52 protein-coding genes (2 of these 52 cut by a window edge) are annotated in these 55,985 nt (G+C 67.2%); 34 read left to right on the forward strand and 18 right to left on the reverse strand.

Going from position 1 to position 55,985, the window contains the following annotated elements; all coding sequences use genetic code 11:
• The 7 genes from AC4OR5_RS17460 to AC4OR5_RS17490 form a co-directional block, all read left to right on the forward strand.
• Positions 1-437: the 3' portion of a 2-oxoglutarate dehydrogenase E1 component gene (locus AC4OR5_RS17460; protein WP_003087413.1), read on the forward strand. The gene continues 2,395 nt to the left of window position 1, outside the view; only the last 437 of its 2,832 coding nucleotides appear in the window; its start codon lies off the left edge, out of view; its stop codon occupies positions 435-437.
• Positions 438-479: 42 nt separating this feature from the next.
• A complete protein-coding gene (odhB, locus tag AC4OR5_RS17465) occupies positions 480-1,781 on the forward strand; it encodes a 2-oxoglutarate dehydrogenase complex dihydrolipoyllysine-residue succinyltransferase (protein ID WP_116271257.1) in 1,302 nt (433 codons plus the stop codon).
• Positions 1,782-1,849: 68 nt separating this feature from the next.
• Positions 1,850-3,286, forward strand: a complete 1,437-nt coding sequence (gene lpdA / locus AC4OR5_RS17470) for a dihydrolipoyl dehydrogenase (protein WP_015503157.1) — start codon at positions 1,850-1,852, stop codon at positions 3,284-3,286.
• Positions 3,287-3,614: 328 nt separating this feature from the next.
• Complete coding sequence (gene sucC, locus AC4OR5_RS17475; protein WP_003087425.1) at positions 3,615-4,781, forward strand: ADP-forming succinate--CoA ligase subunit beta; 1,167 nt, start codon at positions 3,615-3,617, stop codon at positions 4,779-4,781.
• Positions 4,781-5,668 carry a succinate--CoA ligase subunit alpha gene (gene sucD, locus AC4OR5_RS17480; RefSeq protein WP_058161189.1) on the forward strand — a complete coding sequence of 296 codons (888 nt, stop codon included), beginning with the start codon at positions 4,781-4,783 and terminating at the stop codon, positions 5,666-5,668. Before sucC ends, sucD begins: the two co-directional genes overlap by 1 nt.
• 310 nt (positions 5,669-5,978) lie before the next feature.
• Complete coding sequence (brnQ, locus tag AC4OR5_RS17485) at positions 5,979-7,292, forward strand: branched-chain amino acid transport system II carrier protein (protein WP_023126239.1); 1,314 nt, start codon at positions 5,979-5,981, stop codon at positions 7,290-7,292.
• A gap of 145 nt (positions 7,293-7,437) precedes the next feature.
• Positions 7,438-8,202 (forward strand): DUF599 domain-containing protein, encoded by a 765-nt coding sequence (locus AC4OR5_RS17490; protein WP_003111671.1) that lies wholly within the window; start codon positions 7,438-7,440, stop codon positions 8,200-8,202.
• A gap of 58 nt (positions 8,203-8,260) precedes the next feature.
• Here AC4OR5_RS17490 and AC4OR5_RS17495 read toward each other — a convergent pair whose 3' ends face one another.
• Complete coding sequence (locus AC4OR5_RS17495; protein WP_003087435.1) at positions 8,261-8,497, reverse strand: hypothetical protein; 237 nt, start codon at positions 8,495-8,497, stop codon at positions 8,261-8,263.
• Positions 8,498-8,669: 172 nt separating this feature from the next.
• Between AC4OR5_RS17495 and AC4OR5_RS17500 the strand changes: the two genes are divergently transcribed.
• From AC4OR5_RS17500 to AC4OR5_RS17520, 5 genes are all read left to right on the forward strand, one after another.
• A complete protein-coding gene (locus AC4OR5_RS17500) occupies positions 8,670-9,143 on the forward strand; it encodes a PaaI family thioesterase (protein ID WP_003087438.1) in 474 nt (157 codons plus the stop codon).
• Positions 9,140-9,586 carry a PaaI family thioesterase gene (locus AC4OR5_RS17505; RefSeq protein WP_003087441.1) on the forward strand — a complete coding sequence of 149 codons (447 nt, stop codon included), beginning with the start codon at positions 9,140-9,142 and terminating at the stop codon, positions 9,584-9,586. Before AC4OR5_RS17500 ends, AC4OR5_RS17505 begins: the two co-directional genes overlap by 4 nt.
• Before the next feature lie 36 nt (positions 9,587-9,622).
• Positions 9,623-10,852, forward strand: coding sequence for an MFS transporter (locus tag AC4OR5_RS17510; protein WP_031693274.1), 1,230 nt, complete (start codon positions 9,623-9,625; stop codon positions 10,850-10,852).
• Positions 10,853-10,969: 117 nt separating this feature from the next.
• Positions 10,970-12,874 (forward strand): molecular chaperone HtpG, encoded by a 1,905-nt coding sequence (htpG, locus tag AC4OR5_RS17515; RefSeq protein WP_003087446.1) that lies wholly within the window; start codon positions 10,970-10,972, stop codon positions 12,872-12,874.
• 67 nt (positions 12,875-12,941) lie between these two features.
• Positions 12,942-13,667, forward strand: coding sequence for a dienelactone hydrolase family protein (locus AC4OR5_RS17520; protein ID WP_003087448.1), 726 nt, complete (start codon positions 12,942-12,944; stop codon positions 13,665-13,667).
• A gap of 10 nt (positions 13,668-13,677) precedes the next feature.
• On the opposite strand, the gene panB is transcribed toward AC4OR5_RS17520, so the two are convergent.
• The gene (panB, locus tag AC4OR5_RS17525) at positions 13,678-14,499 is read right to left on the reverse strand and encodes a 3-methyl-2-oxobutanoate hydroxymethyltransferase (RefSeq protein WP_003087450.1); all 822 of its coding nucleotides are present in this window, start codon (positions 14,497-14,499) and stop codon (positions 13,678-13,680) included.
• Positions 14,500-14,579: 80 nt separating this feature from the next.
• On the opposite strand from panB, the gene AC4OR5_RS17530 reads away from it, so the two are divergent.
• Positions 14,580-15,362: an AraC family transcriptional regulator gene (locus AC4OR5_RS17530; protein WP_003097919.1), complete on the forward strand. Its 783-nt coding sequence runs from the start codon at positions 14,580-14,582 to the stop codon at positions 15,360-15,362.
• A 10-nt stretch (positions 15,363-15,372) separates the two neighbouring features.
• Here AC4OR5_RS17530 and AC4OR5_RS17535 read toward each other — a convergent pair whose 3' ends face one another.
• The 5 genes from AC4OR5_RS17535 to AC4OR5_RS17555 form a co-directional block, all read right to left on the reverse strand.
• Positions 15,373-16,674, reverse strand: coding sequence for a c-type cytochrome (locus AC4OR5_RS17535; protein ID WP_058161190.1), 1,302 nt, complete (start codon positions 16,672-16,674; stop codon positions 15,373-15,375).
• A gap of 49 nt (positions 16,675-16,723) precedes the next feature.
• On the reverse strand, positions 16,724-18,970 hold the full coding sequence (locus tag AC4OR5_RS17540) for a xanthine dehydrogenase family protein molybdopterin-binding subunit (RefSeq protein WP_058161191.1): 2,247 nt from the start codon (positions 18,968-18,970) through the stop codon (positions 16,724-16,726).
• A complete protein-coding gene (locus AC4OR5_RS17545) occupies positions 18,967-19,458 on the reverse strand; it encodes a (2Fe-2S)-binding protein (RefSeq protein WP_019485662.1) in 492 nt (163 codons plus the stop codon). Before AC4OR5_RS17545 ends, AC4OR5_RS17540 begins: the two co-directional genes overlap by 4 nt.
• 207 nt (positions 19,459-19,665) lie before the next feature.
• A complete protein-coding gene (locus AC4OR5_RS17550) occupies positions 19,666-20,088 on the reverse strand; it encodes a MarR family winged helix-turn-helix transcriptional regulator (RefSeq protein ID WP_023095839.1) in 423 nt (140 codons plus the stop codon).
• A 38-nt stretch (positions 20,089-20,126) separates the two neighbouring features.
• The gene (locus AC4OR5_RS17555) at positions 20,127-21,032 is read right to left on the reverse strand and encodes a substrate-binding periplasmic protein (protein ID WP_031636641.1); all 906 of its coding nucleotides are present in this window, start codon (positions 21,030-21,032) and stop codon (positions 20,127-20,129) included.
• Here AC4OR5_RS17555 and AC4OR5_RS17560 point away from each other — a divergent pair.
• The gene (locus AC4OR5_RS17560; RefSeq protein ID WP_003087464.1) at positions 21,031-22,065 is read left to right on the forward strand and encodes an amidohydrolase family protein; all 1,035 of its coding nucleotides are present in this window, start codon (positions 21,031-21,033) and stop codon (positions 22,063-22,065) included. The two genes, AC4OR5_RS17555 and AC4OR5_RS17560, sit on opposite strands and share 2 nt — an antisense overlap.
• Before the next feature lie 68 nt (positions 22,066-22,133).
• Positions 22,134-22,610, forward strand: a complete 477-nt coding sequence (locus AC4OR5_RS17565) for a DUF3859 domain-containing protein (protein WP_003087466.1) — start codon at positions 22,134-22,136, stop codon at positions 22,608-22,610.
• 162 nt (positions 22,611-22,772) lie between these two features.
• Here AC4OR5_RS17565 and bosR read toward each other — a convergent pair whose 3' ends face one another.
• From bosR to AC4OR5_RS17600, 7 genes are all read right to left on the reverse strand, one after another.
• Positions 22,773-23,213, reverse strand: coding sequence for a biofilm oxidative stress transcriptional regulator BosR (bosR, locus tag AC4OR5_RS17570; RefSeq protein WP_003087468.1), 441 nt, complete (start codon positions 23,211-23,213; stop codon positions 22,773-22,775).
• A 104-nt stretch (positions 23,214-23,317) separates the two neighbouring features.
• Positions 23,318-24,943: a methyl-accepting chemotaxis protein gene (locus AC4OR5_RS17575; RefSeq protein WP_023106756.1), complete on the reverse strand. Its 1,626-nt coding sequence runs from the start codon at positions 24,941-24,943 to the stop codon at positions 23,318-23,320.
• A gap of 153 nt (positions 24,944-25,096) precedes the next feature.
• Entirely contained in the window at positions 25,097-26,314 is a 1,218-nt protein-coding gene (gene fabB / locus AC4OR5_RS17580) for a beta-ketoacyl-ACP synthase I (protein ID WP_003087471.1), read from the reverse strand.
• An 11-nt stretch (positions 26,315-26,325) separates the two neighbouring features.
• Positions 26,326-26,841 (reverse strand): 3-hydroxyacyl-[acyl-carrier-protein] dehydratase FabA, encoded by a 516-nt coding sequence (gene fabA / locus AC4OR5_RS17585; RefSeq protein WP_003087475.1) that lies wholly within the window; start codon positions 26,839-26,841, stop codon positions 26,326-26,328.
• A 188-nt stretch (positions 26,842-27,029) separates the two neighbouring features.
• Positions 27,030-28,985, reverse strand: coding sequence for an ATP-binding protein (locus tag AC4OR5_RS17590; RefSeq protein ID WP_058161193.1), 1,956 nt, complete (start codon positions 28,983-28,985; stop codon positions 27,030-27,032).
• Positions 28,982-29,740, reverse strand: a complete 759-nt coding sequence (locus AC4OR5_RS17595) for an ABC transporter substrate-binding protein (protein WP_073647603.1) — start codon at positions 29,738-29,740, stop codon at positions 28,982-28,984. Before AC4OR5_RS17595 ends, AC4OR5_RS17590 begins: the two co-directional genes overlap by 4 nt.
• 171 nt (positions 29,741-29,911) lie before the next feature.
• The gene (locus tag AC4OR5_RS17600; protein ID WP_058161194.1) at positions 29,912-32,020 is read right to left on the reverse strand and encodes a TonB-dependent receptor plug domain-containing protein; all 2,109 of its coding nucleotides are present in this window, start codon (positions 32,018-32,020) and stop codon (positions 29,912-29,914) included.
• Between the two features lie 150 nt (positions 32,021-32,170).
• On the opposite strand from AC4OR5_RS17600, the gene AC4OR5_RS17605 reads away from it, so the two are divergent.
• The 12 genes from AC4OR5_RS17605 (at position 32,171) to AC4OR5_RS17660 (ending at position 42,418) form a co-directional block, all read left to right on the forward strand.
• Positions 32,171-33,193 carry an NAD(P)H-dependent glycerol-3-phosphate dehydrogenase gene (locus AC4OR5_RS17605; RefSeq protein ID WP_023126229.1) on the forward strand — a complete coding sequence of 341 codons (1,023 nt, stop codon included), beginning with the start codon at positions 32,171-32,173 and terminating at the stop codon, positions 33,191-33,193.
• Positions 33,194-33,206: 13 nt separating this feature from the next.
• A complete protein-coding gene (locus tag AC4OR5_RS17610) occupies positions 33,207-33,548 on the forward strand; it encodes a DUF4389 domain-containing protein (protein ID WP_003097882.1) in 342 nt (113 codons plus the stop codon).
• Positions 33,545-34,009, forward strand: a complete 465-nt coding sequence (gene sixA, locus AC4OR5_RS17615) for a phosphohistidine phosphatase SixA (protein ID WP_003117751.1) — start codon at positions 33,545-33,547, stop codon at positions 34,007-34,009. The genes AC4OR5_RS17610 and sixA overlap by 4 nt, the downstream gene beginning before the upstream one ends.
• A gap of 126 nt (positions 34,010-34,135) precedes the next feature.
• Positions 34,136-35,803, forward strand: a complete 1,668-nt coding sequence (locus AC4OR5_RS17620; RefSeq protein WP_003087486.1) for an AMP-binding protein — start codon at positions 34,136-34,138, stop codon at positions 35,801-35,803.
• 52 nt (positions 35,804-35,855) lie between these two features.
• Positions 35,856-36,293 carry a hotdog fold thioesterase gene (locus tag AC4OR5_RS17625; RefSeq protein ID WP_003087490.1) on the forward strand — a complete coding sequence of 146 codons (438 nt, stop codon included), beginning with the start codon at positions 35,856-35,858 and terminating at the stop codon, positions 36,291-36,293.
• Positions 36,294-36,350: 57 nt separating this feature from the next.
• A complete protein-coding gene (locus tag AC4OR5_RS17630; RefSeq protein WP_003109956.1) occupies positions 36,351-37,175 on the forward strand; it encodes an AraC family transcriptional regulator in 825 nt (274 codons plus the stop codon).
• A 40-nt stretch (positions 37,176-37,215) separates the two neighbouring features.
• On the forward strand, positions 37,216-37,857 hold the full coding sequence (locus AC4OR5_RS17635; RefSeq protein ID WP_058161195.1) for a LysE family translocator: 642 nt from the start codon (positions 37,216-37,218) through the stop codon (positions 37,855-37,857).
• A 101-nt stretch (positions 37,858-37,958) separates the two neighbouring features.
• Entirely contained in the window at positions 37,959-38,771 is an 813-nt protein-coding gene (locus AC4OR5_RS17640; RefSeq protein WP_003087496.1) for an alpha/beta fold hydrolase, read from the forward strand.
• The gene (locus AC4OR5_RS17645) at positions 38,768-39,628 is read left to right on the forward strand and encodes an alpha/beta fold hydrolase (RefSeq protein WP_016263664.1); all 861 of its coding nucleotides are present in this window, start codon (positions 38,768-38,770) and stop codon (positions 39,626-39,628) included. The genes AC4OR5_RS17640 and AC4OR5_RS17645 overlap by 4 nt, the downstream gene beginning before the upstream one ends.
• Before the next feature lie 79 nt (positions 39,629-39,707).
• A complete protein-coding gene (locus tag AC4OR5_RS17650) occupies positions 39,708-40,370 on the forward strand; it encodes a glutathione S-transferase family protein (protein WP_003087500.1) in 663 nt (220 codons plus the stop codon).
• 8 nt (positions 40,371-40,378) lie between these two features.
• Positions 40,379-41,185, forward strand: coding sequence for a DUF4892 domain-containing protein (locus AC4OR5_RS17655; RefSeq protein ID WP_003087504.1), 807 nt, complete (start codon positions 40,379-40,381; stop codon positions 41,183-41,185).
• Positions 41,186-41,350: 165 nt separating this feature from the next.
• Complete coding sequence (locus tag AC4OR5_RS17660; protein WP_003087507.1) at positions 41,351-42,418, forward strand: AI-2E family transporter; 1,068 nt, start codon at positions 41,351-41,353, stop codon at positions 42,416-42,418.
• 51 nt (positions 42,419-42,469) lie between these two features.
• On the opposite strand, the gene AC4OR5_RS17665 is transcribed toward AC4OR5_RS17660, so the two are convergent.
• From AC4OR5_RS17665 to AC4OR5_RS17680, 4 genes are all read right to left on the reverse strand, one after another.
• The gene (locus AC4OR5_RS17665) at positions 42,470-43,744 is read right to left on the reverse strand and encodes a CynX/NimT family MFS transporter (RefSeq protein ID WP_003136147.1); all 1,275 of its coding nucleotides are present in this window, start codon (positions 43,742-43,744) and stop codon (positions 42,470-42,472) included.
• Between the two features lie 15 nt (positions 43,745-43,759).
• Positions 43,760-44,407 carry a FadR/GntR family transcriptional regulator gene (locus AC4OR5_RS17670; RefSeq protein WP_003087512.1) on the reverse strand — a complete coding sequence of 216 codons (648 nt, stop codon included), beginning with the start codon at positions 44,405-44,407 and terminating at the stop codon, positions 43,760-43,762.
• A 137-nt stretch (positions 44,408-44,544) separates the two neighbouring features.
• Entirely contained in the window at positions 44,545-46,074 is a 1,530-nt protein-coding gene (locus AC4OR5_RS17675; RefSeq protein ID WP_003109953.1) for a 3-hydroxyacyl-CoA dehydrogenase, read from the reverse strand.
• Positions 46,075-46,077: 3 nt separating this feature from the next.
• Positions 46,078-46,863, reverse strand: coding sequence for an enoyl-CoA hydratase (locus AC4OR5_RS17680; RefSeq protein WP_003087516.1), 786 nt, complete (start codon positions 46,861-46,863; stop codon positions 46,078-46,080).
• A gap of 241 nt (positions 46,864-47,104) precedes the next feature.
• Here AC4OR5_RS17680 and AC4OR5_RS17685 point away from each other — a divergent pair, with 241 nt between their 5' ends.
• The 7 genes from AC4OR5_RS17685 to AC4OR5_RS17715 all read left to right on the forward strand — a co-directional run.
• Positions 47,105-47,971, forward strand: coding sequence for an IclR family transcriptional regulator (locus tag AC4OR5_RS17685; RefSeq protein WP_003097851.1), 867 nt, complete (start codon positions 47,105-47,107; stop codon positions 47,969-47,971).
• A 54-nt stretch (positions 47,972-48,025) separates the two neighbouring features.
• Positions 48,026-49,180, forward strand: coding sequence for an acyl-CoA dehydrogenase family protein (locus tag AC4OR5_RS17690; RefSeq protein WP_003109952.1), 1,155 nt, complete (start codon positions 48,026-48,028; stop codon positions 49,178-49,180).
• A gap of 187 nt (positions 49,181-49,367) precedes the next feature.
• On the forward strand, positions 49,368-49,457 hold the full coding sequence (locus tag AC4OR5_RS17695; protein WP_003097848.1) for a K(+)-transporting ATPase subunit F: 90 nt from the start codon (positions 49,368-49,370) through the stop codon (positions 49,455-49,457).
• A gap of 10 nt (positions 49,458-49,467) precedes the next feature.
• Positions 49,468-51,162 (forward strand): potassium-transporting ATPase subunit KdpA, encoded by a 1,695-nt coding sequence (gene kdpA, locus AC4OR5_RS17700; protein WP_003140129.1) that lies wholly within the window; start codon positions 49,468-49,470, stop codon positions 51,160-51,162.
• Positions 51,163-51,173: 11 nt separating this feature from the next.
• A complete protein-coding gene (kdpB, locus tag AC4OR5_RS17705; RefSeq protein ID WP_003087527.1) occupies positions 51,174-53,246 on the forward strand; it encodes a potassium-transporting ATPase subunit KdpB in 2,073 nt (690 codons plus the stop codon).
• 53 nt (positions 53,247-53,299) lie between these two features.
• Entirely contained in the window at positions 53,300-53,851 is a 552-nt protein-coding gene (gene kdpC / locus AC4OR5_RS17710; protein WP_003136152.1) for a potassium-transporting ATPase subunit KdpC, read from the forward strand.
• Positions 53,852-53,958: 107 nt separating this feature from the next.
• On the forward strand, positions 53,959-55,985 hold the 5' portion of the coding sequence (locus AC4OR5_RS17715) for a DUF4118 domain-containing protein (RefSeq protein ID WP_014603707.1). It continues 631 nt past the right edge of the window; the window shows 2,027 of its 2,658 coding nt (coding positions 1-2,027); its start codon is at positions 53,959-53,961; the stop codon falls past the right edge of the window.

Consider the following 55,985-nt stretch of genomic DNA (forward strand, 5'->3'; position numbering starts at 1 on the left):
TGGAAGATCTGGCCAACGGTTCCTTCCAGACCGTGATCCCGGAAATCGACAGCCTGGATCCGAAGAAGGTCGACCGCGTCGTGCTGTGCAGCGGCAAGGTGTACTACGACCTGCTGGAGAAGCGTCGCGCGGAAGGCCGCGAAGATACCGCGATCGTCCGTATCGAGCAGCTGTATCCGTTCCCGGAAGACGACCTGGCGGAAGTTCTGGCTCCCTACAAGAACCTCAAGCACATCGTCTGGTGCCAGGAAGAGCCGATGAACCAGGGCGCCTGGTTCTGCAGCCAGCATCACATGCGTCGTGTCATCGCCGCGCACAAGAAGGGCCTCAATCTCGAGTACGCCGGCCGCGAAGGCTCCGCTGCTCCGGCTTGCGGCTACGCCTCGATGCACGCCGAGCAGCAGGAAAAACTGCTGCAAGACGCCTTTACTGTTTAACGCCTACGCGCTGAAGAAACCGAATTTAAGGAAACGCACACAATGGCTATCGAAATCAAAGCCCCAACCTTCCCGGAATCGGTCGCCGACGGCACCGTCGCCACCTGGCACAAGAAGCCGGGCGAAGCGGTCAAGCGTGACGAACTGATCGTCGACATCGAGACCGACAAGGTGGTCATCGAGGTTCTCGCCGAGGCTGACGGCGTGCTGGCCGAGATCATCAAGAACGAAGGCGACACCGTTCTGAGCAACGAGCTGCTCGGCAAGCTGAACGAAGGCGGCGCCGCCGCTCCGGCCGCTCCGGCTGCCGCTGCGCCCGCCGCCGCTCCGGCCGCTCCGGCTGCCGCTGCGCCCGCCGCCGCTCCGGCCGCTCCGGCTGCCGCTGCGCCCGCCGCCGCTCCGGCTGCCCAGGCCGCCGCTCCGGCCGCTGCTGGCGGCGACGACGCCATCCTGTCCCCGGCCGCGCGCAAGCTGGCCGAGGAGGCCGGTATCGATCCGAACAGCATCGCCGGCACCGGCAAGGGCGGTCGCGTGACCAAGGAAGACGTGGTCGCTGCGGTCGAAGCGAAGAAGAACGCCCCGGCCGCCCCGGCCAAGCCTGCCGCCCCGGCTGCCGAGGCGCCGATCTTCGCCGCCGGCGACCGTGTCGAGAAGCGCGTGCCGATGACCCGCCTGCGGGCCAAGGTCGCCGAGCGCCTGGTCGAGGCGCAGTCCGCCATGGCCATGCTGACCACCTTCAACGAGGTCAACATGAAGCCGATCATGGACCTGCGTTCGAAGTACAAGGACCTGTTCGAGAAGAAGCACAACGGCGTGCGCCTGGGCTTCATGTCCTTCTTCGTCAAGGCCGCCACCGAGGCGCTGAAGCGCTTCCCGGGGGTCAACGCTTCCATCGACGGCAACGACATCGTCTACCACGGCTACCAGGACATCGGCGTTGCCGTTTCCAGCGACCGCGGCCTGGTGGTTCCGGTACTGCGTAACGCCGAGTTCATGAGCCTGGCCGAGATCGAGGGCGGCATCGCCAACTTCGGCAAGAAGGCGAAGGAAGGCAAGCTGACCATCGAAGACATGACCGGCGGCACCTTCACCATCTCCAACGGTGGCGTGTTCGGTTCCCTGCTGTCGACCCCGATCGTCAACCCGCCGCAGACCGCCATCCTCGGCATGCACAAGATCCAGGAGCGCCCGATGGCCGTGAACGGCCAGGTGGTGATCCTGCCGATGATGTATCTGGCGCTGTCCTACGACCACCGTCTGATCGACGGCAAGGAAGCGGTGAGCTTCCTGGTGGCGATCAAGGACCTGCTGGAAGATCCGGCTCGCCTGCTGCTGGACGTCTGATTTAGCGTTTCTCTTCACGGCGGCCCCCTCGTGGGGCCGTCCGGTTTCACCCGAATAAGGATTGAGATATGAGCCAGAAATTCGACGTGGTAGTGATTGGTGCCGGCCCCGGCGGTTACGTTGCCGCCATCCGCGCTGCCCAGCTGGGCCTGAAGACCGCCTGCATCGAGAAGTACATCGGCAAGGAAGGCAAGGTGGCGCTCGGCGGTACCTGCCTGAACGTTGGCTGCATCCCGTCCAAGGCGCTGCTGGACAGCTCCTACAAGTACCATGAGGCCAAAGAGGCCTTCAAAGTCCATGGTATCGAAGCCAAGGGCGTCACCATCGACGTTCCGGCGATGGTTGCGCGCAAGGCCAACATCGTCAAGAACCTGACCGGCGGCATCGCTACCCTGTTCAAGGCCAACGGCGTGACCTCCTTCGAAGGCCACGGCAAGCTGCTGGCCAACAAGCAGGTGGAAGTGACCGGTCTGGACGGCAAGACCCAGGTCCTGGAAGCCGAGAACGTGATCATCGCTTCCGGCTCCCGCCCGGTGGAGATCCCGCCGGCCCCGCTGACCGACGACATCATCGTCGACTCCACCGGCGCCCTGGAATTCCAGGCCGTGCCGAAGAAGCTGGGTGTGATCGGCGCTGGCGTCATCGGCCTGGAGCTGGGTTCGGTATGGGCCCGCCTGGGTGCCGAGGTGACCGTGCTGGAAGCCCTGGACAAGTTCCTCCCGGCTGCCGACGAGCAGATCGCCAAGGAAGCCCTGAAGGTCCTGACCAAGCAAGGCCTGAACATTCGCCTGGGCGCCCGCGTGACCGCTTCGGAAGTGAAGAAGAAGCAGGTCACCGTGACCTTCACCGATGCCAACGGCGAGCAGAAGGAAACCTTCGACAAGCTGATCGTCGCGGTCGGCCGTCGCCCGGTGACCACCGACCTGCTGGCCGCCGACAGCGGCGTGACCCTGGACGAGCGTGGCTTCATCTACGTCGACGACTACTGCAAGACCAGCGTTCCGGGCGTCTTCGCCATCGGTGACGTGGTTCGCGGCGCGATGCTCGCGCACAAGGCCTCGGAAGAGGGCGTGATGGTCGCCGAGCGCATCGCCGGCCACAAGGCGCAGATGAACTACGACCTGATCCCGTCGGTCATCTACACCCACCCGGAAATCGCTTGGGTCGGCAAGACCGAGCAGACCCTCAAGGCCGAGGGCGTCGAAGTCAACGTCGGCACCTTCCCGTTCGCCGCCAGCGGTCGCGCGATGGCTGCCAACGACACCACCGGCCTGGTCAAGGTCATCGCCGATGCGAAGACCGACCGCGTCCTGGGCGTCCACGTGATCGGCCCGAGCGCCGCCGAGCTGGTACAGCAAGGCGCGATCGGCATGGAATTCGGCACCAGCGCCGAAGACCTGGGCATGATGGTCTTCTCCCACCCGACGCTGTCTGAGGCCCTGCACGAAGCTGCCCTGGCGGTGAATGGCCATGCCATCCACATCGCCAACCGCAAGAAGCGCTGAGTGATCCGACGCCCCGGTTCACGCCAGGGGCGTCACAGCGACGCGGGACGCGTCGTCCGTCAGGCCAGGACAGGTTCCTGGCCTTGTCGGGTCCGGGTTCTGTAGAATCCACGGTTTGCCGCCTGCGTCGGGATGACGCAGGCGGCAGACTTTCAGAAGAACCACGGCGGGTGAGCGCCGGCGACCGTTGCGAGGTGGCCGCGGGCGTATGCCGCCGGACTGTTTTTTCGCGAGCCGGGTGGTTCGCGAAGCGACGGTCACAGGTGGTGGGGTGCCACGAGCGCTCCGCCGAAATGCGCAATACCTAGACGAATAACGGTAGACAAGCATGAATCTCCACGAATATCAGGGTAAGCAGCTGTTCGCTGAATACGGCCTGCCTGTATCCAAGGGCTTTGCCGTAGACACCCCCGAAGAGGCCGCAGAAGCCTGCGACAAGATCGGCGGCAGCGAGTGGGTCGTCAAAGCTCAGGTGCACGCCGGCGGCCGCGGTAAAGCGGGCGGTGTGAAGCTGGTGAAGAGCAAAGAGGACGCCAAGGCGTTCGCCCAGCAGTGGCTGGGCAAGAACCTGGTGACCTACCAGACCGACGCCAACGGCCAGCCGGTCAGCAAGATCCTGGTGGAGTCCTGCACCGACATCGACAAGGAGCTGTACCTCGGCGCCGTCGTCGATCGTTCCAGCCGCCGCATCGTGTTCATGGCTTCCACCGAAGGTGGCGTGGACATCGAGAAGGTCGCCCACGACACTCCCGAGAAGATCCTCAAGGCCACCATCGACCCGCTGGTCGGCGCGCAGCCGTACCAGGGCCGCGAGCTGGCCTTCCAGCTGGGCCTGAAGGGCGACCAGATCAAGCAGTTCACCCATATCTTCGTCGGCCTGGCGAAGCTGTTCCAGGACTACGACCTGGCCCTGCTGGAAGTGAACCCGCTGGTGATCAAGAAAGATGGCAACCTGCACTGCCTGGATGCCAAGATCAATATCGACAGCAACGCCCTGTACCGTCAGCCGAAGCTGCGCGCCATGCACGACCCGTCCCAGGACGACGCCCGTGAAGCCCATGCGCAGAAGTGGGAGCTGAACTACGTCGCGCTGGAAGGCAACATCGGCTGCATGGTCAACGGCGCCGGCCTGGCCATGGGTACCATGGACATCGTCAACCTGCACGGCGGCAAGCCGGCCAACTTCCTCGACGTTGGCGGCGGTGCGACCAAGGAGCGCGTGACCGAAGCGTTCAAGATCATCCTGTCCGACAGCAACGTGAAGGCTGTCCTGGTGAACATCTTCGGCGGCATCGTGCGTTGCGACATGATCGCCGAAGGCATCATCGGCGCCGTCAAAGAAGTCGGCGTGAAGGTTCCGGTTGTCGTCCGCCTGGAAGGCAACAACGCTGAACTGGGTGCCAAGGTCCTGGCCGAAAGCGGCCTGAACATCATCGCGGCAACCAGCCTGACCGACGCTGCCCAGCAAGTCGTCAAGGCCGCGGAGGGTAAGTAATGAGCGTCCTGATCAACAAAGACATCAAAGTCATCTGCCAAGGCTTCACCGGTAGCCAGGGCACCTTCCACTCCGAACAGGCCATCGCCTACGGCACCAAGATGGTCGGCGGCGTGACCCCCGGCAAGGGCGGCACCACCCACCTCGGCCTGCCGGTGTTCAACACCGTCAAGGAAGCCGTGGAAGCTACCGGCGCCGAAGCCTCGGTCATCTACGTTCCGGCTCCGTTCTGCAAGGACTCGATCCTGGAAGCGGCATTCGGCGGCATCAAGCTGATCGTCTGCATCACCGAAGGCATCCCGACCCTCGACATGCTGGACGCCAAGGTCAAGTGCGACGAGCTGGGCGTACGCCTGATCGGCCCGAACTGCCCGGGCGTGATCACTCCCGGCGAGTGCAAGATCGGCATCATGCCGGGTCACATCCACCTGCCGGGCAAGGTAGGCATCGTGTCGCGTTCCGGCACCCTGACCTACGAAGCCGTGAAGCAGACCACCGACGCCGGCTTCGGCCAGTCCACCTGCGTGGGCATCGGCGGCGACCCGATCCCGGGCTCCAACTTCATCGACATCCTGAAGCTGTTCCAGGAAGATCCGCAGACCGAAGCCATCGTCATGATCGGCGAGATCGGCGGTTCCGCCGAAGAAGAAGCCGCGGCCTTCATCAAGGCCAACGTGACCAAGCCGGTGGTGTCCTACATCGCTGGCGTGACTGCCCCTCCGGGCAAGCGCATGGGCCACGCCGGCGCTATCATCTCCGGCGGCAAGGGCACCGCGGACGAGAAGTTCGCCGCCCTGCAGGACGCCGGTGTGAAGACCGTGCGTTCCCTGGCCGACATCGGCAAGGCCCTGGCCGAGCTGACCGGTTGGGAAGTGAAGAAGGCCTGATTTCCCGGGTTTTCTGAGTTCCAGGACGAAGGCCACCGCCTCACAGCGGTGGCCTTCGTCGTTCTATCGCATCCGTCAAACGAATGTTGCCGCGATGCGCTATCATTGCCAACGGTTCGTGTCCGACAAAACCCCGGGCGCGCCACGCATCATCCCGCAGGCCAGCGCGCCTGCAGCTATAGCGCCACATGGCCCTCAAAAGGGGTCGGGCGGCTTGACCGGTCCTCCTCATCCGGAAGGACGATGTTTCCTAACACCCCCAAAGGGAAACCCCGAACAACCGAGACTTCTGCCAGTGGTACATCCTCCTATGACTCATTTGAAAGGGTTCGACCTGCTCGCCCTTGGCTTCATGACGTTCGCGCTTTTTCTCGGCGCGGGTAACATCATCTTTCCTCCCAGTGCCGGCATGGCGGCGGGCGAACACGTATGGAGCGCGGCTTTCGGCTTCCTCCTTACTGGTGTCGGCCTGCCGTTGCTGACGGTGGTCGCCCTGGCCCGGGTCGGAGGCGGTATTGGCCGCCTGACCCAGCCGATCGGGCGGCGCGCGGGAGTGGCGTTCGCCATCGCCGTCTATCTTGCCATCGGCCCGCTGTTCGCCACCCCGCGTACAGCCGTGGTGTCCTTCGAGATGGGCGTCGCGCCTTTCACCGGGGACGGCGGCGCGCCGTTGCTCGTCTATACCGTCGCTTACTTCTCCGTGGTTCTGTTCCTGGTGCTGAACCCGGGTCGCCTTGTCGACCGGGTCGGAAAGGTCATCACGCCGGTGCTGCTGTCGGCCCTGCTGGTCCTTGGCGGCGCGGCGATCTTCGCGCCGGCGGGAGAGATCGGCAGCAGTTCCGGCGAGTACCAGAGCGCGCCCCTGGTGCAGGGCTTCCTGCAGGGCTACCTGACCATGGATACCCTCGGTGCCCTAGTCTTCGGTATCGTCATCGCCACCGCCATTCGCGACCGCGGCATCAGCGACAGCCGGCTGGTCACGCGCTATTCCATGATCGCCGGGATCATCGCCGCCACCGGCCTGTCCCTGGTCTACCTGGCGCTGTTCTATCTTGGCGCCACCAGCCAGGGCATCGCCGGCGACGCCCAGAATGGCGTACAGATCCTCACCGCCTATGTGCAGCAGACCTTTGGCGTTTCCGGCAGCCTGTTGCTGGCGGTGGTCATCACCCTGGCCTGCCTGACCACGGCGGTAGGGCTGATCACGGCGTGCGGCGAGTTCTTCAGCGACCTGCTGCCGGTTTCGTACAAGACGGTGGTGATCGTGTTCTCGCTGTTCAGCCTGCTGGTCGCCAACCAGGGACTGACCCAGTTGATCAGCCTTTCGGTACCGGTTCTGGTGGGACTCTATCCGCTCGCCATCGTGCTGATCGCCCTGAGCCTGTTCGACCGGCTCTGGGTGTCGGCCCCGCGGGTGTTCGTGCCGGTGATGATCGTCGCGCTGCTCTTCGGCATCGTCGACGGGCTGGGGGCGGCCAAGCTGAACGGGTGGGTGCCGGACGTCTTCGCCAAGCTCCCGCTCGCCGATCAGAGCCTTGGCTGGCTGCTGCCGGTATCCATTGCGCTGGTCCTGGCAGTCGTTTGCGATCGGCTGCTGGGCAAGCCGCGCGAAGCGGTCGCCTGAGACGTCAGGCGAACCCCAGGAAGGCCGCCTCCGGGCGGCCTTTTTCATGAGCCGACGAAAGTCGTGTCCTGGCCGCGGCGAGCGGCGTCCCAACGGCGCGAAACAACGGCGGGGCGATTCCCGGCCGGCTCAAGAGGGAGTTTTCATGACCGCCGAACTCGGCATTTTCAACGGGCACCTGCCGCAACACCTGCTGGCGGCGCTCTGGTTCCTGTTCTGCTGGGTGGGCTACACCCGCTACGCCACCTGGAAGGGCCGCGACACCGCCTGCCTGGCCAGCGTCCTGCACCTCTACCGGGAGGACTGGATGCGCCGGCTGCTGCTGCGCGACAACCGTATCGCCGACGCCAGCGTGATCGGCAACCTGGAGCGCAATGCGTCGTTCTTCGCCTCCAGCACGCTGATCATCCTCGCCGGCATCCTCACCCTGCTGGGCTCCACCGATCGCGCCGTCTCGGTACTGGCCGACCTGCCGTTCGTGGAGGAGGCCAGCCGGGGACTGTCGGAACTGAAGCTGCTGTGCCTGGCAGTGGTCTTCGTCTATGCCTTCTTCACCTTCAGTTGGTGCATGCGCCAGTACAACTTCGCGGCGATCCTGGTCGGCTCGGCACCGATGATCGGCGAGCGCAACGTCGGTGAGCTGGAGCGCAAATCCTTTGCCGAGCGTGCCGCCCGGGTCATCTCGCTGGCGGCCAACCAGTTCAACTTCGGCTTGCGCTCGTACTATTTCGGCCTGGCCATGCTCGCCTGGTTCATCAACTCCTGGTTCTTCATGCTGGTGACGGCCGGCGTGGTGCTGGTCCTGTATCGCCGCGAATTCCATTCGGACGTGCTGGAGGTGATGGTCTACACCGAGACCGCAATCGCCGAAAGCCCGCGGGAAGGCGAGGGCGAGGTGCCCAGGGGCTGAATCCCGGGCATGAAAAAGCCCGCTTGCGCGGGCTCTTTCAGGGTACGTCAACGAGAACTTATTGCTGGTTCTGTTGCGGTTGCTCCGGAGTCGGTGCCGGAGTCTGCGGGGTTGCCGGAGTGTCGCTCGACGGCGCCGGGGCGCTGGGCTCGGCAGGGGGAGTAGCCGGAGCGCTCGGCTGGGTCTCGGTAGCCGGAGCTGCCGGGGCCGCTGCCTTGTCTTCCTCTTTCTTGTCGCAAGCGGCCAGGCCAAGGCTGGCAGCGAGCAGCAGGGCAAGAGTTACGGTCTTTTTCATCGTTTAGCCTCCATGTGCGGCTTTCCTCGTTGTAGCCCTTTGAACATTTGCGCTGGCGTGAAGTTCCACACACTTCGACTATTTCGATCGTTATGTCCAAAACCCCGGCTGCCGGGGCTTTGGCGGCAGGGTATGATTCGCCCTCCAGAAAACTCCCAGCAAGGTCGCCGTCATGTCGGAAAATCCTCTCCTCGAGCGCGCCCGGCGCTTTCTCTCGGCCTTGCGTCATTGCCAGGTGCTGGGGTTGACGGTCGAGGCCGCCGACGAGAAAGGACTGACCCTGCGCCTGCCCTACAGCCAGGCGATCATCGGCAACCCGGAAAGCGGGGTCGTCCACGGCGGCGCGATCACCACCCTGATGGACACCACCTGCGGTATTTCCACGGTCTGCGTGCTGCCGGACTTCGAGATCTGCCCGACGCTCGACCTGCGCATCGACTATATGCATCCCGCCGAACCGCACAAGGATGTCTATGGCTTCGCCGAGTGCTACCGGGTCACGCCGAACGTGATCTTCACCCGCGGCTTCGCCTACCAGGACGATCCGGGCCAGCCCATCGCCCATGTCGTCGGCGCCTTCATGCGCATGGGCGGTTCGGCTCGCTCCGGGGCGGCCAGGCCGGCCGCGCAGGGAGGTGCGGCATGAGCCCGACCAGCCTCGAGCAACTGGTCCGCGACGCGCGCCGGAACAACGACTACAGCCCGCTGGTGGAGCTGATCCCGTACGCCAAGCTGCTCGGCATCGAATGCCTGCGCCTGGGCGACGACATGGTCTTCCGCCTGCCGGCGAACAAGGACAACATCGGCAACCCGACCCTGCCGGCCATCCATGGCGGAGTGATCGCCGGCTTCATGGAGCATGCGGCGATGTTGCACCTGCTGACCTTCATGAGCATTCCGCACCTGCCGAAGATCATCGATTTCTCCATCGATTACCTGCGTGCCGGGCACTTCCGCGATACCTACGCGCAATGCCAGGTATGGCGCCAGGGGCGGCGGGTGGCGAACGTCGCGATCAACGCCTGGCAGACCACCCAGGGCGAGCCCATCGCCACCGCGCGGGCGCATTTCAAGGTAGACGAGCCGTGAGCCGTACGCTGCGGAAAGTGGGCTGAGGATATCGCGATGGATGCCTTGCTGATTCTGGGCGGCCTGCTGCTGATGGTCGCCGGCTATATCTGGGTCATCGTCCTGGCCTTCGGTACCGGTCTGCTGTGGGGTTACGGCAGCCTTTTCCCGCCGGTGGCGCTGGCCTACATCGGCGTGCACTGGCGTACGGCGCGCAAGGGCGTCGGGCTGGCCGCGCTGGGTTGCATCCCGCTGGTGGTCGGCCTGGCGCTGCTGGCCAGTCACGACGCTGCGCGGCTGGAGGCGATCCTCAGCCTGCGCTGGCTGAAGCCGGAGGCCAGGCCGGCGGCGGAACTGGCCATCGCGCTCAGCGGGGAGTTCAACGGCAAGCCTTTCGCGCCGCAGAGCGGCGAGTTGATCGGCGGTGTGCTGAGCCTGCGCCAGGGGCACGATTTCTACGCCCAGCGCGAGCTGCAGATCCGCCTTCCGGCACAGCCGCTCGGGGCGCTGCGCCTGGACGTGCTGCCCGAGGACGGCGGCGCGTTGCCAGAAGTCGAGCTGAGCTGGCTGCAACCGGAGCAGGACCTGCCCGAGGCGCGTCGTCTCCTGCGTGGCTATACCTTGCACCTGGACCTGCGGCCCAAGGCGCCGAACCGCCTGGAGGGCGAGTTCCACCTGAGCCTGCCGAGCGACTACCGGACCACCCTCAGCGGCCACGTCGAGCTGTATACCGACCGGCTGCGCTATCGGCACGGCAAGGTCGACCTGGGCTACGACTCCGACGATACCCTGGCCCTGGTCTTGCGCGACTATCTGCAGCGACGCTTCGCCAGCCGCGACGTCAGCCTCGTGCGGGCGCCGTCCTGGCGCGCGGCCAGCCATGCGCGGCCGCTGCGCATCGAGGCCCTGGTGGCCGGCCAGGCTCAGGTACTGGAGCTGACGCTGGAGAAGAACGCTCGGCGGGAGTGGTCGGTGCGCGGCGACGCGTTCCCCGCTTTGCCGGCGGAGCCTGCGACCGTGGCCGCGGTGGCGCCGCCCGAGCCGCAGGCGCTGCCGGCGCCGGGCAACGCCACCCTCGACCTGGAGCTGGTCCAGGTCGAACCGCAGCGCTACAGCCAGCGCCTGGTCAAGGCCACTACGGTACGCGGGCGTATCGCCGAGGGCCGTTTCACCGGCCTCGACAGCGAGGGGCGCCTGGTGATCCGCCGGGAAATGCCCGGTGCGGGGGAGGCGAGCTACCTGTTGCGCCCGGCGGAGATCGCCCGTCTCGAACTGCTCGAACGCTAGTCGTCGCACGACGGTGCGCGGTTTTTTCGCATAAGCGCTTGAAAAGCCGGAAGAAGGCCCCACCTAGGGGACATCCGCCGTGGTACGCGGCTTATGTCATTGATGGAGCTTGGAGCGATGAGCGTGGAAACCCAAAAAGAGACACTGGGCTTTCAGACTGAAGTGAAGCAACTGCTTCACCTGATGATTCATTCTCTCTATTCGAACAAGGAAATCTTCCTCCGCGAACTGATTTCCAACGCCTCGGACGCCGCCGACAAGCTGCGTTTCGAAGCCCTGGCCAATCCCGAGCTGCTCGAGGGCGGCGCCGAGCTGAAGATCCGCGTCAGCTTCGACAAGGAAGCCAACACCGTCACCCTGGAAGACAACGGCATCGGCATGAGCCGCGAGGATGTGGTGACTCACCTGGGCACCATCGCCAAGTCCGGGACCGCCGACTTCCTGAAGAACTTGTCTGGCGACCAGAAGAAGGACTCGCACCTGATCGGCCAGTTCGGTGTCGGTTTCTACAGCGCCTTCATCGTCGCCGACAAGGTCGACGTCTACTCCCGTCGCGCCGGCCAGCCGGCCAGCGAAGGCGTGCACTGGTCGTCGAAGGGCGAGGGCGAGTTCGACGTCGCCACCATCGACAAGCCCGAGCGCGGCACCCGCATCGTCCTCCACCTGAAAAAGGGCGAGGAGGAGTTCGCCGATGGCTGGCGCCTGCGCAACGTGATCAAGAAATACTCCGATCACATTGCCCTGCCGATCGAACTGCCCAAGGAATTCCACGGCGAAGAGGCCGACAAGCCGGCCGAGCCGGAATGGGAAACGGTCAACCGCGCCAGCGCGCTGTGGACCCGTCCGCGCGCCGAGGTGAAGGACGAGGAATACCAGGAGTTCTACAAGCACGTCGCCCATGACTTCGAGAACCCGCTGAGCTGGAGCCACAACAAGGTCGAAGGCAAGCTGGAATACACCTCGCTGCTCTACGTGCCGGGCCGCGCGCCGTTCGACCTGTACCATCGCGAAGCGCCGCGAGGCCTGAAGCTGTACGTACAGCGCGTGTTCATCATGGACCAGGCCGACGAGTTCCTGCCGCTGTACCTGCGCTTCATCAAGGGTGTGGTCGACTCCAACGACCTGTCGCTGAACGTCTCCCGGGAAATCCTGCAGAAGGATCCGGTGATCGACTCGATGAAGTCGGCGTTGACCAAGCGCGTGCTGGACATGCTGGAGAAGCTGGCGAAGAACGAGCCGGAGCAGTACAAGACCTTCTGGAAGAACTTCGGCCAGGTCCTCAAGGAAGGCCCGGCGGAAGACTTCGGCAACAAGGAGAAGATCGCCGGCCTGCTGCGCTTCGCCTCCACCGGCGACGATTCGGGCGAGCAGAGCGTAGCGCTGGCCGACTACATCGGTCGGATGAAGGAAGGCCAGGACAAGATCTACTACCTCACCGGCGAGAGCTACTCGCAGGTGAAGAACAGCCCCCACCTGGAAGTCTTCCGCAAGAAGGGCATCGAGGTGCTGCTGCTCACCGATCGCATCGACGAGTGGCTGATGAGCTACCTGCCGGAGTTCGACGGCAAGCAGTTCGTCGATGTCGCCCGCGGCGACCTGGACCTGGGCAGCCTGGACTCGGAAGAGGACAAGAAGGCCCAGGAAGAAGTCGCCAAGAGCAAGGAAGGCCTGATCGAGCGCCTGAAGAAGGTGCTCGACGAGCAGGTCAGCGAAGTCCGCGTCTCCCACCGCCTGACCGACTCGCCGGCGATCCTCGCCATCGGCGAACAGGACCTTGGCCTGCAGATGCGCCAGATCCTCGAGGCCAGCGGGCAGAAAGTGCCGGACTCGAAGCCGATCTTCGAGATCAACCCGCAGCATCCGCTGATCGAGAAGCTGGATGCGGAGCCGGACGAGGACCGCTTCGGCGAGCTGTCGCATATTCTCTTCGACCAGGCCGCCCTGGCCGCGGGGGACAGCCTCAAGGATCCGGGCGCCTACGTACGCCGACTGAACAAGCTGCTGGTGGAGCTGTCCGCTTAAGCAGTAGCCCCGACAAAGCCCGCTTCGGCGGGCTTTGTCTTTTCCAACTCTCGCAGGAGCAGTACCCATGAGTGAGATTCGTGTAGAGCCGGTCGCCTACGACATCGATGGGCAGCCGTACGAAGGTCAACTGGTGTACGACGCCAGCCACGCGGGACCGCGCCCGGGCCTGCTGATGGCGCCGAACTGGATGGGCGTGAGCGCCGCCGCGCTGGACATCGCCCGGCAGGTCGCCGGCCGTGGGCACGTGGTGCTGGTGGCGGACCTCTACGGCAGGGACGTGCGTCCGCAGAACGGCGACGAGGCGGGCGCGGCGATGATGCCGCTGAAGAACGACCGGGCCCTGCTGCGCAAGCGCATGCAGGCAGCGCTGGCGGCCTTGCGCGGACAGGCGCTCGCGGCTGTCGATACGACCCGCCAGGCCGCCTTCGGTTTCTGCTTCGGCGGTTGCTGCGCGCTGGAGCTGGCTCGCGACGGCGCCGAGCTGAAGGCCTTCGTGTCCTTCCATGGCACCCTGGATACGCCGGACCCGGCGCATGCCAGGAATATCAAGGGCGCGGTACTGGTCCTCGACGGCGCCTCCGATCCGCTGGTGCCGCGCGAGCAGTTGCCGGCCTTCGCCAGGGAGATGACCGATGCCGGCGTCGACTGGCAGCTCACCAGCTACGGCGGCGCGGTGCATTCCTTCACCGATCCGAACGCCAAGGTGCCGGGCAAGATGCACTATGACGCCAGGACCTCCCGGCGTGCCTTCCAGGCGATGGACGACCTGCTGGCGGAAGTCTTCGCCTGAGACCGCCGGCTCACTCGCGCATGGCGAAGCAATGCCTGGCCTCGGGGAAGCGCCTTTCGCGCACGTCCTCGGCGAAGCGCCGGGCCGCCTCGTCGATTTCCCGGTCGAGGCGCGCGTAGCGTTCGACGAAGCGCGGTACCTGTTCGCCGCTTAGCCCGAGCAGGTCCTCGCTGACCAGTACCTGGCCGTCGCAGGCCGGCGAGGCGCCGATACCGATGCAGGGGATCGCCAGTTCTTCGCTAAGGCGACGGGCCAGCGGCTCGCCTACGCCTTCGATGACCACCGCGAAGGCGCCGCCGCGCTGCATGGCGAGGCCGTCGCGGCGTACCCGTTCGGCGCTTTCCGGGTCACGCCCCTGGGCCTTGAAGCCGCCCATGGCGTTGACCTGCTGCGGCATCAGGCCGATATGGGCGAGCACCGGTATGCCACGGCGTACCAGGAAGTCCACGGTTTCTTCCATTTCCTCACCGCCTTCCAGCTTCACCGCCTGGGCGCCGCTGTCGGCCAGCAGGCGTGCGGCGTTGCGGAACGCCTGTCGGGGCGATTCCTGGTAGCTGGCGAACGGCAAGTCGGCCACCACGCAGGCGCGCCGGCTGCCGCGCATCACCGCCAGGGTGTGGGCGACCATCATCTCCAGGCTCACTCCCAGGGTACTGGGCATGCCATAGAGCACCATGCCCAGCGAATCGCCGACCAGCAGCAGGTCGGCGTGCGGATCGAGGAGGCGGGCCATGGGCGTGCTGTAGGCGGTCAGCGCCACCAGGCTGCCGGCACCCTTGCGGCGCTGGATATCGGGAACGGACAGGCGATGTTGCGGGCGATGACTGCTCATGGCGTGGCTCCGGTTTGTCTATGGGGAGCCACACGCTACCATCGGCCACGCACCGCTCACTCGACGGATGGGGACAACCGATGCCGCAAACGGGACAAGAACGCGACCTGCCGCGATTCCGCAGCCTGCCCTGCGCGGTGTATCTGCGCGCCTTCGAGATGCCCGCCGGGCACCGGGTGGAGATGCACGACCACCCCTGGGGCCAACTGATGTACGCCGCCAGCGGCACCTTGCGCGCCAGCACCGAGCGGCACAGCTATCTGGTGCCGGCGCAGCGGGCGCTGTGGATTCCGCCGGGCGTCCGGCACGCCGCGGAGGCTTGCAACCCTGTGCTGTTCCGCAGTCTCTACCTGGATCGTTCGCTGCCCGGCGGTTGCCGGGTACTGGAGGTGTCCGGCCTGCTGCGCGAACTGTTGCTGCGGGCGGCGGAGTTTCCCCGTGAATATCCGCCGGGTGGCGAGGCCGAGCGTCTCATGCAGGTGGTCGCCGATGAGGTCGGGCGCCTTCGCGAGGCGCCGCTGAATCTGCCGTTGCCTGGCGACCCGCGCTTGCGCCGGATCACCGACGCGCTACAGGCGGATCCCGCCGATCCGCGCGGCATCTCGGATTGGGCGGGACTGGTGGGGGCTTCCCGACGGACCCTGGCGCGGCTGTTCCGCGAGCAGACCCAGTTGTCGTTTCGCGAGTGGCGCCAGCGCCTGCGTCTGCTCAACGCGGTCGCCGCGCTGGAGGAGGGCGCCAGCGTGACGCGGGTGGCCAGCGACCTTGGCTACGACTCCACCTCGGCGTTCATCAGCCTGTTCCAGCGTCATTTCGGCCAGACCCCCGGTTGCTTCGCCCGCTCCCTGCGCTTGCCCAACTGAGCCGCATGCTTCAGGGCGCCGCCTGTTGGCGCAGGCTTGCCGCCTTGGCCGCGAGGTCCGGCCAGGCGGGCTTGCCGGCGAAACGCTCGCGCAGGTAGTTGGCCAGGGCGGCGACTTGCCGGTCGTCGAGGCTATGGCGGAAGCCGGGCATATAGCCGAGGTCGCCGGTGGCCGGGCTGTGGATGCCGTCGAGGATGATCCGCAGCAGGTTGTCCGGGCTGTCCGCATGCACATTGCTGTTCAGCGCCAGGGATGGACGCACGCCGAAGAAGCGCGGCCCGTCGCCGTCATGATGGCAGGCCAGGCAGGCCCCGGCGAACAGGCGCGCGCCGCTGCCGCTGGGCGGTTGCACGCGGCCGTAGCCCTGCCGGTCGAGGCGTTGCGCCTGTTGCTGATGGGTTTCCCCGGCCGGGGCAGCGGCGTAGGACGCAAGGTAATGGGCCAGGGCCCGCAGGTCCTCGTCCGACTGCTTGGCCAGGCCTTCGCCGACCACTGGCGCCATCGGCCCGCTGGCGACCCCGTGGTAGGCCGAATAGCCGTGGCGGAGGTAGGCGTAGAGGGCCTCCTCGCTCCAGGCGATGGGCGCCGGCGAACTGGCGTTCAAGGCTGGCGCGGTCCAGCCCTCCGCCTCGCCGCCGGCGAAGTGCGCGCTGCCGGACTTTTCCGCGCCGAGCGCGTTGCGCGGCGAGTGGCAGGCGCTGCAATGGCCGAGGCCTTCGGCGAGATAGGCGCCGCGGTTCCATTGCTGGTTGCGCGTCGGCTCGTCGCGGTAGGCGCCGGGCTCCAGGAACAGCAGGTTCCAGCCGGCCATCAGCTGGCGTTGGTCGAAGGGGAACGGCAACTGGTTGGCAGGCGTTTCGCTGTGCACCGCCGGCTGGCTCATCAGGTAGGCGTACAGGGCCTTCAGGTCTTCGCCGCGAGTCCTGGTGAAGGCGGTGTAAGGGAACGCCGGATACAGATAGCTGCCGTCGCGGGCTACGCCATGCCGCATGGCCCGCTCGAAGGCGGGGTAGGACCAGCCACCGATGCCGCTCGCGCGATCCGGCGTGAGGTTGCTGCTGTAGATCGTCCCGAACGGCGTCGGCAAGGCCCGTCCGCCGGCGTTGCGCGGGCCGTCTTCGCGAGTGTGGCAGACCGCGCAGTCGCCGAGGGCGGCGAGGCGTTCGCCGCGGGCGATCTGCTCGGCGCTGAAGGGACCGGGTGTGCCTTCCAGTGGCCCGATGGCCGGTTGCCAGGCGTAGCCGAGGGCGATGGCGGCGAGCGCGACGAGGCTGCCGGAGGCCCAGAGGCCGATGCGTGTTGCCTTCTTCATCTGTCAGTCATCCACTGCGCGGGGCGCCGCGGCGCCCCGGGGAAAAGGATCAGGCCTGCGCGCTGCGCAGCGCCGCGAGTACGCGTTCCGGAGTGAACGGCACCTGTCGCAGGCGCGCTCCGGTAGCGTCGAAGATCGCATTGGCGATGGCCGCGGCGCTGGGCACCGAGGCTGACTCGCCAGCGCCCATCGGTGGCTGCTCGGGGCGGTCGAGCAGCAGTACGTCGATCTCCGGCAGTTCGGGGAAGCCGAGGATCGGGTAGCCGCCCCATTCCAGGCTGGTGACGCCACGGCGGTCGAAGGTGGCGAACTCCTTGAGTACCCGGCTGGTGGACTGGATGACGTTGCCGTGGACCTGGTGCCTGACCCCATCGGGATTGACCATCTGCCCGCAGTCATGGGCGACCCAGACCTTGGCGACGCGCACCGCGCCGTTCTCCGGGTTCACCTCGACGTCGACGATCCAGGCGGCCCAGGCGGCGCCGAAACCGGGAAACTTGCTGTGGAAGTAGCGCGCATAGGCGAAGCCGCGTCCCTTCAGCACGCCGTCCCGGCGCGCCTCTGGGTTGGGGGAGGTGCGTGGCTGCCAGCCGGCGCGGGCGACCAGGGCGTCGATCAGCGCCAGGGCGCGCTGGTCGTCCAGGTAGCGGCGGCGGAAGGCGATGGGGTCGATGCCGGCCAGGTGCGCCAGTTCGTCGGCGTAGGACTCATGGGCGAACACGTTCGGCAGCGCCGAGACGCCGCGCATCCAGGACGCGCGGACGATGGGGGCGGCGTCGTTGGCCACCACCCGCATCCGCGGGTAGCGGTATTGCGGGATCGCGGTGCGGTCGCCCATGTCGGCCACCTGCGGGGTGGCCGGGATCCGCCCGGTGAGGAGCAGGGCCAGGGTCGGCGCGCCGTTGGAGGGGTAGCAGGTGGCGAAGTCGTAGGCCGCCACCCGGCCTTGCTCGTCGAGGCCGCCGCGGACCTCGATCAGTTGCGCGGTGCCTTTCGGTTCCCAGCCATGTTCCTGTTCGCGCATCAGTTGTACCCGCACCGGTCGGCCCACCGCCTGCGCCAGAAGCACGGCGTCGGCGCTGACGTCGTCGGCGCCGTTGCGTCCGTAGCAGCCGGCGGCTTCCATACGGATCACCTCGATGTCCCCGGTCTCGCGCTGCAGCAGCCTGGCCAGGTCGTTGCGCAGGTCGTGCGGGTTCTGCGTGCCGGACCAGATGCGAGCGCGCTGCGCATCGACCTCGGCGAGGGCGCAGGGAGGGCCGATGGAGGCGTGCAACTGGTAGGGCCAGACATAGGTGGCCGACAGCGGCCGGGCGATGCCCGCGAGGTGCTGCTCGAGACCGGGCGAGTCGTGCAGCGTGCGTGGCTTCTTCGGATGCCGGCGAAGCGTGTCCTCGAGCCGGTCGGGTTCCAGCGGCGGCAGACCCTGCCAGTCCTTCCAGCGCACCTTGAGCTGGCGCGCGGCGCGGATCGCCTGCTCCTCGCGTTCGCAGATCACGCCGACGAAGTCGCCGATCACGACCACCTTGACCAGCCCCGGCAGCCCGGCGACCGAGCTTTCGTCCACCGCCAGCAGGCCGCTGCCGAGCGGGGCGCTGACATCCGCGCCGGTATAGGGCGGGCGTACCACTCGCCCATGCAGCATGCCGGGCAGGCGCATGTCGTGGACATAGGTCAGTTGGCCGGTCAGCTTCGCCGGAATGTCCACCCGACGCACCGGCTTGCCGACCAGGCGGTACTCGCTGCGCGGCTTGAGCGGCGCCTTGCCGTCGATGTTCAGGTTGAAGCGCTGGCCTCGCAGCAACTCGCCGTAGCCGATCCGTCGCTGCGGATTGGCGGCGGCGAAGACCTGGCCGTTTTCGCTGCGCAGGCTGTCCGGATGCACCGGGAAATGGCTTCCGGCCTGGCGCAGGAGGAAGCGCCGGGCTTCGGCGGCGGCCTGGCGCAGCGGCACGGCGCTGACCTGGATGCTGGCGCTGGCGATGGTCGGCCCCTGGTCCGGTGTGCGACGGGTGTCGCCGAGGATCATCTCGACCTGCTCGAACGCGACGTCCAACTCTTCGGCGACGATCTGCGCCAGTGCCGTGCGGATGCCGGTACCAAGGTCGACGTGGCCGCAGAAGGCGGTGACCTTGCCGTCCGCGGCAATGGCGATGAACGAGTCGACCTGGTCCAGCGGCAGGTCGGTGGCGCCCTGCTCGGCGAGGGCGAGCAGCGGGGCGGGCAGGTTGACGGTGACCAGCAGCAGGCCGCCGGCCTTGAGGAAGCCGCGTCGCGAGGGATTGGCCAGGCTCATGCCGGGTGCTCCTCCTGACGCTCCTTCAGGCTCTCGGCGGCACGCCGCACGGCCTTGAGAATCTCCACATGGGTGCCGCAGCGACACAGGTTGTAGGCCAATTCCTGGCGGATCTCGCCGTCGCTGGGGTTCGGGTTGCGATCCAGCAACGCCTTGGCGGTCATCACCATGCCGTTGATGCAGTAGCCGCATTGGGCGGCCTGTTCGTCGATGAAGGCCTGTTGCAGCGGATGCGGATGGGCGGCATCGCCGAGTCCTTCGAGGGTAACTACCCGGCGGCCCACGGCGGCCTCCACCGGGGTGATGCAGGAGCGGGTGGCGACGCCATCCATCAGCACGGTGCAGGCGCCGCACTCGCCGAGGCCGCAGCCGAACTTGGGACCGTTCAGTTGCAGGTCGTTGCGCAGGACATAGAGCAGGGGGGTATCGGGGGCGACATCGAGGCGCAGGGACTGACCGTTGACGGTCAGGGCAAGGGCATCGCTCATGGCGGTTTCTCCCCATGCCGGGGGCATGGCTGTTCATCAGGCGGATGTCCCGTCGGCCGTGCCTGGTAGCGTGCGGCTCTGCGGGAATTTGTTTGTATACAAACATGTTATGGACGCCTGCGGCGAACTGTCAATGGCAGGCCGCTACGACGAAAGGCGCAGCTCCGGACGACGTAACGCGGAAAAAAAGGATAGACCGCAATGGCCTCAGATCAGGCGAGCGAGCAACCCGCGCAGGGTTTCCTGTTCTTGCGGGGAGAGGGGAGCCAAGGCCTGCCGGTTGATCTCGCGGGCGGCCGCCAGGCCGGCCTCGAGTTCGGCGCGTCCGGCAGGACTGAGGCTGACCAGCAGGCGCCGGCCGTCGTCCGGATCGGCGCTGCGCTGGATCAGTCCCCGTTTGTCCAGGCGCTCGACGACGCCCTTGATGGTCGCGGCGTCCATGGCGGTGAGCCGGCCGAGCTGGTTCTGCGGGCAGGGTCCGGTCTCGCCGAGGCGGACCAGGGCGGCCCACTGGGTGGGGGTCAGGCCGTTGCCGATGCCATTGGCGAACAACGCTGCATAGCGCTGGTTGGCCTGGCGCAGGATGAAGCCGATCTGGTCGTCGAGGCGGTACGGGGCGGTACGGGACATGCTGGGCATCGGTGGTGGCGTGAGGGCCTCATTCTAGCTCACGGCCGGTACCAGAGTGCCTCGCGCTGAAAAGGAGTTTTTCCTGGAAGATAGGGGTTTTTCAGCTCGATTATTCTCCGCTGCCGAAGGGCAAGCTTTTCCAGCCGCGTCTTGAAATGTCGCTCGAACAGCCGTTCGAAGCTACCGTCGGCAATCGCCTTCTCCAGGCCCTGGCGAATGGCCTCGGCCAGTTCCGGGCGTTGACGCGAAACGAAGAAATAGAAGGCCGCGGGGTAGTGCAGGGCCAGGTGCTGGTCGATCGCCAGGTGCAGCCCGGCGCGGGAGGCGTCCTCCAGTTCTCCGTCGATCACTACGACCTCGCGGGGGAAGACCTCGAAGCGGCCGGCATCGAGCATGCGGAACAGGCTCTCGTAGTTCTGGCTGGTCTTCACCTCCAGGCCGTTGGCGCGCAGGATCGGTGTGTCGGCCCAGTCCTGGCGCTGGCCGAAGCGCAGGCGGCGGAGATCGTCGAGGGTCCGCACCGAGGCCAGGAGATCCTTGTTGGCGGCGCTGACCAGGGGAATGCGCCAGCCGATCAGGCCGCGATAGATCGGAATGCGGATCGGCAGCAGGGTCTCTTCCAGGTCGTCGCGGGACTGCGCCCACATCACCTGCAGGCCCGGATCGTCCTGCTCCAGGCGCAGTTGCGCACGGGACTGCGGCATGGGCTGCGCGCTGGGCTCCAGGCGGTAGTCGCCGCCGCTCCTGGCCAGCGCCAGTTGCAGCAGCTCGACGACGTAGGGTTCGGGGTTGCGCCCTTCGGAATGGCGCGGATAGATCAGCCGTTCGCCAGCCCCGGCATGCCAGGTCAGCAGGCCGAGCAGCAGGGCCAGCCAGCGTAGTGGCGAACCCTGGCCGAGCGGCAGCGGTCTATGTTCACTCAGGCCTATCAGGAGGAATGCCATGGCTGGCCCCCGTACGCGTGCCCTGTTTTCGACATTGTTCGTCCTGTCCCTGGTGACATCCTTGACCCATGCCAGGGATTATCGCTACAGCGACGCTCACGTGCACTATGTGGATTTCTTCCAGGAAAGCGAAGGCATGCCGCGCCTGCTGGAGGCGATGGACAAAGGCCGGGTCGACCATGTGATGCTCAGCGGCGTCGCGGTCGCCAAGAAATGGCACGAGGACGAGCCGAAGCGGCCGCGCTACTACGCTGGCGACGATGCCGGAGCCTATTGGTACAGCGCCACCGACGTGATCGTGGCGGCGGCGGTGAAATCCCTGCCAGCCGAGCAGCGGCGGCGCGTGCATCCGTTCCTGACCGGTTTCAACCCGACCGACAAGAACGCCGACGCGCACATCCGTCGCATGCTGGAGCTGGACCCGGGACTCTGGCAGGGCATCGGCGAGATCTTTACCCGGCACGACGACCTCACCGCGCTGACCTACGGCGACGTGCCGAGGGCCAACAACGAGGCGCTGGCGCGGGTCTATCACCTGGCCGCCGAATTCGACCTGCCGGTGTTGCTGCACGCCAACGTCACTTCCAAGCGCGAACGCAACCCGCTGTACCTGGCGGAAATCGAGGAGCCCCTGCGCAATCACCCGCATGTGCGGTTCATCTGGGCCCATGCCGGGACCAGTATGGAAATCCATCGCCACCAGAAGAAACTGGACTTCCTCCTGCCGACCCTTGGGCGTCTGCTGCAGCGTTACCCGAACCTCTACATCGACCTGTCCTGGTCGGTGTTGCGCCCGTACCTGCTGGACGAGCAGGGCAAGCCCGACCCGCAGTGGCTGGCACTGGTCGAGCGGTTTCCGCAACGCTTCATGCTCGGTTCCGATGTGGTCGGCCAGTTCGACAGCCTGCCCGAGTTGATGGCGAGCTTCGATCCGTTCCTCGACGCCTTGCCCGAGCAGGTCGCTCGCCAGGTGGCGCGGGACAACTTCCTGGCGGTGCTGCCGCGCCAGCCCGCCGATCCGCGAGGCGAATAACCCGGATTCGTCATCAGTCTGTCATGCCGGCGTCATAGGCTCGCGCCTGTCCCATCCAGGAGTGAGTCATGTCCTTCATCCGTTCTTGCATCAGTCGTTCCGTCTTCCTGCTCGGCGCCGGCGTCGCCGTGGCGGCGCAGGCCGAGGTGCGTATCGACGGCCCCATCGAATATGGCGTGTTCGAGAGCCGCTACCAGGATTTCCAGCCCGGCGAACGGGTATTGACCCGTAGCGAGCAGAACATCCAGCAGACCACCGAAGTCCCGGCCAAGCTCGGCACCAAGTTCGGCATGCGTTATCAACTCAGCGGCAAGCAGGAAGGCGATACGCCTTTGACGCTGCTCTACCTCACCCCGGGCGTGGTCACTCCGGATGGCCAGCGGCATGACAAGTTCGAAGTAGTGCAGAAGCTGGTGCCGGGCGCGCCGACCGATGTCATGGCCTACGAATTCACCGAGCCGCACGAAGTGGTGAAGGGCGAATGGCGGTTGATGGTGTTCCAGGGCGATCGCCTGCTGGCGGAGAAATCCTTCGACGTGCGCTGAGCGCGAGCCATGCAAAGCGCTGGTTTTCTTGTGTCGCGTGGATAACGCGGGGGCGCCCGGGCAAGGGTTGCCTGCGTGCGGCAGGGCGAATAACCGCCCGCGGTTATCCGCCGTTTTGGCGGAGTGCGCGCGGATGCCGACGGTAGCCTGTTCGTCCTTCGATCAGTCCCTGCTGACCCGGGTATCTTCCGCGGCGAGCGGACTGCCGTCGCCGGCGCGTACCTGCAGGCGCGGCACCGGCTGGCCGCTGTCGCGCTCGACCAGGCGGACATGGGATTCGTCCGGGGCGAAGAAATAGTCCTCGCCCCACTGCCGAATCGCCACCAGCAGGGGGAAGAGCGCGCGTCCCTTGTCAGTCAGGCGGTATTCCTGGTGACTGCCGCTTTCGGCCGGGACCGCCACCATCACGCCGTGCTCCACCAGGTTGCGCAGGCGCGCCGCCAGGATGTTCTTGGCCAGGCCGAGGCTCTTCTGGAATTCGCCGAAGCGCGTCAGTCCTTCGAAGGCATCGCGCACGATGAGCATCGACCAGCCATCACCGATCACGTCCAGCGGGCGGGCGACTGGACAACTGGCTTGCTTGTGGCTGGTGCGCTTGACCATCAGGGCGGCTCCGGAGGGGAGAGGATCGGGTTTCATGGTAAAACCCGGGCTCCACGCTGGGCAACCGCAGCAAGTGCGCCGCCGTGAGACGGCGCACGGCATGGTCAGACGACGAAGCGGGTGACCATGTTGTTCAGGTCGATGGCCAGTTGCGACAGTTCCTGGCTGGCGGCGGCGGTCTGGTTGGAGCCGGCGGATGTCTGCAGCGAGATGTCGCGGATGTTCACCAGGTTGCGGTCGACCTCGCGGGCCACCTGGGCCTGCTGCTCGGAGGCGCTGGCGATCACCAGGGTACGCTCGTTGATCTGGCCGACCCGCTCGGCGATCTCGTTCAGCGCCAGGCCGGCGGCTTCGGCGATCTCCAGCATGTTGCGGGCGCGTACGCTGCTGCTGTCCATGGCGCCGACCGCGGCGCCGGTGCCTTCCTGGATGTTGGCGATCATCTGCTCGATCTCGCGGGTGGATTCCTGGGTGCGATGGGCGAGGGCGCGAACCTCGTCGGCGACCACCGCGAAACCGCGGCCCTGCTCGCCGGCGCGAGCCGCCTCGATGGCCGCGTTGAGCGCCAGGAGATTGGTCTGTTCGGCGATACCGCGGATCACGTCGAGGACCTTGGAAATGTCCTGGGCCTTTTCCGCCAGGCCGCCGACCAGCGCCGAGGTATTGTCCACTTCTTCGCTCATCAGGCGGATCGCCTGGACCGTCTCCAGTACCCGCTGGCGTCCGTTCTGCGCCGATTGCTCGGAGGCGGACGAGGCGTCCGAGGTGGAGCTGGCGTTGCGCGCCACTTCCTCGACGGCGGCGGTCATCTCGTTGACCGCGGTGGCGGCCATCTGGATTTCGTCGTTCTGCTGGGTCAGCGAGCGGTTGCCCTGCTCGGTGACGGCGCTGAGTTCCTCCGCGGCGGAGGCCAGTTGGGTCGCCGAGCTGCCGATCTGCTGGATGGTCTGGCGCAGTTGTGCCTGCATGCCCTGGAGAGCGGCCAGCAGCTTGGCCGGTTCGTCGCGGCCAGAGGTATCGATGCGGCTGGTGAGGTCGCCGGAAGCGATCACCTCGGCCACTCGCAGCGCCTCGCCGAGCGGTTGGGTGATGCTGCGGGTGAACAGCCAGGCCAGTACCACGGTAGCGAGGCCGGCGACCAGCAGCACGCCGATCACTGCGGCGAAGGCGCTGTGATAGACCTCATCGGCCGTGTGGCTGGCCTGGCTGGCGCCCTTGACGTTGAGGTCGATCAGCGCCTGCAGTTGCTGCTGGGTGGCGCGGTACTGGTCGAGCAGGGTGCTTTCGGTGTACTGGCGGGTCTCTTCCAGCGGCTTGCTGCGCGACATCTGCACCAGGGTCTGCTGGCTTTGCAGGAGCGTCTGCCGGGTAGCCAGGTAGCGCTCGTAGATCGAGCGCTCGTCGGCACCACTGATCAGTCGCTGGTAGGCGCCCTCGCGATCGGTCAGCTCCTTGCCGATTTCCGTCATGCGGCTTTCCAGGAAGCGCTTGCTGCTGTCGTCCGCCGCCAGCACATGGGCCAGTTGCACCTGCCGCAGTTCGGCGAGCAGAACGTTCAACTCGGCGCTTTCGCGGACGCTAGGCAGCCAGTTGTCGCTGATGTCCGAAGAGGCTTCGTTGAGCGAACCCATTCGGTTCAGGGAAAAGATGCCGGTGATGACCAGCAGAGCGGTGATCAGGGCGAAACTCAGGGCGGCACGGGTCGCGATGGGCATACTGCGCAAAGACATGATGGCGGATTCCAGGGGGCAGGAGAGAGACGGGGCTGATCAGTTCTATCGGCAGGCGGGGCGCCAGGTTTAGCCCGTTCATGCAGTTCGGGTAAAGAAACGCTGGGTACAAAAAAGCGCCCCGAAGGGCGCTTCATGCGGCGATGGAGGGAATCAACCCTGCCAGCGCTTGAGGACCAGGGTGGCGTTGGTGCCGCCGAAGCCGAAGCTGTTGCTCATGACGGTATCGAGCTTGGCGTTCTCGCGGGTCTCGCGGAGAATCGGCAGGTCGGCCACTTCCGGGTCGAGTTCGTCGATGTTGGCGGAGCCGGCGATGAAGCCGCCTTCCATCATCAGCAGGCAATAGATCGCCTCGTGTACGCCGGCGGCGCCCAGCGAGTGGCCGGACAGGCTCTTCGTCGAGCTGATGGCCGGCGCCTTGTCGCCGAACACTTCGCGCACGCCTCGGATCTCGGCGACGTCGCCGACCGGGGTGGAGGTGCCGTGGGTGTTCAGGTAGTCGATCGGCGCGTCGACGGTGGCCAGCGCCTGCTGCATGCAGCGGATCGCGCCTTCGCCGCTCGGGGCGACCATGTCGTAGCCGTCGGAGGTGGCGCCGTAGCCGACGATCTCGGCGTAGATCTTGGCGCCGCGCTTGAGCGCATGCTCCAGCTCCTCGACCACCACCATGCCGCCGCCGCCGGCGATGACGAAGCCGTCACGCTTGGCGTCGTAGGCGCGGGAGGCCTTTTCCGGCGTTTCGTTGTACTGGGTGGAGAGGGCGCCCATGGCGTCGAACAGGCAGCTCTGGCTCCAGTGTTCCTCTTCGCCGCCGCCGGCGAAGACCACGTCCTGCTTGCCCAGCTGGATCTGTTCCATGGCCTGGCCGATGCAATGCGCGCTGGTGGCGCAGGCGGAGGAGATCGAGTAGTTGACGCCCTTGATCTGGAACGGCGTGGCCAGGCAGGCCGATACGGTGCTGCCCATGGTGCGGGTCACGCGGTATGGGCCGATGCGCTTGACGCCTTTCTCGCGCAGGGTATCGATGGCTTCCATCTGGTTCAGGGTGGAAGCGCCGCCGGAGCCGGCGATCAGGCCGGTGCGGGGGTTGGAAATCTGTTCCGGAGTCAGGCCGGAGTCCTTGATCGCCTGCTCCATCGCCAGGTAGGCGTAAGCGGCGGCATCGCCCATGAAGCGGAAGACCTTGCGATCGATCAGCTCTTCGAGGTTCAGGTCGACCGAACCGGAAACGTGGCTGCGCAGGCCCATCTCGGCGTAGGACGGATTGAAGCGAATGCCGGGCCGACCCGCACGGAGGTTGGCGGAAACGGTGTCTTTGTCATTGCCGAGGCAGGAAACGATGCCCAGACCGGTGATAACGACGCGACGCATGCGGATAACCCTTAGAAGCTGTCAGTGGAGGTGAACAGGCCGACGCGGAGGCCTTCGGCACTGTAGATTTCGCGGCCATCGACGCTGACGGTGCCGTCGGCGATGGCCAGGACCAGCGAACGATTGATCGTGCGCTTGATATGAATGTTATACGTGACCTTCTTCGCTGTCGGCAGAACCTGACCGAAGAACTTCACTTCGCCCGAACCCAGGGCGCGGCCGCGGCCGGGGTTGCCCTGCCAGCCGAGATAGAAACCGACCAGCTGCCACATGGCATCCAGGCCCAGGCAACCGGGCATGACCGGATCGCCTTCGAAGTGGCAGGCGAAGAACCACAGGTCCGGGTTGATATCCAGCTCGGCGACCAGCTCGCCCTTGCCATACTTGCCGCCGACATCGCTGATGTGAACGATGCGATCGATCATCAGCATGTTGGGGGCGGGAAGTTGCGCGTTACCCGGGCCGAACAGCTCGCCGCGACTGCAGCGCAGCAGGTCTTCTCGGGTGAAGGCGTGTTGTTTGGTCATGCGAGCTCCTCAAAAATCCCTGAACTGCAGGGTTGTGGCGGTTCGTCCAGCGGCCGTCGCGCCGGGTTATTGTATCGGCGTCGCAGCGGCAGCCTAGTCATAGACTGTTGCGTTGCGGTGAAAGTCACAGTGTCCGGCGAACAGATGTTCACTTTATTCCCGCGTCCGCTTGCCGCCCTTGTCGTAGATCATTCCGGCTCCCCTCGTCCGGTTTCGTTCGACGTCACGGGGCGTTCCGGCTGCGAGCCGATCCAGCGTTGCAGTATGCGTTGCAATTCCGCCCGTTTGAATGGCTTGGCCAGGTAATCGTTCATTCCCGCCTGCAGGCAGTTCTCCCGATCGCCCTGCAGGGCGTTGGCGGTCAGGGCGATGATCGGTACCCGCCGGCCGTTCTCCTGGGCCCTGATTTCCCGTGTCGCCGAGTAGCCGTCGAGCACCGGCAGGCGGCAGTCCATCAGGATCGCGTCGTAGCGCTGGCGCTCGGCGCTGCGCACCGCCTGGATACCGTCGGCGACCAGGGTGACGCGATAGCCGAGGCTGCGCAACATGGCTTCTATGACTGTCTGGTTCACCGGATTGTCCTCGACCAGGAGGATTTCCTGACCGGCGGCAATCGGGGCGGCGTCGCCGGCGGCCTGCTGCCGGTGCGCCGGCGACTGCTGGAAGGGCAGCGGAATCTCCAGGGTGAAGGTCGATCCCGAGCCTTCCTTGCTCTCTGCCTGCAGGGTGCCGCCCATCCGTTCCGCCAGGGTCCTGGCGATCGCCAGGCCGAGCCCGGTGCCGCCGTAGCGCCGGGAAATCGACGAATCCGCCTGCTGGAAGGCGTCGAACATATGTTCCAGGCGTTCCGGCGAGATGCCGATGCCGCTGTCGTGCACCGCGCAGGTCAGCCACAGTACGTCGTGATCGAGCGCCTGCCACTCCAGGCTGAGATGGATGGCGCCTTCCTCGGTGAATTTCAGCGCATTACCCAGCAGATTCACCAGGATCTGTCGGATACGCGTCGGATCGCCGCAGACCTCGATATTCTCCAGGCCGGCCTGGATCTGCAATTCCAGCGCCAGTCCGCGTTGCTGGGCGCTGTGCTGGAACACCAGGGCGGAGCCTTGCACCAGTTCCAGCAGGTTGAAGGGAATGCACTCCAGTTCCAGCGCGCCGCGTTCGATCCTTGAGAAATCGAGAATGTCGTTGATGACCTTCAGCAGGTGTTCGGTGGACTCGGTGGCCAGCGCCGTGTACTCGGCCTGTTCGCGGGTCTGCTCGGTGGTTTCCAGCAGTTGCAGCATGCCCAGCACGCCGTTCATCGGGGTGCGAAGCTCGTGGCTCATCATCGCCAGGAAGTCGGACTTCGCCCGGTTCGCCTGCTCCGCTTCCTCGCGGGCGCTGATCAATTGGCCGATCGCCTGTTCCTGTTCCCGGCTCGCGCGGTCCAGCCCGCTGGCGAGATTGTTGATGTGACGGGCCAGGTCGCCGATCTCGCCGTCGTCGAGGATCGGCAGGCTGGTCTTGTAGTCGCCGCTCTGGATCGCCTCGACCGCCTGGCCCATGGTGCTGATCGGCGCCGACAGGCGCTGCGCCAGGCGGCGCGCGACGAGGAAGGTGAGGATCAGGGCGAAGGCGGCCAGCAGGGCGGCCTTCAGGAGGATTTCCTGTTGCCGCTGGCTGAAGGCGTCGTTGGACATGCCGACCACCACCCGGCCGAGGTAGTCCTCGCCGGACTGGCCGTCGCCTTCGCTGGCGCCGTCCAGCAGCGGGTCGCTGGCCAGGGCGATGCGCTGGCGCTGGATGGTGGAGTGGAAGATGTCGATCGGCGCGGCGTTCTGCAACGCGCCGGACAACTGTTCGACGTACACCAGGATACTGTCGTTGCGGTCGCGTACCTCGATGAAGCGCACATGCGGGGTGTCGAGGGTGGCCTGCAGCAGCTTCTGCAGCACGGGCGTGTTGCCGGCGATCACGCCGTATTCGGCGGCCGGCGCCAACTGGTCGGCGATCAACTGGCCGGTATGGGTCAGTTCCTGGCGCAGGTCCTGCAGGCGCGAGTAGGTGAAGTAGGCGGTGAGCAGCAGGGTCAGCAACAGCGCCGGGCCCAGGCTGATCGCCAGCATGCGGGTACGGATGTCCCAGCCGTGGCGCTGGCTCATGGTTCTTCTCCTTCGGCGAGGCGCCGGCCGAGGTCGGCGTCGCTGGCCAGGTCGATACCCAGGGAACGGGCTACCTGCCGATTGCCGAGCACCTTGAAATGCCCTGGATAGAGGCTGAGGGGCCAGTGCCTGGGCGCCTGGCCGAGCAGTTCGTCGAGGGTGTCCAGCCAGTCCTCCTGGTCGCTGTAGCTGCTCGCCAGGCTGCCGGCCTTGACGAAGGCTGCGGTGGGTCCGAGCAGCGCGCGGTTCTTGGCGTAGCTGCCGAGCAGCAGGCTCTTGATGCTCTGCGAGTTGTACAGCTGTTTGTCGTCGATGCCGAGCAGCAGGTCACTATTGCCGAGCAGGAACTGCAGCGGGCGCGGGTCGTCGTTGCCGCTGCTGCTGGCGACGAACAGCTCGAGCCCCTGGCTGCGGGCCTCGCGGCGAAGCTCGTCGAGGAGGAATTCGCTGTCCTTGCCGTAGAGCACGCCGATGCGCTGGATGCCCGGCAGGATCAGGCGCGCCAGGCGGAGCTGGCGGGCCGCCGGCGGGTCGCTCCAGAGTACGCAGAGCCCTCCGACGCCGTGTCCGCCATGCCCGTTGGCGCCTGGCAGCAGGCGCTGGCCATCGACCCGGTTGAGCAGCAGCGCCAGGGTCGGTGGCGCCCGGTGCTGGCGCAGGCGCCAGGCCAGGGCCTCGGGGCCGAGCAGGAGCAGGCGGGTGTCGTCGGCGAAGACCATCCCCTCCGCCAGGGCCGCGGGCGTGCGCAGTTCCACCTGGTCCTGCGGCCGTCGCTGCGACAGAGCGTCGCGAAAGGCGTTCACCGCGGCCCCCTGGTTGGCGCTGACCAGGACCAGTTGCGCGGCCTCGCCGACATGCGGGAGACAACAGAAGACGAGCGCGAGAAGCGCCTGGAAAGCCCGACGGGCGGGGCGCAAGCGACGCATCTAGAACGTCACCTCGGCGCTGAAGTAGAGCAGGTGGCGGCTGTCGTAGCGGTTGTCGGGAAAAGTCAGCGGTTGGTCGTCGAGACGCTGCTGGAGCACGCCGGCCAGTTCCAGGGCGGCCTTGCCCAGGGGAATGCGCTTGGCCAGGCGCAGGTCGACGCGTTCGAAACGATGTCCATTGAGCGAATCGTCGCCGTAATAGAAGAGGGCGCTGGACCAGCCTTGGCCCCAGTCGTGCATCCAGCCGGCCGAGCCGCCGTGGCGGGCGGTCAGGCGCCGGTCGTAGCGACTGGTGGCGTCGTAGTCGAGATAGGCGTAGGTGGCGCGCAGGCGGTCGCGCAGGCCCAGGCGCCAGTCGAGCTGGCCTTCCGCGCCGGAGAAGCGGATGCGATCGCCGTTGTCCGGGCTGAAGTCGACGACGCTGAGCGGATCGCTGATCAGTCCGGTGATTTCCTCGTGGAACAGGCGCACATCCATGGCCAGCCCGGTCTCGCGGAAAAAACCGTTGTAGCCGATCTCGCGCGAACGGGTGTGTTCCTTGCCCAGGTCGCCGGGGCCGTGGGCGCTGGCGAAGTAGTAGGCTTCGCTCTGCCCGTAGGGCGCCGGTGTCAGGTGGCGGACCCGGTAGCGCCAGTCGACGTCGTTTTCGTACATGCCCGGCGACCGCACCGCCTCCGAATAGACCGCGCGCAGGCTGTGCTGGGGGTTGAACAGGTAGTTCACCGCCAGCCGCGGGCTGAACGAGCTGCCGGAGCCCTCGACGTCTTCGAGCATCCCGCCGCCCTGCAGCAGCCAGTGTTCGCCGGCATGCCACTCCAGTTGGCTGAACAGCCGCCAGATCTGGCTGCTGACCCTGCCGCCGTAGAAGGTCTCGGAGTTTGCCTGGTCGTAGCGGTAGCTCAGGCCGTTCAGCAGGCGCAGGTTGTCGCCCAGGCTGAGGGTGTCCTGCATCTCCAGGTCGTAGCGGCTTTCCCGGATGTTGCGGTCGACCCGTCCGCAGACCGGGCGCAGTCCGCCGTTGCGTAGCTGGTCGAGGACCTGGGTCGCCAGTTGCAGCTCCTGGGCGCTGCCGGGCGGCAGCCGGGTAGGGTCGTCGGCGAACCTGCGCAGGTAGTCTGGGTTCAGTTCCCAGAGTTGCGCCAGTTGCGGGCTGAAGGCGATGCCCGCCTCGCAGGCGTTCCACTCCTGCCGGCGTTCCCAGTGCTGCGCGTAGCCTTGTATATAGAAGCTGTGGCGTGGGTCGAGGTCGACGTTCCAGCGCAGCGAACCGGCATAGTCGTGGGCGAGCGTATCGGAGTTGTCGACGTCGTCGGGAACCTGGGGAAACGGCGAGCGGTAGGCGTAGGGGTGCTGGTTCGAGCCTTCCTTGGCCGCCAGTTGCCACTCCAGGCTCTGGTTCGGCGCCAGGCTGTGGCTGGCGTTGAGGTTGAGGCGGCTGAGCCGGCGGCCGTCGCGCAGGGCGTGACCGTCGTGGTCGTGGTCGAAGCCGTCGTCTTCCTGGCCGGACAGCGACAGGCGGAAGTCGCTGTCTTCCAGGGCGATGCTCTGGCTGGCGTACCAGTCGCGGATGCCGCGCTGGCCTGCGGTGTATTTCAGGCGCGTGCCGGGCGACTCGCCGGGGGCGCGGGTGATGATGTTGATCACCCCCATCAATGCGTTGGCGCCGTAGCTGACGGTATTCGGCCCGCGGAACACTTCGATCCGCTCGACATCCTCGAGGGCCAGCGGCAGGTCGCTCCAGTCGACGCTGGCGAGGCCCGGGCGGTACACCGAGCGACCGTCGATCAGTACTTGCAGGCGCCGCGCCCCCGACATGCTGGTGCCGTGGTAGTTGACCGTGGGCTGGTTGCCGGACAGGTAGCCGACCATCATGCCCGGGACCAGGCGCATCAGTTCGGGAATGTCGCGGGCGCCGCTGGCGACGATCAGCTCGCGGTCGAGCACGCTGATGCTGCCGGGAACTTCCGCCGGGGATTGTTTCAGGCGTGTCGCGGTCAATACTTCGGGAACGCCGCTGGGATCGTTGAACAGGTCGGCGGCCGCGAGCTTGCTGCCGAACAGCAGGGCCAGCAGGGTCAGGGAGACGGGAGCACGCGAAGCGATGGGCACGGAACGACCTTGTTCTCGATAGGTATTGTCTGGCCCGGGCATGGTAAACGAGGCGCGGGCTTTTGCCAGCGCCAGCGTCAAGACTGGTCGACCGGCTGGCCGACCGTATAATGGCGTGATTGCCGCGTGGCGGCCAGAAATGGATGAATCATGACAGAGCAGCAACCGATTGCCGTGCTCGGCGGCGGCAGTTTCGGCACCGCCATCGCCAACCTGCTGGCCGAGAACGGCCAGGCGGTCCGCCAGTGGATGCGCGACCCGGAGCAGGCCGAGGCGATCCGCACACGACGCGAGAACCCGCGCTACCTGAAAGGGGTCAAGGTGCATCCCGGGGTCGAGCCGGTCACCGACCTGGAGCGCACCCTGGCCGATTGCCAACTGATCTTCGTCGCCTTGCCCTCCAGCGCCCTGCGCAAGGTGCTGCAACCACACCAGGCGGCATTGACGGACAAGCTGCTGGTGAGCCTGACCAAGGGCATCGAGGCGCACACCTTCAAGCTGATGAGTGAGATCCTCGAGGAAATCGCCCCGCAAGCCCGCATCGGGGTGATTTCCGGCCCGAACCTGGCGCGCGAGATCGCAGAGCACGAGCTGACCGCCACGGTGGTCGCCAGCGAGGACGACGAGCTGTGCGCCCGCGTCCAGGCGGCCCTGCACGGTCGCACCTTCCGCGTCTACGCCAGCCGCGACCGCTTCGGCGTGGAACTCGGCGGTGCGCTGAAGAACGTCTACGCGATCATGGCCGGCCTGGCCGCGGCGATGGACATGGGCGAGAACACCCGCAGCATGCTGATCACCCGGGCGCTGGCGGAAATGACCCGGTTCGCCGTCAAGCTCGGTGCCAACCCGATGACCTTTCTCGGCCTCGCCGGCGTCGGCGACCTGATCGTCACCTGTTCCTCGCCGAAGAGCCGCAACTACCAGGTCGGCCACGCCCTCGGCGAGGGGCTCAGCCTGGAGGAGGCGGTATCGCGCCTGGGCGAGACCGCAGAGGGTGTGAACACTCTCAAGGTACTCAAGGAAAAGTCCGACGAGATGCAGGTGTACATGCCGCTGGTCGCCGGTCTCCATGCGATCCTCTTCGAAGGCCGCACCCTGGCGCAGGTCATCCAGCTGCTGATGCGCGGCGAGCCGAAGACCGACGTCGATTTCATTCCCACCACCGGCTTCTGACGAGGAGACCGCCATGTCCGCAGACCCGCAAGCACGCGAATCGATCGCCATCCGCATCCTCTGGATGCTGCTGTTCGTCCTGGTCTGGCAGGTCGCCGAACTGCTCCTCGGGGCGGTGGTGGTGATCCAGCTGGTCTACCGACTGATCTACGGCGCGCCGAACGGCAGCCTGATGGCTTTCGGCGATAGCCTCAGCCAGTACCTGGCGCAGATCGGCCGTTTCGGTACCTTCCACAGCGACGAGAAACCCTGGCCGTTCGCCGACTGGCCGAGCGCCCGCGCCGCCGAGGGCGAGGCCGCCCACAGCGTGCCGCCCGCCGCGCACCCGGCGCGCGACGAAGAGCCGAAGTTGTGAAGCTCTGGCTGTTGCGCCACGGCGAGGCCGAGCCGCACGCCAGCCGGGACTCCGAGCGGCGCCTGACCGCCCATGGACGCAAGGAAGTGCTGCAGAGCGCCGCGCGGCTGGCCGGGTTGCCGCTGGACGGGATTCTCGCCAGCCCCTACGTGCGCGCCCAGCAGACCGCCGAGCTGGTGCGCGAGGCACTGGGCCTGGTCGAGCCGGTCGGCACCGCCCCCTGGTTGACCCCCGACGACGATCCGCGCGAGGTGCTCGGTTTCCTCGACGAGCGCAGCGAGCGCAATCTCCTGCTGGTCAGCCACCAGCCCCTGGTCGGAGCGCTGGGCGGTCTGCTGGTGCATGGCAACCGGCGTGATCCGTTGCCGATGAGCACTGCCTCGCTGGCCGAGCTGGAAGGCGACTTCGCCGCCGCCGGGCTGATGACCCTGGTCTCGCTGCATCACCCGCGGCACGGCTAGGAAGTGCCTGGCGCAACGACTACAAACCGAAACATTTCCCGGCTTGCCTGCGGTTGGCTGTGATGGAATATTCGACCAAGCAAGTGCTTGGTCGATCTCCCAGAACAACAACAACGGAGGCGGTACGTGGTCACTGCAAATCGTCTGCCGCTCGAAGTCTTCTTCGAGCGCGAAAAGCGTCATCCGCAACGGCGTTACCTGGTGCAGCCCATCGGTGGCGGCCGGGTCGAGGAGCTGAGCTGGGGCGAGGTGGGCGACCAGGCGCGGCGTGCAGCCGCCTGGTTGCGCAGCCTGGATCTCCCCGCCGGCAGCCGTATCGCGATCATCTCGAAGAACTGTGCGCACTGGATCGTCACTGACCTGGCGATCTGGATGGCCGGGCACGTTTCCGTCCCCCTCTATCCCAATCTCACCGCCGAGTCGGCGCGCCAGGTGCTGGAGCATTCCGAGTCGGCGGTGGTCTTCGTCGGCAAGCTCGACGATTGGCCGGCGATGGCGCCCGGAGTCCCCGAGGGCATACCGACCGTGGCCATGCCGTTGCACCCGGAAGGGCGTTTCGACCGCCAGTGGAGCGACCTGCAGGCCTGCGCGCCGCTCGAAGGCGACACGCCGACCGCCGCCGAGCAACTCGCCACCCTGATCTACACCTCTGGAACCACCGGCGTGCCCAAGGGGGTGATGCACAATTTCAGCAGTTTCGCCTTCGCCGCCAGCCGCGGCGTGGAACTGTTCGGCACTCGCGAAGACGACCGGATGCTCTCCTACCTGCCGCTGTGCCACGTGGCGGAGCGGATGTTCGTCGAGATGGGGTCGCTCTACGGGGGAACCACGGTGTTCTTCGCCGAAAGCCTGGACACCTTCGTCGAGGACATGAAGCGTGCGCGGCCGACCCTGCTGTTCGGCGTGCCGCGCATCTGGACCAAGTTCCAGATGGGGGTGTATTCGAAGATGCCGGCGCAGAAGCTCGACCGCCTGCTGAAGCTGCCGATCCTCGGCCGCATCGTCGGTCGCAAGGTGCTCGCCGGGCTAGGCCTGGACGCGGTGCGCTACGCGCTCTGCGGCGCGGCGCCGGTACCCGAGGCGCTGCTGCTCTGGTATCGCCGCCTGGGCCTGGACGTGCTCGAGGTCTACGGGATGACCGAAAACAGCGGCTACTCCCACGTCTGCCGGCCCGGAAGGCAGAAGACCGGCTGGATCGGCCAGAACAGCCCCGGCGTCGAGGTACGCATCAGCGACGAGGGCGAGGTGCAGGTGCGTAGCGGCGCGACCATGGTCGGCTACTACAAGGAGCCGGAGAAGACTGCCGAGGTGCTCACCGCCGACGGTTTCCTGCGCACCGGCGACAAGGGCGAGCAGGACGCCGACGGCAACCTGCGCCTGACCGGGCGGATGAAGGAAATCTTCAAGACCAGCAAGGGCAAGTACGTGGCGCCGGCGCCGATCGAGAACCGCCTGGCGGTGCACGATCGCATCGAGCAGGTCTGCGTGGTCGGCGAGGGCCTCAGCGCGCCGCTGGGGCTCTGCGTGCTCTCCGAGGTCGGTCGCCGGGAGGCCCTCAATGGTACCCGCGGGGCGCTGGAAAGCAGCCTGCGGGCGCACCTGGAACAGGTCAACGGTGCGCTCGACAAGCACGAGCGCCTGGTCGGCCTGGTCCTGGTGCAGGAAACCTGGGCGGTGGACAACGGTTTCCTCACGCCGACCTTGAAGATCAAGCGCAATATGGTGGAAGGTGCCTATGGCTCGCGCTTCCACGAATGGGTGGAACGCCGCGAGGCTGTGCTCTGGCACGAATGACTCCCACCGACGGGAAGCCCTTCCGGGCTTCCCCCTTGCGCAAGGAATTCCCATGAGCCTCTGGCGACAAACGCCCGACCTGGAGCAACTGAACGCCTCGCAGAAGAACAGCATCGGCGACCTGCTTGGCATCCGCTTCGAAGCCTTCGACGACGAGTCGCTGACCGCCAGCATGCCGGTCGACTCGCGTACCCACCAGCCGTTCGGCCTGCTGCATGGCGGCGCCTCGGTGGTCCTCGCGGAAAGCCTGGGCTCGATGGCCAGCTACCTGTGCGTCGACACCAGTCAGTACTACTGCGTCGGCCTGGAAGTGAACGCCAACCACCTGCGCGGCCTGCGCAGCGGCCGGGTCACTGCGGTGGCCAGGGCGATCCACCTGGGGCGTACCACCCATGTCTGGGACATCCGCCTCAGTGGCGACGACGGCAAGCCGAGCTGCATCGCCCGCCTGACCATGGCGGTGGTGCCGCTGGCGGGCAGGGCGGGCTGAGCGCGGTCCGCAATTTTGTCCAAGATCGTTCCGTCCCGCTGGCGGTAGAGTAGCGGGATGGAGCAGATCACCCATCTCAGCAGCGGGATTCCCGGCGTACGCCTGATCGACGCCGAGCACAACCGCTTTTCCTTTCCCCGGCACTTCCACCTGGAGTACCACATCGGCTTGCTGCTGCAGGGCCGGCATCGCTATGCCGCCGGCGGCGAACGGCGCCTGGCCGGGGCCGGCGACGCGTTGCTGATGGCGCCGGAAAGCATCCACGACGGCAGCAGCGCCGGCGAGGAGGGCTACCGTATCCGCGTCCTGGCGCTCGATGCCGACTGGCTGGAGCGCGCCAGCCGCGACTTCAGCGACGGCCGCCGGGGGGCGCCGCGCCTGACCAGCAGCCTGGTCCGCGACGAGCGTCTGCAGCAGCGCCTGCGTCAGTTGCACCTGGGCATGCTCGGCGGCGCGGCGGCGCTGGAGAACCGTCTGGCCCTGGAAGAGCATCTCTGGCAGGCGCTGGCCTGCCTGCTCAGCCTGGGCAGCAGCCTGCGCCTGGAGGAGGGTGACCGGCAAGGCTTCGGCCGGCGCGACTGGACGCGGCTGCGCGACTGGCTGGAGTCGCGCCTGGAATACCCGCCGAGCCTGGAGGAACTGGCCGCCTTCTGCGGCCTGAGCCCCTGGCAGGCGCTGCGGCGCTTCCGCCGTCACTGTGGCCTGCCGCCCCACCAGTGGCTGACCCAACTGCGTCTGGAGCGCGCCTTGCCGCTGGTACTGCGCGGCGAGCAGCCGTTGAGCCAGGTGGCCCAGCAGTTCGGTTTCTACGACCAGGCGCACTTCAGCCGTCTGTTCCGTCGCACCTACGGGTTACCGCCGGCGCGCCTGCGCCAGCGCTGAATCGCGTTTTCCTTTCCGATCCCTTTTTCGTGGAGTAGCCATGCAGGAATTGTCTGTCTTGCTGACCCTGGCGGCGGTGTTCGCCGTCGCCCTGGTCAGCCCCGGTCCCGATGTCGCCCTGGTGGTGCGCACGTCCCTGCACCAGGGGCGGCGGGCCGGCCTGGCCAGCGCGCTGGGGCTGGCCTGCGGGATTCTCCTGCATACCACCCTGGTGCTGACCGGCGTGTCGCTGCTGCTCAGCCGTACGCCTGTGCTGTTCGCCATCCTGCAGGCGCTCGGCGCGCTGTACCTGGCCTGGCTCGGCGTCGGCGCGCTGCGCGCCTGGCTGCGGCGCGGCGACGGCCAGCCGGGCCGGCTCGACGGGGCGCTGCCGCCGTCGCCCCTGGGGCCCTGGCTGCGCGGGTTGGCGACCAATCTGTTCAATCCCAAGGCGCTGGTGTTCTTCATCGCCTTGCTCGGCAGCCTGATTCCCGCGCAGATGTCGCTCGGCGGCAAGCTGGCGGTGGCGGCGCTGCTGTTCGGCATGGGCGCCTGCTGGTTCGGCCTGCTCAGCCTGACCCTTACCCGCCCGGCCCTGCAGGCCCGCCTGTTGCGCGCGGTGCCCTGGCTGGACGCGGCCTGCGGGGTGGTGTTCCTGCTGGTGGCGGCGGCGATCCTCGAGCATCTCGTCCGCTCTGCCTGAGGTTTTGGCCGCTTCGCCGTGCAAGGCAGCCGGCAAAGCCATTGCCGCCTCGGCGAGGCTGCCGGAGAATCCCTGGCATCAGCCCTGTCGAGACGTCGCGCATGTCGCAATCGGTTTTCTTCGCCCACGCCAACGGCTTCCCGTCGGCTACCTACGCCAAGCTGTTCGAGGCGTTGGCGCCGGAGTACCGGGTGGATCACCTGGAAATGCACGGGCACGACCCGCGTTTCCCGGTGAACGACAACTGGGACAACCTGGTGGACGAACTGCTGCACCACCTCGCCAGCCTGGAACAGCCGGTCTGGGGCGTCGGCCATTCCCTCGGCGGCGTGCTGCACTACCACGCGGCGCTGCGCCGGCCGGAACTCTACCGCGGCGTGGTGATGCTCGATTCGCCGGTGCTGACCCTCGCCGACCGCCTGGTGATCCGTGCCGCCAAGCGCTTCGGCTTCATCGACCGGATCACTCCGGCCGGGCGCACCCTGGGGCGTCGCGAGGCGTTCCCCGACCTGGAAGAGGCGCGGGCCTACTTCTCCGGCAAGGCGCTGTTCCGCCGTTTCGACCCCGATTGCCTGGAGGCCTACGTACGCCACGGGCTGGCCGACAGCGGCGGCGGTTCCGGCCTGCGCCTGCGCTTCGATCCGGCCACCGAGATCAGCATCTACCGCAGCGTGCCGCACAGCAGTCCGGGGCGTGCGCGGCAGTTGCAGGTGCCGCTGGCGATGGTGCGCGGGCGGCACAGCAAGGTGGTGTTGCCGCACCACACCCGGCTGATCCGGGCGATGCCGCGCGGCGAGTTCATGTCGCTGCCCGGCGGCCACATGTTCCCGCTGGAGCGCCCGCGGGAAACCGCCGAACTGCTGAAAGGCGTGTTCGATCGCTGGTCGCGGGCGACCGAGGAGCGTTCGGCATGAGCCTGCAGGTCGAGGAAGTACGCATCAGCCTGCCGCACATCGAACTGGCCGCGCATCTGTTCGGTCCGCCGGACGGCAAGCCGGTGATCGCCCTGCATGGCTGGCTGGACAACGCCATGAGCTTCTCGCGCCTGGCGCCGAAGCTCGCCGGGCTGCGTATCGTCGCCCTTGACTTCGCCGGCCACGGGCATTCCGCGCATCGTGCCGAGGGTGCCAGCTACCTGCTCTGGGACTACGCGCTGGACGTGCTGATGGTGGCCGAGCAACTGGGCTGGGAGCGGTTTTCCCTGTTGGGGCACTCGATGGGCGCCATCGTCTCGGTGCTGCTCGCCGGGGCCTTGCCCGAGCGCATCGAGCGGCTGGCGTTGATCGATGGCCTGATTCCCTACACTGGCGAAGCCGACAAGGCGCCGCAGAAGCTCGGCGAAGCGCTGAAGGCGCAACTGGCGCTACGCCACAAGCGCAAGCCGGTCTATGCCGAGCTGGAAAAAGCCGTGGAAGCGCGGATGCGCGGGGTCGGCGAGATCTCCCGGGAGGCCGCCGAACTGCTCGCCCAGCGCGGCCTGGAACCGGTGCCCAGTGGCTATACCTGGCGCACCGACGCGCGCCTGACCCTACCGTCGCCGCTGCGCCTGACCCAGGCCCACGCGCTGAACTTCGTGCGCAGCGTGGAATGCCCGGTCAGCCTGGTACTGGCCGAACAGGGCATGCTGGCGGTGGAGCCGCGCATGCGGGCGCTGCTGGAGACCCTGCCGTTCGAGCGGCACCACCTGCCGGGCGGGCATCACCTGCATCTGGACGATGAGGCCGGGGCGCAGGCGGTGGCCAGGGTCTTCGCGGCCTTCTTCGCGCGCTGAAACACCGGCTTGCCGTTGTTTCCTTGACTATTCCGGGTCCAGCCGTAAGGCTGGACGGATCGTTACGGAGAGTCACCGCATGATCGATCTCTACACCGCCGCCACGCCGAACGGCCACAAGGTTTCCATCGCCCTCGAGGAAATGGGCCTGCCCTACAGGGTGCACGCGCTGTCGTTCGACAAGAAGGAGCAGAAGGCTCCGGAATTCCTCAGGATCAATCCCAACGGCCGCATCCCGGCCATCGTCGACCGCGACAACGACGACTTCGCCGTCTTCGAGTCGGGCGCGATCCTCATCTACCTCGCCGAGAAGACCGGGCAACTGATGCCCGCCGACGTCAAGGGTCGCTCGCGGGTGATCCAGTGGCTGATGTTCCAGATGGGCGGGGTCGGCCCGATGCAGGGGCAGGCCAACGTGTTCTTCCGTTATTTCCCGGAGAAGTTGCAGGGCGCCATCGACCGCTACCAGCATGAGACCCGGCGCCTCTACGAAGTTCTCGACGGTCGCCTGGGCGAGGCCGAGTACCTCGCCGGCGACTACAGCATTGCCGACATCGCCACCTATCCCTGGGTGCGCATCCACGACTGGTCCGGTGTCGCCGTCGACGGGCTGGACAACCTGCAGCGCTGGATCGCCGCCATCGAGGCGCGTCCCGCGGTGCAGCGCGGACTGCTGGTGCCGCGGCGGGAGAAGGAGGGCGACGACGCCATCCGTACCGCCCAGTCGATGCTGACCCGTTGAGGGCCGGTATGCGAGGGTTCCTGTTGCTATCCCTGGGCGTTTTCAGCTTTTCGGCGCTGGCCGCCGACCTTCCCGGCAGCCATGACCTGGACGTCCTGCCGCGCTTCCCGCGCGCCGAGATCGTCGACTTCCGCCAGGCGCCGAGCGAGGAGCGGATCTACCCGCTAGGGGCGATCAGCCGCATCAGCGGTCGCCTGCGCATGGAGGGCGAGGTGCGCGCCGAAGGCGAGCTGACCGCGCTGACCTACCGCTTGCCGCCCGAGCACAGCAGCCAGGAGGCGTTCGCCGCGGCGCGCACTGCGCTGCTCAAGGCCGACGCCACGCCGTTGTTCTGGTGCGAGCGGCGCGACTGCGGCTCCAGCAGCCTGCTGGCCAACGCCGTGTTCGGCAATGCCAAGCTGTACGGCCCGGACGAGCAGCAGGCCTACCTGCTGGTGCGCCTGGCGGCGCCACAGGAGAACAGCCTGGTGGCGGTCTACTCGATCACCCGCGGCAATCGCCGCGCCTACCTGCAGGCCGAGGAACTCAAGGCCGATGCGCCGCTGGGGGAACTGCTGCCGAGCCCGGCGACCCTGCTGCGCCTGCTCAAGGCCAACGGCGAACTGACCCTCAGCCATGTGCCGGCGGAGCCGGCCGGCTCCTGGCTGGAGTTGCTGGTGCGGACCCTGCGCCTGGATACCGGGGTGCGGGTCGAGCTGTCCGGCAAGCACGCCCAGGAGTGGCGCGACGCCCTGCGCGGGCAGGGCGTGCTGAACAGCCGCATGGAGCTGGGCCAGTCGGAGGTCGAGGGCCTGCACCTCAACTGGCTGCGTTGAACGCGTTCGCCCGGGCCTGCGGGCCCGGGCGATGGCGAAAATGCCTTCGGCAAGGCCGCCCGCCAGAGTAGACTGCCTTTCCCCCGCGCCCCACGCTCCGGCTGGAAACGGCGCACGCCGAGCGCTGTCTATCGGTGTATCCCCCTTTGAGGAAGGCCTGCCTTGATGTTCGATAACGATCGGCTGTTGCTTCGCGTGCTGTTGTTCGGCCTGCTCGGTGCCAGTCTCTGGGTGCTGGCGCCATTCTGGTCGGCGCTGTTCTGGGCCGCGGTGCTGGCTTTCGCCAGTTGGCCGCTGATGCGTATGCTCACGCGCCTGCTCGGTGGCCGCGAGTCGCTGGCGGCGGGCCTGCTGACCCTGGGCTGGATCGTCCTGGTGGCGTTGCCGCTGATCTGGCTCGGCTTCGGCCTGGCGGACAACGTTCGTTCGCTGATGGAGCTATTGAAGAATCTCCAGGTCGAGGGCCTGCCGCCGCCGCCTTCGTGGATGGCCGGCGTTCCGCTGATCGGCGACCGCCTGATCGGCTGGTGGAACTCCATCGACCAACAGGGCGTGGCGTTCTTCTACGTGCTCAAGCCCTATGTCGGCGAGGTCGGCAACTGGCTGCTGGCGCGCAGCGCGAAGATCGGTGGAGGGATCCTGGAACTGGTCCTCAGTCTGATCCTGATCTTCTTCTTCTACCGCGACGGGCCGCGCCTGGAGTCCATCGTCCACCGTGCCCTGGAACGCCTGATCGGCAACCGCGCGGAGCACTATCGCGACCTTGTCGCCGGCACCGTACAGCGGGTGGTCAACGGGGTGATCGGCACCGCCGCGGCGCAAGCCCTGCTGGCCTGGATCGGCTTCACGATCGCCGGCGTACCGGGAGCCATGCTGCTCGGCCTGCTGACCTTCGCCTGCAGCCTGCTGATGGTCCCGCCGCTGGTCTGGGGCCCGGCCACCGCCTGGCTGTTCTTCAAGGGCGACTATGGCCACGGGGTGTTCCTCGGCCTGTGGGGCTTCTTCATCATCAGCGGGGTGGACAACATCCTCAAACCCTACCTGATCAGCCGTGGCGGCAACCTGCCGCTGGTGGTGGTGCTGCTCGGGGTGTTCGGCGGCCTGCTGGCGTTCGGCTTCATGGGCCTGTTCCTCGGCCCGATCCTGCTGGCAGTGGCCTACAACCTGCTCAGCGACTGGATCGCCAGCACGCCGCGGACGCCGCCCGGCGAAGGGCGCGGCCCGGATGCCTGAGTGACGAAGGAGAAAAAGCCCCGCGATGCGGGGCTTTTTGCGTCTGCGGGGCTACAGGTGTTCGCTGCGGGCCGCCACGTACTGGCTGCGCCCGGCGCCGAGGCCGAACAGGGTAGCGGCGATGGCGACGCCGATGAAGATATAGCCGACCGCGTTCCAGCCGCCGGTCAGGTCGTGGACCACGCCGACCATGAACGGTCCCATGGCCGCCAGGGTGTAGCCGACGCCCTGGGCCATGCCCGACAGATGCGAGGCGACGTGGGCGTCGCGCGAGCGCAGGACGATCAGCGCCAGGGCGATGCTGAAGGTGCCGCCCTGGCCGAGGCCGAGCAGGACCGCCCAGCCCCAGATGGTCGGCAGCGGCGCATAGAGGAAGCCGAGCAGGCCGGCGAGGGTGGTAGCCATCACCAGCACCACCGCCAGGCGCTGGTCCCTGGCGCGAGCGGCGAGCCAGGGCGCGAGCAGGGCGGTGATCAGTTGCAGCATCACCGAGCCGGACAGCACCAGGCCGGCTTCCACCGCAGTCATGCCGCGGTCGATCAGGATCGACGGCAGCCAACCGAAGACGATGTAGGCCAGGGACGATTGCAGGCCCATGTACAGCGTGACCTGCCAGGCCAGCGGGTCGCGCCACAGGCCGACGACACGGAAGGCCTGGCGATGGGCGTGCTGGCCCTGGCGGGTCTGCGGCAGCCAGAAGGCGGCGGCGAGGATCGCCGGCAGCGACCAGAACGCCAGCGCCAGTTCCCAGTTGCCGAAGAGCTTCTCCAGCGGCGCGGTGGCGCCGGCGGCGAGCGCGGCCCCCAGGCACAGGGCCATGGTGTAGACCCCGGTCATCACCCCGGCCTGGCGCGGGAAGTCGCGTTTGACGATGCCCGGCAGGAGCACGCCGATGATGCCGATGCTGGCGCCGGCCAGGACGCTGCCGGCGAACAGGCCGAACACCGGGAACAGGCTGCGCAGGACGATGCCGCCGGCCAGGCAGAAGAGGATCAGCAGCACGCTGCGTTCGGCGCCGATACGCCGGGCCAGGCGCGGCGCGAGCGGCGCGAACAACCCCAGGCAGAGTACCGGCGCGGTGGTCAGCAGGCCGGCGGCGGCGGCCGAGAGGCCGGTATCGTCGCGTACCTGGTTGAGCAGGGGGGCGAGGCTGGACAGCGCCGGGCGCAGGTTCAGCGCCACCAGCACCAGGCCCAGCAGGAGCAGCCAGGGGCGTAGCGGCGGCGCCGGCGGGGCTGGTTCGTCGTCGACTTCGGCATCGATCAACAGTTCTTCCGGAGGATGGCCGGGGTGCGCTCCCGGCCGGGCATTCAAGGCGTGAGTCATGGGTCTGTCCCGGGTTCAGATCAGCAGTGCGCGGTTGGCCGCGGCGGCAGCGTCCGGGTCTCCGCGTTCTATGGCGTCGAGCAGTTGCTGGTGCAGCTCGAAGCAGGGCTGGGCCCTTTGTGGGTCGGCCATGGTGCGTTCCAGCGAGGTCCGGATGACCTGCGAGAAGTAGCGGTAGAGTTCGCTGAGCACCGGATTGTGGGCGGCATCGACCATCCGTTGGTGGAAGCGGACGTCGTGCTCGATGTAGTCCTGCAGGTCGTCGCTGCCGTAGCGCTGGCGCGATGCGTCGAGATACTCGCGCAATGCGCTCAGGTCGCTGTCGTCGCGGCGAACGGCAGCCAGGCGCGCCGCCTCGATCTCGATCATCCCGCGTGCCTCCAGGGAGTGCTGCACCGCGCTGCGCGCCAGCACCAGCATGGTTTCCAGCGGATCGGCGCAGGCGCGCACGTAGGTGCCGTCGCCCTGGCGGACTTCCAGCACGCCGGAGAAGGTCAGCACGCGCACCGCTTCGCGCACGGTGTTGCGGCTCATGCCGAGCAGCTCGGCGAGTTCCGGCTCCGGCGGCAGGCGCTGGCCGAGCGGCCAATGGCCGGCGTCGATGCGCTGGCGGATCTGCTCCAGGGCGATGTCCACCAGGGAGCGCTTGAGGGGAATGGTCACGGAAGAAACATCCAATCATCGGATGAATTTGCGCGCAGGATACCTCGGCAGCTGCAAGCCCGGAAAGCGTCGCTCGGGGAAAAAGCGTTGGCCTGGCGGCGAGACGCATGGCGCTGCGTCGCCAGGTCGCCGATGCGTCAGCCTACGGCGGCGGTTTCGCCGGCGCGCAGGGACATGCCCAGTTGCGCTCGTCGGCGCAGCCAGGGACTGGGCCGGTAGCGCGGGTCACCGGTAAGCGCCTGCAGGCGCTGGAGAATGCTCAGCAGGCGCCGCGGGCCGAGGCGGTCGCCCCATTCCAGCGGGCCGTGGGGATAGCCGAGGCCGAGGTGCACCGCCTGGTCGATATCCTCGACGCTGGCAATGCCCTGCTGGGCGATGTCGCAGGCGAGGTTGACGATCATCGCCAGTACCCGCTGGACGACGAAGCCGGGACTGTCGCGCAGCATCGTGACCCCGGCGCCGTCGCCAGCCAGTAGCGCGTGGGCGGCGTCGCGCATGGCCGGGGTAGTCAGCGGCGAGAGCATCAGGCAGCGCCGGCGCTCGAGGTCGCAGAGCAGGTCGATGCCGACGCTGCGCTCGGCGGGACAGGCGAAGCGCTGCACGGCGCTGCTCAGGTCCTCGCCCCAGGCGGCCAGCAGGCAGAGTGCTGCGGCGGAAGGGCGTTCGCCGGTTTCCGGCTCGACGCCGAGGCGATGCAGCAGTTCGGCGAGCGTGCGGCGGTCGTCCTCGTTTTCGCAGCCCAGCCACACCGGGGGCCGGATGGCGGCCTGCGGCACCGGTTGCGGACCGGGCTTGTCCTGCGGCTGGCCGTCGACGTAGCGATAGAAGCCCTGGCCGCTCTTGCGCCCGAGACGGCCGGCGGCGAGCAACTGGCGGGTCAGCGGGTGCGGGCGGTAGCGCGGTTCCTGGTAGTACTGCTGGTAGATCGATTCCATTACCGGGTGCGACACGTCGAGGCCGGTGAGATCGAGCAGTTCGAACGGCCCCATGCGGAAGCCGGCGCACTCGCGCAGCACACGGTCAATCTCGGCGCATTCGGCGACGCCTTCGCCGAGGATGCGCAGGGCCTCGGTGCCATAGGCGCGGCCGGCATGGTTGACGATGAAGCCGGGGCTGTCCTTGGTCCGTACACCGCGGTGGCCCAGGCGCGCGGCGAGGGCGAGCAGGGCGTCGCCGACTTCCGGAGCGCTGGCCAGGCCGTCTACCACCTCGACCACGCGCATCAGCGGCACCGGGTTGAAGAAGTGAAAGCCGGCGACCCGCTGCGGCCGCTCGCAGGCGGCGGCGATGGCGGTGATCGACAACGACGAGGTATTGCTGGCGAGGATGGTCTCCGGCGCGACTATGGCTTCCAGCCGGCGCAGCAATTCCTGCTTGGCCTCCAGGCGCTCGACGATGGCCTCCACCACCAGTTCGCAGTCGCCCAGTTGTTCCAGGCGTTCCGCCACCCGCAGCCGGTTTTGCGCGGCCTCGGCGTCGGCGGCGCTCAGCTTGCCTTTGCCGCATAGACTCTCGAAGGTTTGCCGCAGGCGCTGGCGTGCCTCGGCGGCGGCCTCGGCGCGGCTGTCGAACAGCCACACAGTCAGGCCGGCCTGGGCGGCGATCTGGGCGATCCCGGTGCCCATCGCACCGGTACCGACCACGGCGATACAACGAATATCGGGCATCGTCTATTTCCCCTGGTAGTTCGGCGGGCGTTTCTCCAGGAAGGCGTGCATGCCTTCCTTCTGGTCCTGCGAGTCGAACAGCAACTGGAACGCCTTGCGTTCCAGGGCCAGGGCACTGTCCAGCGGCAGGTCGGCACCGGCCAGGACCACCTCCTTGATCTGCGCCAGCGCCAGAGGGGGCAGGCGGGCGATCTCCGTGGCCAGTTCCAGGGCGCGCGCCAGCGTCGACTCGTCCGCCACCACTTCGCTGACCAGGCCCATGGCCAGCGCTTGCGGAGCCTTCACCAGGCAGCCGGTGAACAGCATGCGCAGCGCCTGGAACTTGCCCACCGCCCGTACCAGGCGCTGGGTGCCGCCGGCACCCGGCATCACCCCGACCTTGATCTCCGGCTGGGCGAACTGTGCCGACTCGCCGGCGACGATCAGGTCGCAATGCATCGCCAGTTCGCAGCCTCCGCCCAGGGCGAAGCCGTTGACCGCGGCGATCACCGGCTTCGGGCAGCGCGCGATGGCTTCCCAGTAGCGCTCGCTGTGGCGGCCGTACAGGCCGATCGCCGTGCTCGTCGAGAGATCGCGGAGATCGGCGCCAGCTGCAAAGCAGCGCGAGTCGCCAGTGAGCACGATGACGCGGATCGCCGGATCCGCGCCGAGCGTCTGGAAGTGGCTGGCGAGGCGCTGGCGCACTTCGTCGTTCAGCGCGTTCCTGGCTTGCGGACGATTGAGGCGAAGCAGGGCGATATCGGCTGCGGGAAATTCGAGCAGAACCACGGGCGAAGGATCGGCGGACATGGAAGCTCCGATGAATTGATATTTCGCTATGCGAAATATAGTTTCATGATTTATCGAAAATAATCAGCGCCAGCCGTGGCGTTGTAAATACTCGCGTCGGATTTCGGACGATCTACTTATACAATTTACTGTTTTAAAAGGATTTTATTTTCGTTGTTGAAAGTTCATGGGTTCTTCTATTAGTTTCGCTATGCGAAATATGATTTTGTTTTATTGATTTTTTGAAAAAAAGGTCCCTACTATGCGCGGCAACGACGAGCGCCGGAGTCCGGCGGAAGGTGCCAGTACGGAAGCGGAAGTGTCCGCCTTCGAAGCTGTGCTGATCGACCCGATGCAGGAGAAAGACGAGGAACTCAAGGACCGCCAGTTCGTCACCGCGCTGGCCCGCGGGTTGGAATTGCTGCGCTGTTTCACGCCACGGGAAAGCCTGCTGGGCAACCAGGAACTGGCGAAGAAGACCGGCCTGCCGAAGCCGACGGTGTCGCGTCTGACCCACACCCTGACCCGGCTGGGCTATCTGCGTCACCTGCCGCATAGCGGCAAGTACCAGTTGGAAGTGGGCGTGATGTCGTTCGGCTACGCGATGCTCTCGAACCTGTCGATTCGCGCGCTCGCCCGCCCGTTGATGGAAGAGATGGCCGGCTACGCCAAGGCCGCGGTGGCCATGGCGGCCCGCGACCGGCTGAGCATGGTCTACCTCGACGTGGTGCATGGCGAGGCCAACCTGACCATGCGTCGCCAGGTCGGCAGCCACCTCTCGCTGCACCGCAGCGCGATCGGTCGGGCCTGCCTGGCGGCGATGCCGGAGGACGAGCGGGAGTTCATCCTCGGGCACATCCGCAAGCGCCACCCGGAAGACTGGCCGGAAGTGCGCAAGGGGCTGGAGCGGGCCTTCCGCGACTATGCCGACTACGGCTTCTGCCTGTCGCTCGGCGAGTGGCAACGCGACGTCAACGCGGTGGGCGTGGCCTTGCACCACGAGAGCCATGGGCTGCTGGCGTTCAACTGCGGCGGGCCGAGTTTCCACCTCAAGCGCGAGAAACTGGAGGACGACATCGGCCCGCGCCTGCTGCACATGGTCCACAACATCGAGGCCGCCACCCGCTGACCGAGGCCGGTGACGGAATCATGGCAACCGGCCTAAGGGCCTATTGGAGTGAGCATGATTCGTGATCCGGAAACCCTGAACCTGCTGCTGGACAGCATCCGCCAGTTCGTCCGCGAAAGCCTGGTGCCTCATGAGCAGGAGGTGGCGGAAACCGACCGCATCCCCGAGGCGATCATCGCCCGCATGCGCGAGATGGGCCTGTTCGGCCTGTCGATCCCGGAGGCCTACGGCGGCCTCGGGGTGACCATGGAGGAAGAGGTGAGCATCGCCTTCGAACTGGGGCGGACCTCGCCGGCGTTCCGTTCGCTGCTGGGCACCAACAATGGCATCGGCTCCCAGGGCATCGTCATCGACGGCACCGAAGAACAGAAGCGGCGCTACCTGCCGCGCCTGGCGTCGGGCGAACTGCTCAGTTCGTTCTGCCTCACCGAACCGGACTCCGGTTCCGACGCCGCCTCGCTGAAGACCACGGCGGTGCGTGACGGCCAGCACTACGTGCTCAACGGTACCAAGCGCTTCATCACCAACGCCCCGCAGGCCGGCATCTACACCGTGATGGCACGCACCGACCCGGCGATCCGTGGCGCCGGCGGAATCTCCGCTTTCGTCGTCGAGCGCGGTACGCCCGGGCTGTCCCTGGGCAAGCCGGATCGCAAGATGGGACAGAAGGGCGCGCATACCTGTGACGTGATCTTCGACGACTGCCGGGTGCCTGCCAGCCAGTTGATCGGCGGGGTCGAGGGCGTCGGCTTCAAGACCGCGATGAAGGTGCTCGACAAGGGCCGCCTGCACATCGCCGCGGTCTGCGTGGGGGTCGCCGAGCGGATGCTCGAGGATGCGTTGCGCTATGCCCTGGAACGCAAGCAGTTCGGCCAGCCGATCGCCGAGTTCCAGTTGATCCAGGCAATGCTCGCCGACAGCAAGGCCGAAGCCTACGCGGCGCGCTGCATGGTCATCGACGCCGCGCGGCAGCGCGACGAAGGCCGCGATGTCGGTACCGAGGCGTCCTGCGCCAAGCTGTTCGCCTCGGAAATGTGCGGCCGCGTCGCCGACCGCGCGGTGCAGATCTTCGGCGGCGCCGGCTATATCGGCGACTATGGGATCGAGCGCTTCTATCGCGACGTGCGACTGTTCCGCATCTACGAGGGCACCACGCAGATCCAGCAACTGCTGATCGCCCGCAACATGATCCGCGCCGCCCAGGGCTAGCGTCGATCCTTCGCCTTGTCACCGGCCGTGGCGCAGTCCCCGGCCGGTTGCTCTCCCAGGCGCTGTCCGCGCCACTCTTTACGCTTTCTTTATGCCGTCCGGCGCGGCCCGGAATCGCTTCTTTACGCCCCCTTTGCGGAGACTTTCCCTCAAGCGGCAGAGGCCGTTCGAAGGAGAGATCGCACACATGACCGTTCTGGATTGGTTGTCCCTGGCCCTGGCCACGGGACTGTTCGTCTATTTGCTGGTGGCGCTGCTACGCGCCGACCGTGCCTAGGGGAGGGCACATGAACAGCCACGAGATTCTCTTGATCCTGGCCTTTTTCGCCCTGGTCCTGGTGCCTGCACCGTTCCTCGGGCGCTACTGCTTCAAGGTGATGGAAGGCCAACGCAATCTCCTCAGCGCGCCGCTGGCGCCACTGGAGCGCGTCTGCTATCGCCTGTTCGGCGTCGATCCGGCGAGCGAGCAGGACTGGAAGACCTACACCCTGGCGCTGCTGGCATTCAACCTGGCCGGCCTGGTCCTGCTGTTCTCGATCCTCATGCTGCAGGGCAGCCTGCCGCTGAACCCGCAGCACCTGCCGGGCCTGGAATGGACCCTGGCGTTCAACACCGCGGTCAGTTTCGTCACCAACACCAACTGGCAGGCCTACAGCGGCGAGGCCTCGCTGAGCTACTTCAGCCAGATGGTCGGCCTTACGGTGCAGAACTTCGTCAGCGCGGCGGTCGGCCTCTGCGTGCTGGTGGCCCTGGCGCGCGGCATCAGCCGCCGCTCCACACGACAGCTGGGCAACTTCTGGGTCGACCTGACCCGCGGCACCCTCTACGTGCTGCTGCCGCTGTGCCTGCTGCTGGCGTTGCTGCTGGTCTGGCAGGGCGTGCCGCAGACCTTCTTCGACTACGTCCATGCCACCACCTTGCAAGGCGCCGAGCAGACCATCCCGCTCGGCCCGGCGGCCAGCCAGATCGCCATCAAGCAACTGGGCACCAACGGCGGCGGCTTCTTCGGCGTCAACTCGACTCATCCGTTCGAGAACCCGAGTGCCTGGAGCAACCTGTTCGAAGTGGCCTCGATCATCCTGATCCCGGCGGCGCTGGTATTCACCTTCGGCCATTACGTGAAGGACCTGCGCCAGAGCCGCGCGATCCTCGGCTGCATGCTGCTGCTGTTCTGCCTCGGCCTGAGCCTGTCGCTGTGGGCCGAATACCAGCCGAACCCGGCGCTGGCGCAGTTGCCGGTCGAGCAGGGCGCACCGATGGAGGGCAAGGAGAGTCGCTTCGGCACCGCCGCCAGCATGCTCTGGGCGATCACCACCACCGCCGCCTCGAACGGCTCGGTGAACGCCATGCACGACAGCCTGAGCCCCCTGGGCGGCATGCTGCCGCTGCTGAACATGATGCTCGGCGAGGTGATCTTCGGCGGCGTCGGCGCCGGCCTTTACGGCATGCTGCTGTTCGTCCTGATCGCGGTGTTCCTCGCCGGCCTGATGGTAGGGCGGACGCCGGAGTACCTGGGCAAGAAGCTCGAGGCGAAGGAGGTCCGCCTGCTGGTCTTCACCCTCCTGGTGATGCCTGTCGGCGTGCTGGTGCTCGGCGCCATTGCCGCCAGCCTGCCGGGACCGGCCTCGGCGGTGACCAACCCCGGCCCGCACGGTTTCAGCCAACTGCTCTACGCCTACACCTCGGGGAGCGCCAACAACGGCTCGGCGTTTGCCGGTTTCGGTGCCAACACGCCGTTCCACAACCTGATGATCGGCCTGGCCATGCTCATCGGCCGCTTCGGCTACATCCTGCCGATCCTCGCCATCGCCGGCAGCCTGGCGGCGAAGAAGGCCAGCCCGGTGGGGCCGAACAGTTTCCCGACCCATGGTCCGCTGTTCGTCAGCCTGCTCACCGTGACCATCCTGCTGGTCGGCGGCCTGACCTTCCTGCCGACCCTGGCCCTCGGCCCGATCGCTGAACAACTGAGCCTCGGCTTCTGAAGGAATCGCACATGAACGCTCAGACCCAGGCGTCCAAGAACGCCTTGCACAAATCGCTCGAACGTCGCCACAACGCGTCCACCAGCCTCGCCGCCTTGTGGCGGCCGGCGCTGCTGCAAGCCTTCGTCAAGCTCGACCCGCGCCAGTTGCTGCGCTCGCCGGTGATGCTGGTGGTCGAACTGACCGCCGTGCTCACCACCTTGCTGTGCTTCGTCCCCGACCAGGCGGTGCCGACCTCGGTGGCGCTGCAGATCGCCCTCTGGCTGTGGTTCACCGTGCTCTTCGCCAACTTCGCCGAAGCGCTAGCCGAGGGGCGTGGCAAGGCCCGCGCGGACAGTCTCAAGGCCGGCAGCCAGGGCCTCTCCGCCAATAAGCGGCGCGCCGACGGCAGTTTCGAGAGCGTCGCTGCCAGCAGCCTGCGCAAGGGCGACGTGGTACGGGTCCAGGCCGGCGAGATGATTCCCGGCGACGGCGAAGTCATCGAAGGCGTGGCGGCGGTCAACGAGGCCGCCATCACCGGTGAATCGGCGCCGGTGATCCGCGAGTCCGGCGGCGATCGCTCGGCGGTGACCGGCAACACCCAGGTGGTGTCCGACTGGCTGCTGGTACGGATCGGCGCCAACCCGGGCGAGTCGACCCTGGACCGGATGATCGCCCTGGTGGAAGGCGCCAAGCGGCAGAAGACCCCCAACGAAGTAGCGCTGGACATCCTGCTGATCGGCCTGACCCTGATCTTCCTGCTGGTGGTGGTGACCCTCAAGCCGTTCGCCCTGTTCGCCGGCGGCAACCTGCCGCTGGTGTTCCTGGTGGCGCTGCTGGTGACGCTGATCCCGACCACCATCGGCGGCCTGCTCTCGGCCATCGGCATCGCCGGCATGGACCGCCTGGTGCGCCTGAACGTGATCGCCAAGTCCGGTCGCGCGGTGGAGGCGGCCGGCGACGTCCACGTGCTGCTGCTCGACAAGACCGGCACCATCACCTTCGGCAACCGCCGCTGCAGCGCGCTGTACGCCGCGCCGGGGGTGAGCGGCAAGGAACTGGCCGAGGGCGCGTTGCTGGCCTCGCTGGCCGATGACACGCCGGAAGGCAAGTCGATCGTCGAATACCTGCGCATCCTGCATCCGATCGAGGAGCCGCGCCGCGAGGAGCTGACGCCGATCGCCTTCAGCGCGGAAACCCGCCTGTCCGGGGTCGACTGGAACGGCCAGGTGTACCGCAAGGGGGCGGTGGATGCGGCGCTGCGCTTCATCGACCTGCCGCGGGAGAAGATGCCCGAGGTGCTTTCGCGGGAGGTGGACAAGATCGCCCAGAGCGGCGGCACCCCGCTGCTGGTGGTAGCCAACGGCCGGCTGCTCGGCGCCATTCACCTGAAGGACGTGGTCAAGCCGGGCATTCGCGAGCGCTTCGCCGAACTGCGTCGGCTGGGCATCCGCACCGTGATGGTGACCGGCGACAACCCGCTGACCGCCGCTGCCATCGCCGCCGAGGCTGGGGTCGACGACGTGATCGCCGAGGCTACCCCGGAGAAGAAACTGGCGCGGATTCGCCAGGAGCAGGGCGAAGGTCGCCTGGTGGCGATGTGTGGCGACGGTGCCAACGACGCCCCGGCGCTGGCCCAGGCCGACGTCGGCATGGCCATGAACGACGGCACCCAGGCCGCCCGCGAGGCGGCCAACCTGGTCGACCTGGACAGCGACCCGACCAAGCTGCTCGACGTGGTCCAGGTGGGCAAGGAGTTGCTGGTCACCCGCGGCGCGCTGACCACCTTCTCCATCGCCAACGACGTGGCCAAGTACTTCGCCATCCTGCCGGCGCTGTTCGTCGGCATCTACCCGCAGCTCGACGTGCTCAACGTGATGCGCCTGCAAAGCCCGCAGAGCGCGATCCTGTCGGCCATCGTGTTCAACGCGCTGATCATCGTCGCGTTGATCCCACTGGCCTTGCGCGGCGTGCGGGTGCAGGCGGCGGACGCTTCGCAACTGCTGCAGCGCAACCTGCTGATCTATGGCGTCGGCGGCCTGGTGGCGCCGTTCCTCGGGATCAAGGCGATCGACCTGCTGCTGACCGCCGTCGGCCTGGCATGAACAACGGCCCTCGCCGTCGGGCGAGGGCCTGGGACTGAAGAGAGGATCTGCACATGTTCAAGCAACTCCGTCCGGCACTGGCGTCACTGCTGGTGCTGAGCCTGGTCACCGGCGTGGCCTATCCGCTGCTGGTCACCGGTATCGCCCAACTGGCGTTCCCCGAGCAGGCCAATGGCAGCCTGCTGCGCGACGCCGAGGGCAAGGTGCTCGGCTCGCGGCTGATCGCGCAGAAGTTCGACGGCGAGGAGTGGTTCCATTCGCGGCCTTCGGCGGGCGACTACGCCACCGTTTCCAGTGCCGCGAGCAACCTGGCGCCGAGCAACCCGGCACTGGCCGAGCGCATCGCCAGGGACGCCGCGCAGGAGCGTATCGCCGACCAGGGGCCGGTGCCGCTGGCGCTGGTGACTACCTCCGGTAGCGGACTCGATCCGCAGCTGCCGCCGCAGGCCGCGCGTTACCAGGCGCTGCGGGTGGCCACGGCGCGCGGGCTGCCGCTGCGGCTGGTGGAAGACCTGGTGGAAAGCCACACCGAGCGGCCGCTGGTGGGGCCGGCGGTGGTCAACGTGCTGGCGCTGAACATGGCGCTGACGGGGTTGAAGCGCTAGGTTTCCCCAGAGACCCACGCAAGGGCTTGCAATATCGCCGCATCGGCGGATGATCGCCGGCGATCGTCCGCCCCGCGCGGCGCAGAGCAACGGAGTACGACCGATCCATGACCGACACCGCACGCGCCGACGCGCTGCTGGCCGACCTGCCCGCTGACGGGCGCGGCCGCCTGAAAGTCTTTCTCGGCGCGGCGCCGGGGGTGGGCAAGACCTTCGCCATGCTGCAGGCCGCCCAGGCCCAGTTGCGCCAGGGCGTGAAACTGCGCGCCGGGGTGGTCGAGACCCACTCGCGGGCGGAAACCGAGTCCCTCCTCGCAGGCGTGCCGCAGCAGCCGCTGCGCAGCCTCGAGTATCGAGGGATGAAACTGCAGGAAATGGACCTCGACGGTCTCCTCGCCGACCCGCCGGCGCTGGCCCTGGTCGACGAACTGGCCCACAGCAACGTTCCCGGCAGCCGCCACGCCAAGCGCTGGCAGGACATCCAGGAGTTGCTGGCGGCGGGGATCGACGTCTACACAACGGTCAACGTCCAGCACCTGGAAAGCCTCAACGACCAGGTCCGCGACATCACCGGCGTGCAGGTCCGCGAGACGGTGCCGGACTGGGTGTTGCAGGAGGCCTACGAGATCGTCCTCATCGACCTGCCGCCGCGCGAGCTGCTGGAGCGCCTGCGCGAGGGCAAGGTCTACGTGCCGGAACAGGCGCGGGCGGCGATCGACGCGTTCTTCTCGCAGACCAACCTCACCGCGCTGCGTGAACTGGCGATGCAGACCGCCGCCGCGCGGGTCGACGCCGACCTCAACCACCGCTACCGCCAGCGCGGCGAGGAAGCGCCGGCGTTGCGCGGGCGGCTGCTGGTGGGCATCGACGGTGACGAACAGGCCGAACGCCTGGTGCGCCACGCCTGCCGGGTCGCCGAACGTCGGCACCTGCCCTGGAGCGTGGTACACGTCGATACCGGCGGCTTGCGCGGCGAGCACGCGCGGATGCGCCTGCAGGGTGCGCAGCAACTGGCCGAGCGGCTCGGCGGCGAGATCGTCGTGCTGCGCGCCGGCGAGGTGGCGCGGACCCTCCTGCAACATGCCCGCGAGCGCCGCGCCAGCCTGGTCCTGGTTGGCCAGTCGCGGCGCCGCTGGTACCGCCGGGCCTTCGGCGGCGGTCTCGCCGGGCGCCTGCTGCGCGACGGCCAGGGCCTGGAGATCAGTGCCCTGGACAGCGAGGCCGACCTGCGCCCGGCGGAACCGCGGCCACGCTATCCGGTGGTGTGGAACGACTATCTGCTGGCGCTGCTGGCGACCGCCCTGGCCAGCGGCCTGGCCTGGATCGTGGCGCACCTGCTGGAGCTGCCGAACATCTCCCTGGTGTTCCTGATGGCGGTGCTGCTGGTGGCAGTGCGCAGCAGCCTGATGCCGGCACTGCTGTGCGCGGTGGCGTCGTTCCTGGCCTATGACTTCCTGTTCATCCCACCGCATTTTTCCTTCGCCATCCATCGCCACGAAGACCTGCTGAGCCTGGCGTTCTTCCTGTTCATGGCCGGCCTCACCGGCAACCTGGCGGCACGCCAGCGGCGCCAGTTGGAGGCGCTGCGCGATACCCAGGAGGAAACCAGCCTGCTGCTGGATCTGTCGCGCAAGCTCACCGCCGCCACCGACCGCCAGGCGGTGCTGGCCGCCGCCGCCCAGCAGTTCGACGACTGGAAGGACGTCGAGGTCTGCCTGCTCGGTCAGGTCAATGGCGAGTGGAAGACCGAGGCCGGCGTGCAGCGGCAACTCGCCGACCAGGAACGGGTCGCCGCCGACTGGGCTTGGGCCCACGACCAGCCGGCCGGCCTCGGTACTGGCACGCTGCCCGGAGGACGCTGGTGGTGGTGGCCGCTGTCGGCGGAAGAGGGACCGCTGGCACTGCTCGGCGTCGCGCCGCTGGACGGCCAGCCGCTGAGCCCGCAGCGCCGGCGCCTGCTCGCTGCCCTCGGCCAGCCCCTGGCCCAGGCCCTGGCCCGTGCGCGCCTGGCCGAGGACCTGGAGGCCGCGCGCCTGCACGGCGAGACCGAGCAACTGCGCAGCGCCTTGCTCGCCTCGGTGTCCCACGACCTGCGCACGCCGCTGACGGCCATGCGCGGTTCCATCGACAGCCT

The organism is Pseudomonas sp. YA1, assembly GCF_058680555.1.

Bases quoted from the DNA above. Each gene is read 5' to 3' on its own strand.
- odhB (WP_116271257.1), top strand. From the start codon at position 480: ATGGCTATCGAAATCAAAGCCCCAACCTTCCCGGAATCGGTCGCCGAC.
- lpdA (WP_015503157.1), top strand. From the start codon at position 1,850: ATGAGCCAGAAATTCGACGTGGTAGTGATTGGTGCCGGCCCCGGCGGT.
- sucC (WP_003087425.1), top strand. From the start codon at position 3,615: ATGAATCTCCACGAATATCAGGGTAAGCAGCTGTTCGCTGAATACGGC.
- sucD (WP_058161189.1), top strand. From the start codon at position 4,781: ATGAGCGTCCTGATCAACAAAGACATCAAAGTCATCTGCCAAGGCTTC.
- brnQ (WP_023126239.1), top strand. From the start codon at position 5,979: ATGACTCATTTGAAAGGGTTCGACCTGCTCGCCCTTGGCTTCATGACG.
- AC4OR5_RS17490 (WP_003111671.1), top strand. From the start codon at position 7,438: ATGACCGCCGAACTCGGCATTTTCAACGGGCACCTGCCGCAACACCTG.
- AC4OR5_RS17495 (WP_003087435.1), bottom strand. From the start codon at position 8,497: ATGAAAAAGACCGTAACTCTTGCCCTGCTGCTCGCTGCCAGCCTTGGC.
- AC4OR5_RS17500 (WP_003087438.1), top strand. From the start codon at position 8,670: ATGTCGGAAAATCCTCTCCTCGAGCGCGCCCGGCGCTTTCTCTCGGCC.
- AC4OR5_RS17505 (WP_003087441.1), top strand. From the start codon at position 9,140: ATGAGCCCGACCAGCCTCGAGCAACTGGTCCGCGACGCGCGCCGGAAC.
- AC4OR5_RS17510 (WP_031693274.1), top strand. From the start codon at position 9,623: ATGGATGCCTTGCTGATTCTGGGCGGCCTGCTGCTGATGGTCGCCGGC.
- htpG (WP_003087446.1), top strand. From the start codon at position 10,970: ATGAGCGTGGAAACCCAAAAAGAGACACTGGGCTTTCAGACTGAAGTG.
- AC4OR5_RS17520 (WP_003087448.1), top strand. From the start codon at position 12,942: ATGAGTGAGATTCGTGTAGAGCCGGTCGCCTACGACATCGATGGGCAG.
- panB (WP_003087450.1), bottom strand. From the start codon at position 14,499: ATGAGCAGTCATCGCCCGCAACATCGCCTGTCCGTTCCCGATATCCAG.
- AC4OR5_RS17530 (WP_003097919.1), top strand. From the start codon at position 14,580: ATGCCGCAAACGGGACAAGAACGCGACCTGCCGCGATTCCGCAGCCTG.
- AC4OR5_RS17535 (WP_058161190.1), bottom strand. From the start codon at position 16,674: ATGAAGAAGGCAACACGCATCGGCCTCTGGGCCTCCGGCAGCCTCGTC.
- AC4OR5_RS17540 (WP_058161191.1), bottom strand. From the start codon at position 18,970: ATGAGCCTGGCCAATCCCTCGCGACGCGGCTTCCTCAAGGCCGGCGGC.
- AC4OR5_RS17545 (WP_019485662.1), bottom strand. From the start codon at position 19,458: ATGAGCGATGCCCTTGCCCTGACCGTCAACGGTCAGTCCCTGCGCCTC.
- AC4OR5_RS17550 (WP_023095839.1), bottom strand. From the start codon at position 20,088: ATGTCCCGTACCGCCCCGTACCGCCTCGACGACCAGATCGGCTTCATC.
- AC4OR5_RS17560 (WP_003087464.1), top strand. From the start codon at position 21,031: ATGGCTGGCCCCCGTACGCGTGCCCTGTTTTCGACATTGTTCGTCCTG.
- AC4OR5_RS17555 (WP_031636641.1), bottom strand. From the start codon at position 21,032: ATGGCATTCCTCCTGATAGGCCTGAGTGAACATAGACCGCTGCCGCTC.
- AC4OR5_RS17565 (WP_003087466.1), top strand. From the start codon at position 22,134: ATGTCCTTCATCCGTTCTTGCATCAGTCGTTCCGTCTTCCTGCTCGGC.
- bosR (WP_003087468.1), bottom strand. From the start codon at position 23,213: ATGGTCAAGCGCACCAGCCACAAGCAAGCCAGTTGTCCAGTCGCCCGC.
- AC4OR5_RS17575 (WP_023106756.1), bottom strand. From the start codon at position 24,943: ATGTCTTTGCGCAGTATGCCCATCGCGACCCGTGCCGCCCTGAGTTTC.
- fabB (WP_003087471.1), bottom strand. From the start codon at position 26,314: ATGCGTCGCGTCGTTATCACCGGTCTGGGCATCGTTTCCTGCCTCGGC.
- fabA (WP_003087475.1), bottom strand. From the start codon at position 26,841: ATGACCAAACAACACGCCTTCACCCGAGAAGACCTGCTGCGCTGCAGT.
- AC4OR5_RS17590 (WP_058161193.1), bottom strand. From the start codon at position 28,985: ATGAGCCAGCGCCACGGCTGGGACATCCGTACCCGCATGCTGGCGATC.
- AC4OR5_RS17605 (WP_023126229.1), top strand. From the start codon at position 32,171: ATGACAGAGCAGCAACCGATTGCCGTGCTCGGCGGCGGCAGTTTCGGC.
- AC4OR5_RS17610 (WP_003097882.1), top strand. From the start codon at position 33,207: ATGTCCGCAGACCCGCAAGCACGCGAATCGATCGCCATCCGCATCCTC.
- AC4OR5_RS17625 (WP_003087490.1), top strand. From the start codon at position 35,856: ATGAGCCTCTGGCGACAAACGCCCGACCTGGAGCAACTGAACGCCTCG.
- AC4OR5_RS17630 (WP_003109956.1), top strand. From the start codon at position 36,351: ATGGAGCAGATCACCCATCTCAGCAGCGGGATTCCCGGCGTACGCCTG.
- AC4OR5_RS17635 (WP_058161195.1), top strand. From the start codon at position 37,216: ATGCAGGAATTGTCTGTCTTGCTGACCCTGGCGGCGGTGTTCGCCGTC.
- AC4OR5_RS17640 (WP_003087496.1), top strand. From the start codon at position 37,959: ATGTCGCAATCGGTTTTCTTCGCCCACGCCAACGGCTTCCCGTCGGCT.
- AC4OR5_RS17645 (WP_016263664.1), top strand. From the start codon at position 38,768: ATGAGCCTGCAGGTCGAGGAAGTACGCATCAGCCTGCCGCACATCGAA.
- AC4OR5_RS17650 (WP_003087500.1), top strand. From the start codon at position 39,708: ATGATCGATCTCTACACCGCCGCCACGCCGAACGGCCACAAGGTTTCC.
- AC4OR5_RS17655 (WP_003087504.1), top strand. From the start codon at position 40,379: ATGCGAGGGTTCCTGTTGCTATCCCTGGGCGTTTTCAGCTTTTCGGCG.
- AC4OR5_RS17660 (WP_003087507.1), top strand. From the start codon at position 41,351: ATGTTCGATAACGATCGGCTGTTGCTTCGCGTGCTGTTGTTCGGCCTG.
- AC4OR5_RS17665 (WP_003136147.1), bottom strand. From the start codon at position 43,744: ATGACTCACGCCTTGAATGCCCGGCCGGGAGCGCACCCCGGCCATCCT.
- AC4OR5_RS17675 (WP_003109953.1), bottom strand. From the start codon at position 46,074: ATGCCCGATATTCGTTGTATCGCCGTGGTCGGTACCGGTGCGATGGGC.
- AC4OR5_RS17680 (WP_003087516.1), bottom strand. From the start codon at position 46,863: ATGTCCGCCGATCCTTCGCCCGTGGTTCTGCTCGAATTTCCCGCAGCC.
- AC4OR5_RS17685 (WP_003097851.1), top strand. From the start codon at position 47,105: ATGCGCGGCAACGACGAGCGCCGGAGTCCGGCGGAAGGTGCCAGTACG.
- AC4OR5_RS17690 (WP_003109952.1), top strand. From the start codon at position 48,026: ATGATTCGTGATCCGGAAACCCTGAACCTGCTGCTGGACAGCATCCGC.
- AC4OR5_RS17695 (WP_003097848.1), top strand. From the start codon at position 49,368: ATGACCGTTCTGGATTGGTTGTCCCTGGCCCTGGCCACGGGACTGTTC.
- kdpA (WP_003140129.1), top strand. From the start codon at position 49,468: ATGAACAGCCACGAGATTCTCTTGATCCTGGCCTTTTTCGCCCTGGTC.
- kdpB (WP_003087527.1), top strand. From the start codon at position 51,174: ATGAACGCTCAGACCCAGGCGTCCAAGAACGCCTTGCACAAATCGCTC.
- kdpC (WP_003136152.1), top strand. From the start codon at position 53,300: ATGTTCAAGCAACTCCGTCCGGCACTGGCGTCACTGCTGGTGCTGAGC.